Source organism: Melghirimyces profundicolus (assembly GCF_003054245.1).
In the GTDB taxonomy this organism is placed as follows: Bacteria; Bacillota; Bacilli; order Thermoactinomycetales; family DSM-45169; genus Melghirimyces; species Melghirimyces profundicolus.
Genome location: NZ_QBKR01000001.1, coordinates 229,875 through 286,186 on the forward strand (window position 1 = coordinate 229,875; position 56,312 = coordinate 286,186).

The following is a 56,312-nucleotide window of genomic DNA, read 5'->3' on the forward strand; positions in this document are numbered from 1 at the left end:
AAGGATCTTCCGCCGATCGGGTGGAAGAACTTCTGGAACGCTTTGATCTGGAAGAGATGAAGAAACAACGGGTGGAGAACCTGGCCGGGGGTTGGCGGCAACGCGTCGCCTTCGCCTCTTCCATGATCCACTCTCCGTCCCTGTTGATCCTGGATGAACCGACCAGTGGGGTGGATCCGGTCACCCGGCGTTCCTTCTGGGACCTTTTGTACGGATTGGCGGAAGAGGGAACCACGGTGCTGGTCACCACCCATTACATGAGTGAGGCGGAACAGTGTGACCGGGTAGCCATGCTGAACCGGGGGCGGCTCGTGGCGGAAGGGACCGTTCCCGATTTGCGGAACCGTTTTGCCGAAATTCTTCACACTCCACGCCCCACATTGGAAGGCATCTTCATCCATACGACCGGGGAGGGAAGCGCGGATGACAACCGAGCAAGAGGATGAGAAGAGCTGGGAGGAATGGATCCGGCTCGTCGCCGAAGAATACGGGCTCAACCTGGAAAAGAAAGACCGGGAGACGGAGAAGCAGAAACGGATCCTGGAAGCGGCGATGCACATCTTTTCCGAGCGGGGTTTCGAAGGGGCTTCCACCAGCGCCATCGCCGAGCGGGCCCAAGTGGCGGAGGCGACCATCTTCAAACACTACCGTTCCAAAAAAGGCCTCCTCCTCCACCTGGTGATTCCGGCCATCTCCCGGGTGGCCACCCCCTTTATCCTCCGCCCTGTACTGAAGATCCTGGACCAGGACAAACCCTCTGAGGAACTGTTTCGCGAATTGTACGCCGACCGGGTCCGGCTGGTGGAACGGAATTGGAAAAAGATCAAAATCATCGTGGTGGAGAGCCTGTTTCAGCCGGAGTTGCGGGAAGCGCTTCAGGATCATGTGGCCCGCTCCATTTACGAGGTGATGTCGGAGCGGATCGGTGATTGGCAACGGGAGGGGCGGCTCCGGGACGATCTCCCCACCCACGTGGTCGCCCGGAGCATCCTCTCCATCGGGATCGGCTATTTGTTGGCCAAAAACATCTTTCCCCGATATTTGGCCCAGGGGGAGGAAGAACAGGAACTGGCCTGGATGGCGGAGGTGCTCCTCCACGGGATTGCGGGGCCGAAGGAGAAAGAGGAAGGTTGATCCGGCCCCGTTTTCCTTTCCTATTCCAAATCGTAATCAATCACAACGCTTCTGGACAGATTCGGGATTTTCCAGTTACGGTGCTTCCCTAATTGACCGAATAATTTATTTGATCTTGGATGGAAAGGGCGTTTGGAATGGACTATCAGGCTTTTCGCAAGATATTTTGGGGATTTATCATGATTTTCATGGATTTTTATATTCAGTTGGCCAGTGGGAGGGTGGATGTCATTCCCGATGTGGCGGGCTGGGGGCTCATCATTTACGGTCTCGGGTTACTGGCCGGCAGTCACCCTCCCTTCAGAAGGGTCCGGGTATTGGCGATTGTGTTGTTGGCCTCTTCCTTCATTGATTTTTTACAGAATATTTTCTCCCCTGTTTCTCCTCCGATGTTTCTGTTTCCGCCTCTGTCGGATCAAAACAGGATGACCCTTATCATTCAAACGACGGTTTATTTGCTGAATGTGGTTTTTATCCACACTTTGTGCAGGGGAATCTCCGATTGGGCACAAAACCGGGACCTGGGTGATTCCGGTCGGTTGGGGAAGGGTACGATAACATCGGGAAGATGGTTTCTTTGGCTCTCAGGGATCCTATTTATTCTCCTCCCCTTCTCTCTGTTGGGAGGCAACTGGATCCCACCCACCTTCACTGTTTTGCTGCTCACCGCATCTATATTGTATTTGACCGTTGTGGCCCTTGTTTGGCGGGCCGGAACCTTGTCCCGGGAGGCGGAAAACAAAAGCTGCTGACACGGATCTTCGGTCAGCAGTCTTCGGTCTTTGTGTTTATACCGCGCTCGTTTTCCCGCTTAAAAACGCTTCGGCCATCTCCGCGAAGGCCTCGAGGGCCGGGGAGGGATAGGGGTCGCGTCGGCGGAGGAGGACGGTGGGAACCCGGGCGAAGGGATCCGGCAGGGGGTGGAGGTGAAGGTCTCCGTCACGGAGCCAGTGTTCCGTTGCGGAGCGGGTCAGGACGCCGGTACCCATCCCGGCCCGGGCGCAGCCGAGGATGGCTTCGAAGGTGCCGAATTCCATCAGCCGGAAAGGGAGGGTGCCGGTGTGCCGCAGCCAACTTTCCAGCCGGGCCCGGTAGGTGCATCCGGAACCGAAGACCAGAAAGGTTCGGAGACCGGACGGATTCAATTGAGAATGAAGATGGACCAGGACGAGTTCTTCCTCCAGGAGCGGGATGCATTCCAAATCGGGACGGTTCACCGGGCCGGCGACCAGGGCACAGTCCAAGGTTCCGTTTCGAACCTTCTCTGTCAATTCCATTGAGGAATCGGTGATGAGGGACATCTCCACCCCCGGATACCGCCGGTGGAACCGTGTAAGCAGGGGAGGGAGTCGGACCCCTGCGGTGGATTCCGTGGCCCCGATGGCCAGGGGGCCCGAGGGGGTGCGGGAGTGGCGAAGACGACGGGAAGCCTCCTCCGTCAGGTCGAGGATCCGAAGGGCATAATCTCCAGGGAACGGCCGGCAGAAGTCAATGTGACCCCCCGGCTGTGCCGGTGAAACAGGGTGGTGGCGAGTTCCTCTTCCAGCCGGCGGATGCGGGCGGTGACATTGGACTGGACATAGCCCAACTCTTTTGCCGCCCGGGAGATATTCCCCGTTTCCGCCACCTTGCGGAACACCTTCAGGTCCTGCAGTTCCAAAGGTACGACCTCTCCTTTCCTTCGGGTATCATGTTTATTGATATCAGAGTTCATATGTGATCATTTTACACGATGGATGACCCTGCTTACCATAAAAAGGAGGGGGGTCATCGGATGAAAAACTCGTGGGAAAACCCTCACCGATGGGGCATGTTGGGGCTCGCCACGGCCGTGCAAACCGGTGCCACTTTGGTCACTTACGGAGTGGGACCGCTGTCGGCCGTCTGGCAACAGGAATTCGGATGGACCCGGCTGCAAGCGGGTCTGTTGATGTCGGCGGTCCAATTGGGGCCGCTTCTCTCCATGATCTGGGTGGGGAGGATGTTGGATCGTGACGGGGAACGGGGATGGGTCGGCGGGGGGGCCGTTCTCTTGGGTTTGTCGGTTTTGACGACCATGTGGGGGACCGGTTTTTCGGCCTTTCTCCTCTGTCTGGCGCTGACCGGTCTCCTGTACGGAACAGCCCAGCCCGGGGGTAGCCGGGCGGTTGCCCGCTGGTTTGGGGACCGGGAGAGGGGGTTGGCCATGGGAATTCGCCAGACCGGGATCCCACTCGGCGGGGCGCTGGCCGGCCTCGCGCTCCCCTTTTTCTCCCGAGTGTACGGTTGGGAGGCGGGGGTGGGGTTTCAGGCTTCGGTCTCCATTCTCTGTGGACTCGCTTTTTTGATCTTTTACCGGGAGCCTTCGGTCTGCAACCCCCCGAAACAGTCGATCCCTCCCCTGGGCGAGAGTTTCCGGGCGGTGTTGGGGGCACCCTCACTGGTTCCGGTTTTGGTTTCCGGAATCGCTCTCGTCTCCCTGCAGATGGTCCTTGTCACCCATTGGGTGTCGTATGTTTCGGAACGGGCCGGATGTTCCCTGGAAGAGGGGGGGCGGCTGTTGTCCCTTCTGTTGGTCTCCGGTGCCGCCGGCCGGGTACTTCTTCCCTGGGTGAGCGACCGAACGGACAAGGGACGGCAACCCTTTTTGCTTCTCTGTTTGGCGGCCTGCGGTGCTGGAGTTTGGGTGATACCGTTCCTATCGTGGCAAGGGGGATGGATTTTTCTTTCCCTTTGGATCGGCTTTTTCGGACTCGGGTGGTACAGCTTGTTTTTGGTACAGGTGGCGGAAGCCGTGGAAGATCAAACGGTGGGGTTCGCGGTGGGCTTTGCCCTCACGGTGAACCAGATCGGGATTATCCTGGCCCCGGTGCTTTTCGGCTGGCTCGCGGATACGAGCAGTTACGGAGTCGCCTGGGGAGCGGTGGGGGCGGGGCTGACAGGAGCGGGATTCTTCCAAGGACGGGAATGTTTTCGATCCTTCAGTTCCAGTGGGGGGCGAAAAAAAGAGGGTCGGCTCCTGTAACGGAGTGGAAACCGGTCCGTTTTGGGCCGGTGAATTTTTTTCTTTTTTTATTTGAATCTGGGAGGAAAAAGGAAAGGAGTGACGAATAAAATGAATGAAAACGCTTTCCATCGCCCGCAGGAGACAATCGCCGTTTTTTTATGGTTGGTTGCGCAAACGGTTGCATGAACATCAAAAGGGGGTTAAACGTGATGAAGTGGAACAAATGGTTGCCCATGGCGATGGTTCTGGTTCTCGCCGTGGGCGTGCTGGCCGCCTGCGGTCCCCAGAGGGACGCCGATCAGACCCAAAAGGAAGCCGGCAAGGAAGAGAAGCCGAAGGAGCTGGTGATCTGGGCCAATAAGGATTCCGATGAGCTGGCCAGTACGAAAAAACTGGCGAAGCGGTATCAGGAAAAGAGCGGGATCAAGGTGAAAGTGGTGGGTCAGGATATGTTGAAGATGCAGGACAAACTGAATCTGGACGGACCCGCGGGAAAAGGGCCGGATTTGGTGACTTGGCCCCATGACCGGATCGGGGAAGCTGTCATTACCGGCCTGATCCAACCGATCGAGGTCAGCCAGGACGTGGTGGACCAATACAGCGAGTCCTCAATCAAAGCGCTGACCTACAAAGGAAAGCTGTACGGTTTGCCCAAGGTGACGGAAAGCATCGCGTTGTATTACAACAAGGATCTGATCAAAGAGCCCCCGAAAACCTGGGAAGAACTTGTGGAATACGCCAAGGAGAATACGGAACCTTCCCAAAAGAAATACGGACTGCTGTTTGAAGGGGAGAACTTCTACTACGATTATTTCCTGTTCCGCGCATATGGCGGCTACATCTTCAAAGAAGAAAACGGCAAGTTCAACACCCAGAAGGTCGGGTTGAACAACGAAGGTTCGAAAAAAGCCGGAATAGAGATCGAAGAATTGTACAAAAACAAACTGATACCGAAAGGGATCAAGGCTGACACCGTAAACGGCCTGTTCAAAGAGGGGAAAGTGGCCATGGTGATCAACGGTCCGTGGGCGCTCAGCGACTACAGAGGGGCAAAAGTCAATTTCGGTGTTGCACCGCTTCCCAAAATAAATGGCGAGAACGCCCAGGCTTTTATTGGTGTGAAGGGCTGGTATCTGTCCAACTTCAGCAAGCATAAGGAAGCGGCCACCGAACTGATTCAGTTTATGACCAGCAAAGAGTCCCTCAAATCCCGTTACCAGGATACGGGGGACATTCCGCCGCACAAAGACCTGATCGAAGATCCGGTGATCAAAGAGGATCCCGCTGTTAAAGCCTTTGCCGAACAAGCGGGCTACGGAAATCCGATGCCGAACATACCGGAGATGGGACAGGTATGGGAGCCGATCAACAACGCCCTCGCCTTCATCGCACAGGGCAAGCAAAAACCGGAAAAGGCGTTGGATGACGCAGTCAAGCTGATCGAAGAGAAAATCAAAGCACAAAAGCAGTAGTTAACCAAGGGGCGGCGCAGTGGGTTTTTGACCTGGGGCGCCTCTCCTCTTCCTATTTATGAATCGAAAGGGGGAGACGGATGGTGGACAGTCAAGTAGAAACAGCTTCGAAACCCGATCGCCCGTGGGGAAAACCACAGATTGCCGCTTGCCTTTCCGTCCTGTCCATGGGGCTGGGGCAATTATACAACCGGCAGTGGGCCAAAGGCGTCTTTTTCTTGCTGATCCAGTTTTCCTATCTGGGGGTCTTTTTTGACTTTCTCAATATCGGATTGTGGGGGATTGTCACCTTGGGGACCATCCCCAAACTGGATCACTCCATTTTGCTGCTGGCCCAGGGAATTATCTCTCTCTTAATCATCGCATTGGGTTTGGTGTTTTATTTTTTGAATATCCGGGATGCTTACAAGGTAGGGAAGATCCGCGAACGGGGAGAGGAGCCGCCCGGAATCAAAGAAACGTATCAAACGGTGACGGGCTATGGGTATCCGTATCTGCTGGTCGCTCCGGGCCTTTTTCTCTTGATCGCAGTGGTCGTGTTCCCCTTATTGTTTATGATTTTTTTGGCGTTTACCAACTATGACCTTTACCATTCACCGCCGGCCAAGTTGGTGGATTGGGTCGGTTTTGACAACTTTTTCAACCTTTTTCGATCGGAATTGTGGCAAAACTCCTTTATCAGCGTTTTTCAGTGGACCGTCGTCTTTACACTGGTTTCGACAACGGTGCAATTTGGGCTGGGCTTGTTTTTGGCGATTTTGATTCATCAGAAACGGGTTCGCTTCAAAAAGTTTTGGCGCACGGTCCTCATCCTTCCGTGGGCGGTGCCGGCCTTTGTTTCGATCCTGGTGTTTACCAGCCTGTTTGACAACACATTTGGTCCCATCAATGCGATGTTGACCAGCCTCGGACTGGGCGGCGTGCCCTGGATGACGGACCCTTTTTGGACCAAGATCGCCATTTTGCTGATCCAATTTTGGCTGGGTTTTCCGTTCAGCATGGCCCTCTGCACCGGTGTGCTTCAAGGGATTTCTTCCGATCTTTATGAAGCGGCGGAAGTGGATGGGGCGACCCCGTTCCAGAAGTTTCGTTCGATCACCTTGCCGCTGGTGCTTTATGCAACGGCCCCGGTCCTGATTACGCAGTACGCCTTCAATTTCAATAACTTCAATATCATCTACCTGTTTAACGAAGGCGGGCCGCCGATCCCGGGTTCGACGGCCGGAGGCACGGATATCCTCATTTCCTGGGTGTACAAGTTGACCTTTGACTCGTTCAAATACAATTATGCCGCGGCAGTGACGATCATTATCGCCCTGGTCGTCATGAGCATTTCGGTTTATCAATTCCGCAGGACAAGATCCTTCAAAGAAGAGGATTTGATACAATGACCGCAAAATGGCAATCCCATCTCGGATTGATCGTAACCTATGCGATCTTACTGTTTATGGTGGCCGTCACCCTTTATCCGATTCTGTGGGTGATTGGTTCGTCCCTGAACCCGGGGACCAGTCTGTATTCCAGTTCGCTGATTCCGCAAAACGCGACGCTGAAACACTACACGTGGCTGTTTACCAGCCCGGAAAGCCAATATGTCACATGGTACCTGAACACCCTGAAGATCGCGGGGATCAATTCGCTGCTTTCGGTTCTTCTGACTTCGCTGACGGCATACGCCTTTTCGCGCTACAAGTTTGTGGGGCGAAAATACGGGCTGATGTCGTTTTTGGTATTGCAGATGTTCCCTTCCATTATGGCCATGGTTGCCTTTTACATCTTGCTCAGCATGGTGAAACTGCTGGACACGCATTTGGGCTTGATCCTGATTTATGCCGGCGGGCAAATCCCGTTTAATACGTATCTGGTGAAAGGTTATTTTGACTCCATCCCGCGCGGGTTGGACGAAGCGGCGAAAATCGACGGGGCGGGGCACAATACGATTTTCTTTCGCATTATGCTTCCTTTGGCGAAACCGATTCTGGCGGTGGTCGCCCTGTTCAACTTTATTACACCGATGACCGATTTTCTGTTGCCGCAGATTGTGTTGACCAGCCCCGAGAAGCAGACCCTGGCCGTCGGGTTGTTCGGATTTATCAATGAACAGTTTAACAACAATTTCACCCAGTTCGCCGCCGGATCGGTGCTGGTTGCGATTCCGATCGCCGTGGTCTTCCTTTTGTTGCAGCGTTATTTTGTGACGGGTTTGGCTACCGGCGCGACGAAAGGGTAAGCAATAGCAACCGATATGCTGTAGGCTCCAGTTTTCTGAGGGGAGGCGAACCCATGCTGAAAGAAGCGATTTACCATCGGCCGGAAGGGGCTTGGGCTTATCCGCTTGACGTGAATTGTTTACGCATCCGGTTGCGTGCAAAAAGGGGCGATCGGATCCGATGCCGCCTGTTGCACGCCGACCGATACAGCGGCGAGGGGGACGAATCGATTGTCGACCTGGAAAAAACGGCCACAGACACGCTGTTCGATTACTACGAGGGCGTGATCCCGACAGCGACGCGGCGTGTGCGTTATGTGTTTTATCTGGAGGATCCAATGGGAGGATGTTGGTACGGAGAAAAAGGAATCTTCAACAACCGGCGGGAGGCCGGCGACTTCCAGTTCGCCTACATTTGCCATTCTCATCTGTTCGAGATTCCGGACTGGGCCTATGACGGCGTGGTGTATCAGATTTTCCCGGAACGATTTTACAACGGGGATCCGGGCAACGACCCCGCAGAAGTGGAGCCCTGGAACAAAGGTGCCCGTCCCAAGGCAAACAGTTTTTACGGCGGCGATCTGCAGGGGATCATCGATCAACTTTCCTATCTTAAGGAGCTTGGGGTGAACCTGATCTACCTGACGCCCATTTTCAAATCTCCGTCCAATCATAAATATGATACGACGGATTATTACCGGATTGACCCGCATTTTGGTGATCTGGACACATTGAAGAAACTGGTGGATAAGGCTCACCGTCTGGGGATGCGCGTCATGTTGGACGCCGTCATCAACCATGCGGGTTACGGTTTTTTCGCTTTCCAGGATGTACTGAAAAACGGGGCGGATTCGAAGTACGCCGACTGGTTTTATATTCAAGAGTTTCCGGTGGTGACCGAACCCGTGCCCAACTATGAAACCTTTGCCAATGACGTGTGGACCATGCCGAAATTGAACATGAGCCACCCTGAAGTGGCGGCGTATTTTCTGGATATGGCTGAGTATTGGATAAAAGAGGCGGGGATCGATGGGTGGCGGCTGGATGTGGCGAACGAAGTGGACCCTGATTTTTGGCGCGCTTTTCGCAAGCGGGTAAAGAAGGCCAACCCGGATGCGTTGATCGTCGGGGAGATTTGGCACGATTCGGGTCCTTGGCTGCAAGGGGATCAATTCGATTCGGTAATGAATTATTTGTTTCGGGATGCGGTTATGCAGTTTTTTGCCACCCGCGAAATCGGGGCGGACGTTTTTGACGCGCAGTTGGCCAAGTCTCGCATGCTTTACCGCGAACAGGCGCTGTATGCCATGTTTAACCTGCTCGATTCCCATGACACCGAACGATTCCTCACCGCGTGCGGCGGAAGAGAGGAACGGATGCGATTAGCGGTGCTGTTTCAAATGACGTATCTCGGCATGCCGATGATTTATTACGGGGACGAAGCAGGGATGGACGGGGAGACCGATCCGGACTGTCGGCGTCCCATGCTGTGGCGGGAATCGGACCGCAACGGCGAGCTGTTCACATTATACCAAGCGCTGCTCCGCATCCGTCGACAGCATCCCGCTTTGCGCAGGGGAGACTATCGCACTTGGTATGTCGACCCCGCTGCCGGAATCTACGGCTACCTCCGACGGACAGAAGAGGATTGCGTCGGCGTGATATTAAACAACGGTGGTGGAACACAGACCGTATCCCTGGATACGCACCTGTTTGGGGAAGCGCCCCGGCTGCATGATCCGTTGCACGGTAAAATCGTGGATGGGAGGGATGGTCGGGTAACAGTGACATTGGCGCCGTATGAGGGGCGGATGATCAGCACAAACAGCGGTTGACCTCCTTCATGGCCTGTATCGAAGAAAGAGGATGATCTTCGTTCTTCCCGTCCCTTGAGGTGAGCGTATCCAGGTGCTCAATCTCTTGCAGGAGGAAACTAAAGAGGCGCACTGATTTTGCCTTACTTTTGGACCGGGAGGCAGTCAAGGATTCTTCACCCTTGCCGGTTGAATCTTCTTTAATTGTGAATTCGATGAAAAATGGACGGGAGAGAGTAAAGAATGGAGAAAAAGCCGTACCTGATCGACGGGGTGGCGGGCAACGGGAAGATGTTGGCCACCTTCGGAAAAAACGGGTGCCTCTACCGCCTTTGGTGGCCCCGGGTGGACTATCCGCAGCATGTGGACCGGATGTTGGCCGGAGTCCACATCCCGGATAAAACGGAAGGGGTTGTGTGGACTGACGGGGAAGGTTGGGCACACCGGCAGGAATATGTGGAAGATTCCGCCCACCTGATGACGACGGCGGATCATGACGGGCTCGGCGTCCGGGTCAGCGTGGAAGATTTTGCGGTTGCCGGAGAGGACATCCTGGTCCGGGATTACCGCGTGACCAATACATCGGAGCAGAATGTTTCCCTTCACTTCTACATGTTCACTTCGATGGCGATGATGGAGAACCACCGATACAACAGCGTGGCCTTCGACCGGAAGGGGGAGGCTCTCGTCCATTTCCGGCACGAATACGCCTGTGCCGTCGGATCCGAAGGGCCGGTGGACGGGTTTCAGGCGGGGAACGCCCTGGAGGCGGCTGAGAGGGCGAAACTGAACGGAAACGAAATCGACATGACCTCCGACGGTGCCTTTTACTGGGACCTGGGGGAACTGAACCCGGGGGACAGTGTCCGCTTGCCGGTTTATCTGGCCTTCGGGAATGGATATGAACGGGCCATCGCCACGCTGGACCGCGCCCGGAAACAGGGAGCGGAGGCGATGCGGGAGTCGACCCTCGCCTGGTGGAAGGAGTATCTGGCCAGGGCGAAACCCGTCACCACGGGAGATGAGTCGATCGATCGTTTGTACCGTCGCTCCCTGATCATATTCAAGCTGATGAGCGATGAAGAGCACGGCAGCCTGATCGCCGCCCCTGAATTGGATGAGGACTTCAGCTATTGCGGCGGTTACGCTTACTGCTGGGGCCGGGACGCCGCCTATATCACCACTGCGATCGACCGGGCGGGTTACCATGACCGGGCCCGGCGGTTTTACCGTTGGACGGTGAAGGCCCAAAGCCCGGACGGCTCCTGGCAGCAGCGCCACTATCTGGACGGGCGCCTCGCCCCCCACTGGGGGCTTCAGATCGACGAGCCCGGCTCCATCCTGTGGGGGATGTGGCAGCATTACCTGGAGACGGGGGATCACTCCTTCCTGGAGGAGATGTGGCCCTCCCTCCGGAAGGGGGCGGAGTTCCTCGTCGGATTCATCGATCCGGAGACGGGCTTGCCGCGTCCAAGCCGGGACCTGTGGGAAGAGCGGGAAGGGGAGCACACCTACTCCGCCGCGGCGGTATTCGGCGGTCTGAACGGCGCGGCCGATGCCGCCCGGGAATTGGGCCATGATTCCGAGGCGGAACGATGGTCCCGGACGGCGGAAGGGATCCGGGAAGCCGCCGGCCGCGAGCTGTGGAACGCCGATCGGGGGTCCTTCCTCCGGGGCATCAAGCTGACGGTTTCCCGTGAGGCATTTGAGGCGGCCCGTGCCCGGGGAATCAAAACGGGGACCCGGATCGATGACAAAGGCTACACGAGTCATTATGTATGGGAGGATCCCGTCCTCGATGTGAGCCTGCTGGGGGTGAGTCTCCCCTTCGGGATGTTTGAGATCCGGGACGAACGGGTGAAGAAAACCGCCCAAGCGGTGGAAACCGCCCTGGGGCAAAGTCCGGCCGGGGGCATCCAACGGTATGAAGGAGACCCGTACATTGGGGGAAACCCCTGGATCCTGACGACATTGTGGCTGGCCCTGTACAAGATCAAAGCCGGGGATCTGGACGGAGCGGAACGTCACCTCCGCTGGGCGGTGGAGCATCGGACCGCGCTGGACCTTTTGCCGGAGCAGGTCGACAAACACACCGGACGACCCGCCTGGGTGGTTCCCCTCACCTGGTCCCACGCCATGTTGGTTCTTACTGTGCTGGAATGGGTCGAGGCCCGGGAAAAACAGCACGAAGCGGAATTGCCGGGGAGCGTGGAATAAACCGATAAAAGCTGCCGGAACGGAGGCCGGCAGCTTTTATCCATATGGAGTTTGTTATGGATTACGGATCCTCTTTCACTCGATCGGTTGCTATTACCGGATCACCCGGGCGAATAAATAACCCCCCCGGCTTCAATCCGAGAGGTTCTGTCACTTGGTTCCTTCTGTCTCTTCTTCTCCATTCCGATCCTTCATCAGGTTTTCCGCCGCTTGGTCCCGGCGGAGAAGGCCGTACACCGCCAAGTCGGTAAAGGTTCCGGAGAGCTGCTCCCCATCCCGGATCACTCCTTCCATCCGGAATCCGAGCCGTTCGGGGATCGCGCGGCTCTTATGGTTTTCAACCCCGCAGCGGATCTCCACCCGGTTCAGCTTCCACTCTGCAAAGGCATAACGGATCAGAAAACGGCAAACCCGGGTCATGATTCCCTTCCCCTGATACTCTTCGGCCAGCCAATATCCGATGGAGGTCTGTTCGTTCCGCCGGTCCATTCCGTGGAATCCGGCCATTCCCACCAAGGTCCCGCGATAAATGACACCGGCTTGAAATCCGTCCTCCGCGGCAAACTGTTTTAACCACGCATCGATCACCGGTTCATAATCGGACACGTTCCGCATTTCGTCCACCCAGGGAAGCCACCGGCGCAAATAGGCCCGGTTTGTTACCCTGGTGGATCAGCTCTGCGGCATCTTTTCTCTGAAGCAGTTTTAACCGGACTTCTTCGTCGACAGGATAATAAAACAAAAACTCCACCCCCCGTATCACCCAGGATACGACGCGGTGAGTTTTTTTCCTTCCGGCAACTCTTGCCAGACGGTGTGACTTTGCCCCCTTCTTCACGGGAAGGGATTCGTTCCGGATGGTCGGGTTTCCACCGGGCCTCGGGGAAGGGGTCAGCCTTGCAGAGCTTCCCGGAAGCTTTCGGCCACCCGGGGGAAATCCGGCTCTTCCAGGGTGCGGGGGTCCAGGAAAAGACGATCCGTGGAAACCCTTCCGATCACGGGGACCGTGACCTGACGAAGTTTCCGGTCCAACCGGGAGAGGGAGAGGTTTCGGGGGAAGACGGCGACGCAATGGGTGGGAAGTTCCACACCGGGGAGAGAGCCGCCGCCCACTTCCGAATGGGAGGGGACGATTTCCGTTTCGAGGGCCTCCCCCGAATGTCGGCGGATGGCTTCCTCCAGCCGGGATGCCGCTTCCCGCAGGTGATCGGGCTGTTTCAGGATCTGCCGCAGGGTGGGGATTTCCCGGGCGGCTTCTTCGGGGTCCAGGTAGTGGCGCAGCGTGGCTTCCAGGGCGGCCAGGGTGAACTTATCCACGCGGAGGGAACGGGTGAGCTGGTGTTTTTTCAACCGGTCGATCCACTCCTTCCGTCCCACCAGGATCCCGGCCTGGGGTCCGCCCAGCAGTTTGTCCCCGCTGAAGCTGAGAAGGTCGACACCGGCTTCCACACATTCACGGACGGTCGGTTCGTCCCCGATCCCGTGCCTTTTGAGATCGTAGAGAATCCCGCTCCCCAGGTCTTCAAAGAACAGGAGGTCGTGCCGGCGGGCGAGCCCGGCCATTTCTTCCCGGCTGGTTTCCTGGGTGAATCCGAGGATCCGGAAGTTGCTGGTGTGCACCTTCATCAGCACTGCGGTGTCCGCTGTCACCGCCTGTTCGTAGTCCCGGATCCGGGTTTTGTTGGTGGTGCCCACCTCGACGAGCCGGGCACCGCTTTCCCCCATGATCTCGGACACCCGGAAGGAGCCCCCGATTTCCACCAATTGTCCCCGGGAGACGATCACTTCCCGGTTCCGGGCCAAGGTGCGCAACACGTGGAAAACCGCGGCGGCGTTGTTGTTCACCACCATGGCTGCTTCCGCGCCGGTCAATTGGCAAAGGAGCGTTTCCACGTGGTCGTGGCGGGAACCCCGGACTCCCTCTTCCAGCCGGTATTCCAGGTTGCAGGCGGAGAGGGCGACCCGGGAGACGGCATCCGCCGCCGCCCGGCTCAGGACGGCCCGACCCAGGTTGGTGTGCAGGACGATTCCGGTGGCGTTCAACACGGGTTTCAGCCGGGGTTGGGTCAGATGGAGCAGGCTTTCCGCCGCACGGACAGCGAGACTGTCAGGCGACGGCTGGCCGCTGTTCCCGTTCTCCAGAATCTCCCGTCTGCACATGGCGAGCACGTCGGAGACGGCCCCGGTCACCCATTTCCGGGGAAGGCGTTCCAGCCAGGGGGCGAGTTCAGGCCGTTCCAGCAATTCATGGACCGCCGGCAACCGGCGAAGGGCCTCTCGTTGCTGTTTCGTCGGCATTCGGATTCAACCTTTCCATTCAGATCGCTACTACCATCATAGCCGAGGAGACAAGCGGGCGCAAAACGACGACCGGGATGTGTCTGGTAAATCGTTGAAAGTAGCTGGGGACTGATTTCCGGCGTAGTGCCCTTTGTACTCACAGCGTTCATGATTCTTGATCCGGATGTTCAAGATGCGTGATGACCACTATTTATGACAACAAATCATGACAATGGCCAATGCAAAGCCCCCGCCGACGCAACGGCGGGGGCTTCTCTTACGGCAGCACCCGGATTTTCCCGGGGTGATCTTCCGTTACGCGGCCGATGATGCGGGCGTCCTCGACGTCCTTTTCATGAAGGGCGGTGAGAGCCCGTTCCGCCTGTTCCTCGGGAAGGGCGGCGAGAAGGCCGCCGGAGGTGACGGCGTCGCACAGGACGGTGAGGAGGCTGTCGCCGACCCCCTCCTCCACCAAGAGACAATCCTCCAGGTGGCGGGCGTTGGCTTTGGTGCCGCCGGGCACGACCCCTGCTTCCGCCAGTTCCAACGTCCGGGGGAGGATCGGGACCGCTCGGGCGTCAATCTCAAAACCGACACAGCCGGCACGGGTCATCTCCGAAGCGTGGCCCAAGAGACCGAAACCGGTGACGTCGGTGCAGGCACGGACGTCGAAGCCGGTCAGGGTCTCCGCCGCTTGACGGTTCAAGGTGGCCATCACCCGGGTGACCCGGTCGATCTCCTCCGGGCTTACCTTATCCCGTTTGATGCCGGTGGTGTGGATTCCGACACCGACGGGTTTGGTCAGGATCAGCCGATCCCCGGGGCGGGCACCCCCCTTTCGCCATACCCGGTCGGGGTGGACGGTTCCGGTGACGGCCAGTCCGAATTTGGGCTCCGGATCATCGATGGAATGCCCTCCGATGATGGTGGCACCCGCTTCCTTCACCTTGTCGGCCGCCCCCCGCAGGATTTCTGCCAACAGGGAAGGGTCCAGCTTGGAGACGGAGAATCCGACCAGGTTAAGGGCGGTGATCGGGGCAGCCCCCATGGCGTAGATGTCGCTGAGGCTGTTAGCCGCAGCGATCTGGCCGAAGGCGTAGGGGTCGTCCACGATCGGGGTGAAGAAGTCCACCGTCTGAACCAGGGCTGTCTTTTCGTCGATCCGGATTACACCGGCGTCATCGGGTTCCGAAAGCCCCACCAGGATGTCCGCGTTTTTCTGTTCACGGGGTAAATGACGCAGAACCTGCGCCAGGTCCGAAGGACCGATTTTACACCCTCACCCCGCTTTGGCCGAAAGTTGGGTCAACCGGATTTCGTCCCGTTCTTTCATGGTTTCACCTCCCGGAAAGGGTTTGGGACAACACCTTTTCATTATAACCGAGGACAGAAGGAGAAGGAATTCGGGGCTTTTACAATGTTTCGGGGGTCTTGTATCCGGAAAGGGGACATAGGATGAATTAATGAGGTGAGAGGGGGTGAGCCGATCAACGACGGAGCTGCCACATCATCGAGCCGTCCGGCACTCCGTTGGTTTCATCTCTCTCCAACTCCGGATCCGTTTGTTCAATCAGAGTCGACGAGGTGGAGGAGATGCTGAGAAGGAGAAAGCTCCGCGGCCCTCGGCCGAAACGAACCTGGATCTTCATCCTCATCGCCATATTGATCTACGGGGCGGTCTATATCGTTGAAAAGCAAGCGGAGACCGTATTGATGAGTTTGGCCAAGGCCAAGGTCAAAAATATCTCTCAAGAAGCCGTGACGATCGCCATTGGTGAAACAAGAAGAACCTTGGGGTCTGATTTAAACAAAGTGATGACCATGGAAGAAACCAATGGGCGTCCCATCGTCCAAGTCGATGCGGAAGTCCAGGCAAAGGTGTATGAGATCGCGGGTAAAAACATAGAGAGACAGCTGAAACAGCTGGAACAGAAAGATAACGGCATTCCGTTGGGGGCTGTTTTTCAAAGCAGCTTATTTTCCGATGTGGGACCGAATGTCCCTCTGAAAATCTGGCCCAAGGGTTCGACTCATATTCAATTGGTATCCTCGCTGGAGGATGCAGGGATTAACTTTGTGAAAGTGACCCTGTACTTAAATGTTAAAAATGAGATGAGCATTTTGATTCCAACAAACAACGATGGTGAAATCCAACTTGATTACAATTATGAGGTCACATCGATCACTGTTCCCGGTGAAGTTCCGGACAACTATTATTACTACAACAACGAAGGCAAGGGAGAGGGTATGGGGCAGGGAGGGGGAGCACCCGTACCGGTGGTCCCTGTACCGGAGTCCAAAAAGCAACCGTAACCAGGGTTGACAGCAACGAAAGGACCGGTTCCCGCAGGAACCGGTCGTTTTCTTCTATCGCAGCATAAATGAAAAAGAGAATGAAATTTTGCATAAGACAGAGAAAACGGGCACCCGATCGTTTATAATGGGGAGTGAAAACGTTTGCATCAGGATCCATGAAATAAAGGAGTTAAGGTTCATGGCCACAATTAAAGATGTTGCCAAGATCGCGCGGGTGTCCCCTTCCACTGTCTCCCGGGTGATCGCCGGAAGCGACCGGATCAGCCAGAAGACCAAGGAACGGGTGCGAAAAGCGATGGAAGAGGTGAATTATGTGCCGAATGCCATCGCCCGGAGCCTGGCCCGCAGCCGGACGCGCACCGTCGGTTTCACCCTTTCCAGACGGGCGGATCAGGCTTTTTCCAACCCCTTTTTCTCGGAAGTGCTCCGGGGCATGTCTTCGGTGGCCCAGATGAGGGATTACAACATTCTTTTGTCCATCAGTCTGAACGAAGAGGAAGAGAAGGAAAAATGCCTCCGGCTCATCCGGGAACGGCGGGTGGACGGACTGATCGTCTCCACTTCACGGGTGAAGGACTCCCTGATCGACGCTTTGCTCCGGGAAGAGATCCCTTTCGTGGTGATCGGCCGGAGCGCGGACTCTCCGGTGATGTCCGTCAACAACGACAACGTCCAAGCGTCCTTCCAAGCGACAAAACATCTGCTGAAGGAGGGTTACCGGGAGATCGCTTTCATCAGCGGTCCCCGAGAACTCATGGTCAGCGTCGACCGACTTCAGGGATACAAGCAGGCTCTTTTCGAAGCGGGGATCCCTGTGGAGGAAGGACGGATCGCCGAAACCGATTTTTCCGAAGAGGGCGGCTTCCAAGCTCTCTGTGCGATGCGGGAATCGGGGGTGGCTTTCGATGCGGTTTTGGCTTCCGACGACCTGTTTGCCCTGGGGGCCCTCCGCTTCGCCACCCATTACCGGATGGACGTCCCGGAGGAACTGGGGATCCTGGGCTTCAACGACACCCCGATGATGAGCCATACCCACCCGCCTCTCACCAGTGTCCGCATCCTTTCTTACGAACTCGGAGCCGAGGCGATGGAACTGTTGCTCGGGGGATTGGAAAATCCGGAAAAGTGGAAGAACCAAAAAGAAATCGTGCTCCCTTCCCGGCTGGAGATCCGTGAATCCACCCGGAGGAAGGGAGCGGAGAATGAAAAAAGCCACAATTAGAAGCGTTGTGATTGATGGTTAGGCTCAGAAGAAGGGAAGCGTTTACCCGAAATAGCGACTTTTGGGCGGACAGTCCTTACATCCCTGCAGGACAGCATAGCGAGACCGGGGAGAGAAGCGACCCAGGCGAGACTTGTGCTCTGTGAGTGCAATCGGAGCGGCTTCGGGTAAATGCCGCCGCTCACTTTTACAAAGGGGGAGGGGATGTCCTTGTCTTATAAACGGGTATTGCTCCGTTTCAGGGAGATGGACGGTTTCGTGCAATCTCTGAAAGAGATCCCGGAGGCATGGTGGCGGATGCCGATTGCCGAAGGGAAGTGGTCTCCGGCAGAAATCATCGCCCATCTGATCGAATGGGACCGGTTCCTGCTCGATGGGCGGCTGGATCAGCTCAAACCCGGCCAAGCCGCACCTCCCGTCTCCGTGCAGGTGGACGGGCTGAACGCCCGTGCCGCCCGATGGGCCCGGGAGGAAGCCTCCCGGCAGGAAGTGCCGGATGCCTTCCATCATACCCGCACCCGGTTGCTTCGACGCCTGGAAACGGTCCCCGGTCCGGACCGGGTGGAACCCTTCACCATTCGGGGCCGCTCCCTGACCCTGACGGCGTATTTGGAGGGGTTGGCCGATCATGAGGATCATCACCGAAAACAGATCGAAGGGCACCTCCGCACCCGACGCGAAGGGTGAAGCGGACAAAAACCGGTTCTCCATTTCCGGAGGGACGGTTTTTTTATGGGGAAACTTGCTGGAAACACCGGGAGTCAGGTGATCGACAAAGGGAAGCGGGGTCCGGTTTCCGTTCCCGCCCCCTTTTCCTCCCCAAAGAGGCCAGACTGTCCGCTCCGCTCCATCCAACCCCGGCGGGCGAAAGGAAAAGCCGTTTGCCCGCTGAGCGGTCCGGCCCTCCGGTAGCTTCGCCGGTTGGGAGTCATAGCGTGACCCGGAGCGAAGCGACGTTGGCATGACTTGTGCTCTGTGAGTGCATAGCGAGACCGGGGAGCGCAAGTGATCCAGGCGGGACTTGTGCTCGGTAAGTGCAAAGGGGGCTCCGCCGGAAGTCGGGTCCCCTGCTGTTTTATAAAGGGTTGTCAGCCGTCTCATCAGTTCTTTCCCCGTTTCTTTCACCAGGATATCTCCTGTGGTATCATGGTGTTCAGATCTTAACGGACGGGGATGAACAGGATGGTTTATCTGGATAACAGCGCGACCACCAAGCCGGACCCCGAGGTGGTCCGGGTGATGACGGAAGTGATGGAAGAGATCTACGGCAACCCATCTTCCCTCCACGGTCTGGGTGGGAAAGCGGAACGGCTTTTAAAACAGGCGAGGGAAAGGTTGGCCCGGCTGTTCGGAGTCTCCCCCCGGAGCCTCATCTTCACGTCGGGCGGAACGGAATCCAACAACATGGCCATCAAAGGGGTGGCTTTCCAGCATCAGGGACGGGGGCGCCACCTGATCACCACCCGGGTGGAACATTCCGCCGTCTACAATGTATGCCGCCAGCTGGAGAACATGGGCTGGGAAGTGACCTACCTTCCCGTGGATGAGAAAGGACGGGTTCGCCCGGAAGATGTGGAAGCGGCCATGCGGGAAGAGACGGTCCTGGTCTCTGTCATGCACGTGAACAACGAGATGGGGACCGTTCAGCCGATCCCGGAGATCGGCCGCATTCTGAAACGATATCCGAAAGCGTTCTTTCACGTGGACGCCGTTCAATCCCTCGGAAAACGGGAAGTCCGTCCCCGGGAGTGGGGAGTGGACCTGATGAGTTTTTCCGGCCATAAGTTCCACGGACCCAAGGGAGTGGGCTGTCTGTACATCCGGGAAGGTGTCACCTTGTCCCCTCTGCTGGTCGGGGGCGGACAGGAGGAGGGCTTCCGCTCCGGCACGCAAAATGTGCCCGGCATCGCAGGGTTTGTCAAAGCGGCGGTGTTGGCCGAGCGGAAGCGGAAGGAAGCGGCCCCGCGTCTCTGCCGGTGGAAGCGGGAGATGATGGAAGAGCTGACAGCCGAGCTGACCGGGATGCGAGTCAACGGGGATGTCACGGAAGAGGGGGGAGCCCCTCACATCCTTTCCCTCTCTTTTCCGGGCCTGAAGTCGGAAGTGATCGTACACGCCCTGGAAGAAGAAGGGGTCTATGTTTCCAGCAAATCCGCCTGTTCTTCCAAGGGGGAAGAACCGAGCCGAGTGTTGAAAGCGATGGGACTGGACGATGAAACGGCGATCGGCTCGATCCGGATCAGCATGGGGCTTTCCACCGACCATGGGGAGATCCGTCACGCGATCGAGGCTTTGAAAAAGGTGATCCCCCGTCTGCAAAACGTGATCAAAGGGGTGTCCCGATGAATGACCTGCTGCTGATCCGCTACGGCGAACTGGCTCTCAAAGGAAAAAACCGGTCCGATTTTGAAAACCGGCTGACCGAAAACATCAGGGAAAAATTAAAGCCTTTCCCGGGGGTGAAGGTGAAAAAAACCTTCGGCCGGGTGTTGGTCGAACTGAACGGACAACGGATGGAACCCGTCGCCCAGGCGCTGACCGAGGTGTTCGGGGTGGTGGGTGTCGCCCCCTGCAAACGGGTGGAGTCCGACATCGACCGGATCCGGGAGGCGGCGTTGGAACTGGTGCGGGAACAAAACCCCCGGCCCCGCACCTTTAAAGTGATTGCCAAGCGGGCGAGAAAGGATTTCCCCCTCCGGTCTCAGGAAATCAACCACTTGGTGGGGAGCCACATCCTGAAACGGACCGAAGGCCTTCAAGTGGACGTTCACGATCCGGAGTTGGCCCTGCGGGTGGAAGTGCGGAAAGAGGGCACGTATCTGTACGGATCCGATCTGCCGGGACCCGGAGGGCTTCCCGTGGGCAGCAGCGGCCGGGTGATGCTGATGCTGTCCGGGGGAATCGACAGCCCGGTGGCGGGCTACCTCACCCTGAAGCGGGGAGCCGCCCTGGAAGCGGTTCACTTCCACAGCTATCCCTTCACCAGTGAGCGGGCCCGGCAGAAGGTGGAGGACCTGGGACGGATCCTGACCCGTTACGCCGGGAAGATCCGGCTTCATGTGGTGCCGTTCACGGAAATCCAGACCGGGATCCGGGAACATTGCCCCTCTTCCTATATGATCACGATCATGCGCCGATTCATGGTCCGGATCTCCGAGGAGCTGGCCCAAAGGAACAAGGCCCTGGCCCTGGTGACGGGGGAGAGCCTGGGACAGGTGGCCAGCCAGACCCTGGAAAGCATGAAAGCGATCAACGACGTGACCCGCATGCCCATCCTCCGCCCCTTGGTCGGTATGGACAAACAGGAGATCATGGAAATCTCGCGAAAGATCGGCACCTATGAAACCTCGATCCTTCCCTATGAGGATTGCTGCACCGTCTTTCAACCGAAATCGCCCGTCACAAGGCCCGGGGTGGAGCGTTCCCGTGAACTGGAAGCCCGTCTGGATGTGGACCGATTGGTCTCCGCCGCCGTGGAGGGAACGGAATGGGTCGAACTGAAGCCGGACAAGGAAGAAACGGAGTTTTCCTTTTTCGACTGACGAAACCCCGCCGATCAAAAGGCGGGGTTTTCCTCGGACAGGCTCCCGCTGCGGAACGGATCAACCAAGGTGGAATCAAGGAGGGTTTTTTGGGGATGAAGCAGTGGAAGGATGAAGTACTGGAGCTGACCAAAGAACTGGTTCACCATCCCAGTGTCAACGGCACCATCGGGGAGAGGGACATCGCTTACCGGATCTATGACTATTTCAAGGAGCTTAAGTATTTCAAGGAAAACCCCCACCATCTTCGTCTGGTGAAGACCCTCCGGGACGAGCGGGAACGTTACAACGTGCTTGCCCTGGTTAAAGGGGGGGATGCGGCTTACCGGGAAACGGTGATCCTGATGGGACACATGGACACCGTCGGAGTGGAGGACTTCGGGAAATGGAAGCGGTTGGCGTTTTCATCGGACGAATTGATGGAACGGTGGAAAGGGGCCAAGATTCCGGAGAAGGTCAAACGGGATCTGGAAAGCGGGGAATGGGCTTGCGGCCGGGGGTCCGTCGATATGAAGTCCGGGGTGGCTGCCAACATGGTGTTGACCCGTTATTTCACGGAGCACCCCGAAGAGCTGAAGGGAAACCTCCTCTTTCTGTCCGAATGCGACGAGGAAGACAATTCCCACGGGATCCTCTCCGCTTTGTCGGATTTTCTCCATCTGGCCCGGGAAGAGGACCTTTCCTACATCGCCGCCATCAACGCCGATTACACATCCCCCCGCTACGAGGGGGATCCCAATCGCTATGTTTACCTGGGGACCGTGGGAAAACTGCTGCCGGCCTTTTTCATCGCCGGAAAAGAGACCCACGTCGGTCAGGCTTTTGAAGGATTTGATCCCAACCTGGTGGCGTCGGAACTGACCCGGCGGCTGGATTACAATCCGGATTTCTGCGATGAAATGTACGGGGAGACGACGCTGCCTCCCGTTTCCCTCAAGCAGACGGATTTGAAGTTGCAATACGACGTTCAGACCCCGCTCTCCGCCTTTGTCTACTATAACTTCTTCGTTCACAGCTGGTCGCCCAAAGATGTGCTGGAGAAGTTGAAAAAAGTGGCTTGGGATGCGATGGACTCGGCCCGGAAACAATACCAGAAGCGGTACGGGGAATATTGTGCACGAACGGGGGATCCGCACCAACCCCCGAACTGGGTTCCCCGGGTTTATACCTACGAGGAACTGTACAATGAATGTGCGGAAAAGTACGGAAGCGAATTCGAAGAGAGTATGCGGCTGTTCGCCATGAATCTTCTGAACGAAGAGGAGTTGGACTTGAGGGACTACTGTCGCCGGATGACGGAGGAACTCTGGAGCTGGGACGAGGAAAAAACTCCCGCGGTCGTTCTTTTTTACGCTTCCATCTACATCCCCCGGATTGTCCTCAATGAGGAGGAGGAACGGGATCAGCGATTGATCCAAGCCGTGGAACGGGCGGTGGAGTCCATCCAGCCCGACTGCCCACATCCGATTCGGGTTCGCAATTTCTTTCCCTACATTTCAGACATGAGCTTCGTGGCGATCAGCGATGACCAGGAAGGACTCGATTCTCTGGAAAAAAACATGCCCGCATGGGGCACCAAGCATCAGATGGATGTGGATGCCATACGGGCACTGGACGTTCCGGTGGTCAATATCGGTCCTTACGGTATGGATGCCCACAAACAGTGGGAACGGGTGGAGGTCCCCTATTCGATGGAGGTTGTCCCCAACCTGAATTACCAAGTGATCAAAAACCTGCTGGGTGCCTGAATGCTCACCCCGCCAGCTCTTCGATCGCAGCGGCGAGACGGAAGTCTTTATCGGTGATTCCGTCTTCGTCGTGGGTCTTGAGCAAAACGTCCACCCGGCCGTAAGTGAGCAAGAGATCCGGGTGGTGGTGATGTCGTTCGGCGGTTTCCGCCACCCGGTTCACAAACTCGATTCCGTCCATGTAGGAAGAAAAGCGGTAAGATTTCATCAGGATGCCGCTTTCTTCTCTCCAGCCGTCAAGCCCGATCAGGCGTTCTTGGATTTCTTCCGGGGACAGTTTCATCCCGAGGCCTCCTTTCCTGAAACTTCATTTCTTTATTCCCGGTGGATTCCGGAATGAATCGCTGAAAACCAAGGTAACGTATGATTATGGATTGGGACAATATATTTAGGGTATAAGACGATATGCGGATTATGGGGGAAGGGTTGGTTTTGCAACGATGGATGCACAATTCTGGATCGGCTTTGTCAACATCATCATACTGGACCTGGTATTGAGCGGGGACAACGCGGTGGTCATCGGAATGGCCGCCCGCAGACTGCCGGAAAAACAACGGAAACAGGCGATTGTTTGGGGGACCGCCGCCGCGGTCGCACTCCGTGTCACCCTCACTCTGATCGCAGTCTGGCTTTTGAAAGTTCCTCTTCTGAAGACCGTCGGAGGCCTTCTGCTTCTCTGGATCGCGCTGCAATTGCTGGCGGATGAAGAGGGAGAGGCGGAACTCAGTGTGGGTCATGGGTTTAAATCGGCCATTAAGACCATCATCGTCGCCGATGTGGTGATGAGTTTGGACAATGTGCTGGCAGTGGCCGGAGCCGCTCACGGTAATTTTTGGCTGGTTCTGTTCGGGTTGGCCCTCAGCATCCCCATCCTGATGTGGGGCAGCAAAGTGGTGGCTTCGATCATGAACCGTCTCCCCTGGCTGGTCTATGTGGGTTCCGGAATATTGGCTTACACCGCCGGTCAGTTGATCGTGGAGGATCCCATCATTCACAACAGCATCATTCGGCAGGCGGAATTCCTGTCCTGGCTGACACCCGCCGCCCTGATCATTCTCGTCCTGTTCATAGGACGTGTGTGGAAAGAGCGCCGGTCCAACCCCTGAATCCATTCATGCCCATGCCGGCGGGCTTGGCGCCCGAAGGAAGTGCCCTGGCCGGAAGCGTTGTGATTTCATGTTCGTTTCGAAAAAAGGGGAAGCGTTTACCCAAAATAGCGCTTTGCTGTCCTGCCCAGCGGAGCGGACCTTGCAACCCTCTCTGCAGACAGCATAGCGAGACCGGGGAGCGCAAGCGACCCGGGCGCGACTTGTGCTCTGAGTGCAGCCGGAGCGGCTTGGGTAAATGCTGCCGCTCACTTTTTCACAACGCTTCCAGGGGTGCCGTATGTCAGCCCCCTCCCTGAGGAATACTAACATCGTTTTTCAGGGAAAGGAGGGGTGGGTGTGGCAACGGGTACCTTTCTCGCAGCTTGGCGGTGGGTCGATAAATTTTACTGTCGGGCCATCCGGTTGCAGAACGTGGATCGGTCGGATGAGAACCTGTTTCGCATCGTGGTGAAACCGTATCGTGGGGAACCTTTGGTGACCCGGGACGGGATCGTTCTGAAAAAAGGGGATTGGTACGCCAAACTGCATCTGCACAATTTCCGGATCGCACAGCTGCTGGCCGCCAACGCCAAAAATAACCAAGGCGGAAACGGTATCTGGAATGAGCTGATCGTGCTCCGGCGGATTGTCCGTTCTTTTCCGGCCTTGGCACGATATCTGGAAAACCATGCCCGGGGATCGGAAATCCGCATTCTCTTGGGTACCACCTTTTTGCATCGGGGTTCGGAAAGGCTGGGGTTTGATGTCAGAGATCTCCCAAGCGCCTGGCAGATGCGGCTGAAGTCGTTCTTGCTTCAATTCATCCTGTTTTGTTGTCAGCCCGAGGGCTGGAAACGCCTTCTGAATCAGCAGAATCAAATGATCCCCAAACGGGTATTCATTTCAAAGGAGCAATTTCACCATCGATATCAACAGGCGGGGTCGAAATGATGGATAAAGTACTCGTGATCACCGAAACGATCGGAGGAAGCGGACACTTTCAGGCGGCCCGGGCCATCCGCAAAGGGTTGAGCCGGGTGGAGCCGGGACTGGATGTTCAAATCTCCTGCGGCCTGTCTCATTTCAGCCGCAATTTGGAAGGTCTGGTCCGAAAAGTTTACCTCAACACGCTTCAGTACGCCCCCGGATTATGGGGAGCGGCTTACAGCAAAGAAAAGGAATTCAGCGAGACCTTCCGCTCATCTGTCTCCCGGATGTTATACCGCAAGATGGAAGGTCTGCTGAACCAGACCCGCCCCCGTGTGGTCGTCGCCACTCACGCCTTTTGTCTGGGGGCCATGGCGGAAGCCAAAGAGCGTTCCGGGGGTGCCTTTCGTCTCGGAGCGGCGATCACGGACTTTGATGTCAACGGTTTCTGGGTTCATCCCGCCGTCGATTTTTACTTGGTCGCCCATGAAAACGTTGCAGAAAAACTGATCCACGAACATGAAGTGTCGGACGAACGGATTTACCGAACGGGAATCCCGATTGATCCGGCCTTCTCCGACCCTCTCCCCCAGGGAAGACCGTGCCGTCGGGAAATGGGGCTGGACCCGGACCTCTTCACGGTATTGGTGATGGGTGGAGGGGTTGGGCTGGGGCCGTTGGAGCAAGCCATCGCTCAATTCCGGAAAGATATGCCGGAAGTTCAGTTGGTGGTGGTGACCGGAAAGAACCGGGATCTTTTGAATCGTTTGGAGGCCCGGTTCCAACAAGACAGGAAGGTGCACCTTTTCGGGTATGTCAACGGAATGCGGGACTGGATGCGGGTTTCCGACCTGATCGTCACCAAACCCGGGGGGCTGACCAGTTCGGAAGCTCTTGCCACGGGACTTCCCATCCTGATCTGTCAGCCGATCCCCGGCCAGGAAGAACGGAACAGCCGCTTCCTGACCCGTCAGCGGGTGGCTCTTCGCCAGGATCATCCCAAAGCCATTCCCCGGCATATCCATCCATTGATGCAAGCCACCGAACGGTGGGAGGCCATGCGGGAACGGGCCCTTTGCCTGGGGCGTCCCCGTTCCTCCCTGGATGCCGCCGAAATTATCATGGACCATATCCAATGAAAGACCGATCGCATCATGCGATCGGTCTTTCATTGGCTCCCTTTTATACCTTAACCGACGGGCCGCCGCCGATGCTGTGGAAGGTGATCTCGGGGCGGGAACGGAGCCGCATGTTAAAGGCTGTCTGCCCCAACCCGTCACTGATGTAGAAGGCGCGGTCCTCATGGTAGTGAAGACCGCTGATGATGTTCTTGGTGGGGAGTTTGCCCATTTTCTTCAGGTGATAAGGTTTGGGCCAGTGAATCTGTCCCCCGTGGAAATGGCCGGACAGCAGGTAATCAAAGTGGTGGTCCATTTCCAACACGATTTCCGGGTCGTGAGTCAGAACCAGGTTGATTCCGTCCTCCAACCCTTCAAAGGCTTGATCGGCATCACTGCGGCCCGTGTAATGATCATCGATTCCGATGATGTTCAAGGTATGATCTCCCATCGGAATACGAACATGCTCGTTTTTCAGAACCACACATCCCCGCTTTTCCATTTCTTTTTGCAGATGCGGCAGCTGGTCCGCGATTACATAGTCGTGGTTGCCGAAAACGGCATACATTCCGTAACGGGGCTTCAGTTCTTTTAACATATCCATATAGTGGAGAAATCGCCCGATCATCGGTTGGGTATCCAGATAATCCCCGGTCAGGGCGATCAGGTCGATCGGTTCCCCCTTCACTTGTTCAAGAAGGGCTTCCGGGGTGATGGACAGCTTTTCCATGTGAAGATCGGACAAATGTAAAATACGAAGTCCTTGAGAATCCAGTGGATGAGAGACCTTGATGTCAATGCGCTTCACCAGGGGGCGGAAGGTGTTCCACCGGGCAATGGCCCAGATGGCCAACAAGGCCCCGGCCAATGCGAGTAAAATCCAAGAATATATCATGTTCTCACCACCTATCCAATCAAACAAGTACAACCATATACGTACAACATGGTAAATCATTTGGTCTGGAAAGTCGAGGTTCGATGACATGAAAAAACCTTGGAAGGATACCAAGGTTTTCCGGTGGCTGGGGAGGCAGGATTCGAACCTGCGCGTTACGGAGTCAAAGTCCGTTGCCTTACCACTTGGCTACTCCCCATTGAACGATGGAGTTGTGACAGTACAGTAAGGGTTGGGGAGGCAGGATTCGAACCTGCTACACCGGCCCGGTGGTTTACCATCGGCGTCTCCCCAATGTTTTTTACGTCCCTTAATATGTCACAAGCAGCCGGCCTTTATGCGGGAAAAGCAACTCGATTGTGTCTCCGATGACGCCTGCAGGGATGTATGCACTGTCCGCTCCGTCCCCTTCGGGTTCAAACGAGTATTCATAAAGAAAGACAAAGTGGCCGCTAGACGGTTCGGCCCTCCGGAAAATCCGCTGAGTGGTCGGTGCAAAGCGTCACCCGGAGCGATCGCAACGTTGGCACAACTTATGCACTGTGAGTGCATAGCGAGACCGGGAGGATAGCGACCCCGGCGGACTTGTACTCTGTGAGTGCATAGCGAGACCGGGAGCAAAGTGACCCCGGCGAGACTTGTACTCTGTGAGTGCATAGCGAGACCGGGAGCAAAGTGACCCCGGCGAGACTTGTACTCTGTGAGTGCATAGCGAGACCGGGAGCAAAGCGACCCCGGCGAGACTTGTACTCTGTGAGTGCATAGCGAGACCGGGAGCAAAGCGACCCCGGCGAGACTTGTACTCTGTGAGTGCAAAGGGCGCTACGCCGGAAATCAGTCCCCAGCTACGTTCAACGATTTACCAGACACATCCTGATCCGATGCTGTTCCGCAGTATGTCGTATTGGGGCACCTATGGGGGAAAGTTACTACACATGGACCGGTTGTGAGAGGGAGACTCCTTTTCTGCAACTTTGGTTTTACGGTATGCCGAAGTGCCGGATAAGGTATGGTCGCCTGTCGGGTCGGTCGGTCCATATGAGGTAAGGGCTCACCCCCTCCATTGTTTGCTTTCTCTTCACATGACATGGAAATTTAGAACGATTAGAATGAAATACGGTGCAAGAGTGGATCGGTTTTGGATCCCGGCGGCAGAACCGAGGATAAATTCGGGGTCGTCCGAATAACCATTGAAAAGTGGTTTCAGGGAGCCGTTCCGGCTCTCTATTACGGTGGAAACCGGGACGGAAAGGAGTTGGGTGATGTCTAAAATCGCCAAGCATTGGGTAGAGCAAACGTGGTTTACGGGATTTTTCTTCTTTTTGATCCTGATGAATGCCGTTGTGGTGGGATTGGAGACGTATCCAGGGATTTACCGGAATTATGCGCCCCACTTTTTCGTCGCGGACCGGCTTTTGCTGTGGTTGTTTACGCTGGAATTATTGATCCGATTCTTGGGATCGCGTTCTCTCAAGGATTACATGAAGGATCCTTGGAACCTGTTTGATCTGGTGATCATTCTCAGCGGCCATCTCTTCTCGGGCATGCAGTTTGTTACCGTATTACGTGTCCTCCGTGTGTTGCGGGTGTTGCGGGCGGTCTCCGTGATTCCTTCCCTTCGCCGGCTGGTAGAGGCGTTGTTGATCACCATTCCCCAGATGGGAAACATCCTTTTGCTCCTGAGCATTGTGTTTTATGTCTTTGCCGTGATCGGAACGTTATTGTTTCGTGATATCGCTCCCCAGTATTTCGGTTCGCTTCACGTGACCGTTCTCACCCTGTTTCAAGTCGTCACTCTGGAATCCTGGGCCAGCGGAGTTATGTATCCGGTGTTGGAGCAAGCTCCCTGGGCCTGGGTCTATTTCGTATCCTTCATCCTGGTGGGGACCTTCATTGTGCTGAACCTGTTTGTGGGTGTGATCGTGAGCAAGGTGGAAGAAGTGGATGCCATGTCCAAGGAGGAAGAAGACTGGAGAGAGGAATTGAAGTGGTTGCGGGAGCAGATGGAAGAAATCAATCGAAAGCTCGATCGCCGATGAACGCCGTCATGGCTGACCGCCGGGGGCGGGATTTGTTACAGAAATCCGACTGCCGGATTTGTTTCGCGCCGCATTCCCTTTGTGGTCAGGGGAAGCGGCGTTATTGCATTGAATGGCTGACGATGGGGTGAAGTACAGCCGGGTTCGACTTTCATGCGGATGGATACTTTTCAAATAAAACGAAAAGTTTGAAAGAAAAGGAAGGGACATGTCGTCCTATGTCGAATATTGAGATTGAAAAATAAATTCTGCCAATGAGGTGGTGGTCGATGGAGACGGCGACTTTTGTGACTCGGCTGTTGGAGGAAGCGATTGACGCCGGGGCCAGTGACCTGCATATCGAACCGGGAGCGGAGCGCTTGCGGATCCGTCAGCGGGTGGACGGCTTTCTGATCCCGGTCGATGCTCCTCCGAGGGAGGAGACGGCCCCGCTCATCTCTCGGATCAAGGTGATGGGGCATCTCGATATCGGAGAGAAACGGTTGCCCCAGGACGGGGCGTTAAGTTTGACCCACCGGGGAGAAAAGGTGGACGTCCGAATATCCAGTCTTCCCACTTTGTACGGGGAAAAGCTGGTGCTGCGGCTTCTTCGCAACCGTCCCGGGAAGATGACCCTGTCCGAACTGGGAATGGGGGAGACGGAGATGAAGCGGCTTCGGGAAATCATCGGACGTCCGGGTGGGCTGGTTCTGGTTACCGGGCCCACGGGAGCGGGGAAGACGACCAGCCTGTACGCCATTCTCCAGGAACTGAACCGGGAGGAGTGGAACCTGGTCACACTGGAGGACCCCGTCGAATTCCAGCTCCCGGGGGTGAATCAGATCCAGGTGAACAACAAGTCGGGCCTGACTTTTGCCCGTGGATTGCGTGCCGTATTGCGTCAGGATCCCAACATCATCATGGTCGGGGAAATCCGCGACAAAGAAACAGCGGACATTGCGGTCCGTGCGGCATTGACGGGTCATCTTGTCTTGTCCACCCTTCACACCGTGGATGCCTGCAGTTCGATCACCCGGTTGTTGGACATGGGAATGGAGCCTTACCGGATTGCATCGGCATTGACCGGTGTCGTGGCTCAGCGGCTGGTGCGCCTCATCTGCCGGGGATGCGGGGGAAAGGGTTGTGATGCCTGTCGTCAGTCGGGATACAAAAACCGGACCGGCGTATTTGAAGTGCTGGCGGTGATGGAAGACTTTCATCCGCTGATCGTGGACAGAGAGCCTTTGTCCCGTCTTCGGCGAACGTTCCGTAAAGCGGGAATGCGTTCCCTTTCCGACGGGGTGTTGGAAAAAGTGATGCGCGGAGAAACCACGTTGTCCGAATTTCACCGGGTGGTGGATGTCCATGACTGACGGGTGGAAAAAAAGGTGGAGCGCGGAACGGTTGGCGGGATTCAGTCAGTACTTGTCCCATCTCCTGGAGGCCGGGCTTCCCCTGATGCCCAGTATCCGGCTTTTGTCAGAGCAACAGGTGATCCGGGAGGAGGAAGGGAGAAGGATTCAGACCCGTCTGGATCAAGGGCACAGTTTTTCCGTCTCCCTTCAAAAGGAAGGGCTTCCCCCGCTTTTTGTCTCCCTGATCCGGGCGGCGGAAGAGTACGGGGATTACGTCTTTGGGCTGCAGCAATGCGAAACGTATTATCGGGAAAAGGGACGGCTGGCCAGGGAACTGACACGGGCCCTCACCTATCCCGTGGTGGTTCTGATATTGGTCCTGCTGGCTTTTCTGTTTTTGATGATCACGGTGGTGCCCCGGTTTGCCGAACTTTACGAAACGATGGGGCTGACTTTGCCTCTCTATACCCGGGTGTTCATTTCCCTTCACGCCTCGATGCGGACGGTTTCCTTCGGTGTGGGAGCGGTATTCGCTCTCGGACTTCTCTTCTTCATCATCATACGCCGCCTCCCCGCCGAGACACGGGAGCGTTGGACTTCCCCGTTGTATGGCCTGCCGGTGATCCGTGGTTATTTCGCTCTGCGGTTCACTCACTACCTGTCCATTCAGCTGGGCTCCCTCCTGCGTTCGGGACTTCCTTTGTTGAAAGCGGTGGAAGTCGTGGAAACCCTTACGCCGTGGAGGCCCCTTCGAGAGGGGATCCGTCGTTTGAAAAGAGGACTGCTGCGGGGGGAGTCTCTTCACCATGCCTTGGAACGGGAAGGGGACCTGTTTCTTCCCTCCCTTCACCGGCTGGTGGCCCTGGGGGAAGAGTCCGGAAGTCTGGACTGTTCCCTCCTGGGTCTGGCCAAGAGTTCGGAGATGATGATCAAGGAGCGTCTCGATCGGCTCACCCGGGGTATCGAACCGGTGCTCATCTTCCTGATCGGGGTGGTGATGGCAGCCACCGTACTGGCTCTCTTCCTGCCGATGTTGCAATTGGTGAAGGCGATATAAAGAAGGAGGAAGTAATGAAACGGTTCAGTTTACAGCGTGATGAACGCGGGTTTACGTTAATCGAGATGTTGGTGGTTCTGTTCGTGATCGGGGTGATCATCGCCATCGCACTCCCCAACCTGAAAGCGGCGGGGGAGTCGGCGCAGATGAAGGCTTGTGAGGCGAACCGGAAGCTGATCGGCTCCCAGGCCGACAACTACTACCTGGAGCTGGGAAGTTATCCCGACAGCGTCGCCAAGATGAAACAGCGGGGATATCTTCGAACAGTTCCCACCTGTCCGGCCAAAGGGAAATACGTGATCCGGAAAAACGCGCCGGTGGAGAAAAGGGTCCATTGCACGGTCCATGGTGACTAAAGGGATCGGGAGAGATGAGGGCGGTTGGAGTATGGTGGAGTTGACCGTCACCCTGGCCTTGGTCGGACTGCTCACCGCTCTGGTTCTCCCTGCTTTTGTGCAAATGGGGGACCGGTTGGAACGGGAGCGGTTTCTGGAACTTCTCGCTGAAGATGTGCGGCTGGCCCAGAGGGAAGCACGGGCCCGGGAAACCGAAACTTTCCTTCAGGTGGAAGGGGAGGGGACCTCTTATTCCGTTTACCGGGGAAACTCCCGCCTGCGAAGGGAGAAGGTTCCCGGGAAAATGCGTCTGGAAAGCAATTATCCCTCCGGACGGCTCGTTTTCCGGAAGTCGGGACAGATTCGGGGCGGCACGGTCCGCCTGATGGACGGGGGGAAACCGGCGGGCAAAGTGGTGGTTCAGGTGGCCTCCGGGAGACCCCGGGTGGAGGTGGTGCCGTGATCCGTGGAGAAAAGGGATTCACCCTGGCGGAGACCGTGACGGCCCTGATGGTTTTCGGGGTGTTGCTTTCCGTGGTTCTCCCCCTTCTCGGGGAACTGAAGGTCCAACACCGGATGAATGCCCGGAAGATGGAGGCTGTGTTGCTGCTGCAGTCGGAAATGGAGCGGCTTCAGACCGTCCCGGGTCCTTCCGAAGGAAGCCGAAAGGAAAAATCGGAAGGAACGGTCTATCGGCTTCGGTGGGAAAAAAAGAAGGTGGCACCGCACCTTGCGGGCACCTATGTGGAGGTTGTATGGAACGACGCCGGAAAGAAAGAACGGAAACGAAGCCTCAAGACCCTGAACTATACACATTAGTCAGGGGAGAGGAAGGGTTTACGTACGTGGAGCTGGCGGTCGTGCTTTCTTTGCTGGCCCTGATGATTCCGGTCTTCCTGGCCGTCGGCCTGGAGCTGGAAAAGGGCGTGAAAAAAATCACCGCGGAAGAGGAGCTCCGGTCCGAGGCGGGGGCTTTCACGGCCGATGTCCGGGAGGACATTCAGAGAGGCCGGAATTTTCGTCTGTCCCCGGAGGGGTGGCTGCTTTTTGATCTTCCCTCGGGGGAGACTGTCCGGTACAAACAGCACCGGCGCCGGGTGATCCGTAGCGTGCGGCCTCCGGGACATACCGCCTTCAGGGGGACGACGGTGCTGGTGCACCACGTGTATTTCATCTCGTTCGAACCCCGCCGTGATGGAGTCGGCATCGAACTCGGCATGCAAAACTGGCACGGGGATTACGACCGGAAGTTCTTTGTCGGGGGGAGGTTGACGGAGTGAAATCCCGAGCGAAAGCCGTCGCTTTGGACGAAAGCGGATTGGCCCTCCCGTTGGCGCTTGCTGTCACCGTGTTGGCTTTCCTGTTGGCGACAGCGGCTCTCTCTGCGTATTCCCGCTTCTTGGAGACGGCGGAATTGGATTGGAAAGAGACCCGGGCGGAATATGCCGCGGAGAGCGGCGTCGCCCGGATGCGGCAGAAGGTTTGTCGTGACCTCACTTGGCGCCGCCCCCTGGCCACCCCGATGAACGGCATTCAAACCCGCACCACCGTGGAGACGACGGGAAAGGGGACCCTTGAAATCCGGTCCGTCGCCCGGGGCGAAGGGGTGAAGCAGACGATCACGGCGGAAGTGGATTCAGCCACTTGTTCGATCCTCCGGTGGGAACCGTGAACAGCATCATTCATCCACCCCTGATCAAAAAAATGGAGGGGTGGTTTTGTTTTTCCGATGGCCGCGTAAAAGACCGTTAAAAAATGAAACCTACGTTATAGATCTATTTAAAATAAGGTACAATACAGTCACAATGAAAAAATATCACGACGATGGGTCGGTTATTAATTTTATAAGACAGAATCGCAACCGGATTGTATAATCTTAATATACTTTGGAAAGAACTTTTTAAAAAAGGGGATAAGATGTATGGAACTCAATCAACAACAATTGGAGGAGCTTATTGAGAAAAAGATTCGCAGGGTCATCCGGGAGGAAAATGCCTTGTTGCTTTCTGCCTTAAACACCGGGATCAGCCAGAGTTTACAACTTTATCTGCAAAATGATACAAGCGCTTTTAAAGTTGCAGATGAGGCGGACGAGACGGATATGAACAGGGGCGGCTTGGTGGAAGAAACCGATGAGGACACAGTCGGGAAGACAGAGGAGGAACCTCCTCTTATTGACTACAGTCGGACAAAAGGAATTCATAAAAAAACGATTCAAACGGCCGAGATTGTCGCTGAATGTCTTCGGGAACAGGGGGAACTCCGTTTGGCCGAGCTTCGTGAAGAGGTGAAGAAACGAGGCGGGAACTTGGGGGCGAACCCCACGATCTTGATGAAAACAATCGAGAGGATCAGTCCCGTGATCAAAAAAACGGGACGTGGCCGCTACACCTACGATCCTTCATAAAACGGAACGTCACAACAGTACAAAATCCCCTGATATTTTTTATCGGGGGATTTTTTGTATTGAGAAGTGAGTATTGATGCCTGATTGCTTGAAAGTGAGATATGATTGTCACCAGCGTGCGCATGGCGTCTGTAAACTTGCGGCAGCTTTTGTTTGAAAATCGGGCACCCAAACCGGGGCGTCCGGCTTTTGATGTTTCCAGCGGTTTTTCGTGTTTAACCATCTTCAATGGGGGATTGAATTTATCCTTACGGAACGGAATGGGAGCTGTTCCGAACACTGGATTGGAACCGGGTATGCAGAGTAATGAAGAAGCCGTTCATCGTAAACACAGATGACGTAAAACGGATCTCCGCCCCGATTGCTTATTTGTCGATCCGTCGCCCCTCCGGTCGTTTGCCGAAACCGCCGAATCCGCGTTGCAATCCAGCCGCTGAATCATCCCGGTGCCGTGGTATAATGGCGGAAACGTTTATTCATGGGAGAGATGCGGATTTGCAACCTCAGCACCTGATCCTGATCGGATTTATGGGAACCGGCAAGAGTACGGTCGGTCGGATTTTGGCCGACCGGCTGGGTCGGCCCTGGACAGATACGGATACCGAAGTGGAACGAAAGACGGGAAAAACCATTCCGGAGCTCTTTCGGGAGAGAGGGGAGATCTTCTTTCGGGAGTGGGAGAAACGGATCCTGGAAGAGCGGCTCCAAAAAGAGTCCGGGGTCATCACCACAGGAGGTGGGATCGTGCTGGATCCCACCAATGTGAAGCGGATGAAGGAGGCCGGCTGGGTGGTCACCCTGGACGCCTCGGAGGAGGAACTGATCAGACGGCTCGATCATGATCCCTCCCGTCCCCTTCTTGCCGGGGATTTGCGGGAGCGGGTGAGGAAGCTGAAACGGGAAAGAGCCGGAGCTTACGATTTTGCCGATCTGTATCTGGACACCACCGATCTTGCCCCTTTGGAAGTGACGGAGCGGATTCTGGAGAAATGGAAAGAGGTCACGGGGAGCGCCGGGGTTTAAAGCGCTTTTCCTTGGTTAAGCTAGAACCAGGAGGTGACACCCGTGTCGACACAGGATTACCTGAAGTTTCTGGTCCAGGAGATGGTCAAATACATGGACACTCCCAAGGACCAGCGCAAGGAGCAGCGAATCATGCGGCGTGATCAGCGCCTTCCCTGGATCTACCGATGGTTCGGCATCATCCCTTTCGGGATGAAGATGTATGTTGAAAAGAAAAAACCCCGCACGATACGGGGAGATTCGACATGAAGCAGGAAAGCCAATCCTACAAACTGGTCAACCTGAAGGACCGGGACGATATCATCCAACGGATTACCCAGGCCGAACAGGAACTGAACGGGATGCTGAACGGACGTGTGGCATTGATCGCTTATATTAAAGAAGACGAATAAAACAGGGAAAAGAAGGTGGAACAAATGAACGCTCGAGTGGCTGTGGAAGACGGATTGCAACCTGTGAGCCAGTATCTTCAAATCCAGGGGTGTCAGGTGGTCAAGCTGGACGAGGGCAGCGCCCAAAACTGTGACTGCTGCGTTATTTCCGGCGGGGACAAGGACATGATGGGAATGCAGGACACCATCGGGGAAATGCAGGTCATCAATGCGGAAGGAATGACACCGGAAGAGGTGTACCAGGCAGTCCAACGCGGAATGAATCAGCAAAATAACCAACAAAACCTGCAGTGAACGGAAGGTCGGAAATATAAAGATGTCGTTAAATCTGACTCTCCCGGAGCCGAAGGAAGATTTGGCTCCTTTTTTGCGTATCCGAAATGAGATATAATAAATAAAGTGTGAGTTTCTATGGATTAAAAGGGGCGATACAATTGTTCCATCGCACTCAGACAAGACCGGTGAAAGTCGGTAACATCCAGATTGGCGGAAATGATCAAGTTGTGATTCAGAGCATGACCACGACGAAGACCCATGACATAAAAGCCACTGTGGCGGAAATCAATCGCTTGGAAGAGGCGGGGTGCCAAATCGTCCGGGTGGCTTGTCCGGACATGCGGGCGGCGGAATCAATCCCCGAAATCAAGAAGCAGGTCAACGTTCCCCTGGTGGCCGACATTCACTTTGACTACCGCCTGGCCTTGAAAGCGATCGAAGGCGGAATCGACAAGATTCGGATCAACCCCGGTAACATCGGGAAAAGAGAGAAAGTGGAAGAGGTGGTGAAGGCGGCGAAAGAACGCGGGATTCCGATACGGATCGGGGTGAACGCCGGTTCCCTGGAACGTCGGATTCTGGAGAAGTACGGTTATCCCACCGCCGATGGAATGGTGGAGAGCGCCTTGTACCACATCGGCATTTTGGAGGATCTCGATTTCCATGACATTGTGGTTTCCCTGAAAGCCTCCGATGTGCCGCTGGCCATCGAAGCCTACACCAAAGCGGCGGAGAAAATCAAATATCCCCTTCACCTGGGGATCACCGAGTCCGGAACCTTGTTTTCCGGAACGGTCAAAAGTTCAGCGGGAATGGGAGCGATCCTTTCCAAAGGCATCGGCTCCACGATTCGCATCAGCCTGAGCGCCGATCCGGTGGAAGAGGTGAAAGTGGCACGCGAACTGCTGAAGAGCTTTGGCCTTGCGGCCAATGCGGCCACCCTGGTTTCCTGTCCCACATGCGGCCGCATTGAAATCGATTTGATCAAGATCGCCAACGAGGTGGAAGAATACATCTCCAAGATCAAAGCGCCGATCAAAGTATCGGTGCTGGGCTGCGCGGTGAACGGACCCGGGGAAGCCAAAGAAGCGGACATCGGGATCGCCGGAGGCCGGGGAGAAGGCCTGCTGTTCCGTCACGGAAAAACGATCCGCAAAGTTCCCGAAGATCAAATGGTGGAAGAACTGAAAAAAGAAATCGACAAACTGGCCGAAGAGTATCGCCAAAAACAGGAACGGGAAGAACAGAACGCCTGACGACATTCAAAATAGAAATTTCAGCCGACCGAACAGGTCGGCATTTTTTGTCCCCTGATTATAAAAACGGATCTTTCCAGACAAAATGAGGATACCGGTATGGACGGACCGGAAAAAAGATGGAATAGAACCCATCCGGCTGTGTGATACTAATAACGATTCAACGAGAAGGAGGGAATACTGTGAGCGCTTTATCGCGACTCGCTTTGATCTTAGTTATCGTTGGAGCTTTGAACTGGCTCTTGATCGGCCTGTTCCAGTGGGACCTTGTATCCGCCTTGTTCGGCGGGGATGCGATCCGCGAATCTTCCGGTTTCAGCCGCTTCATTTATGCCTTGGTCGGACTGGCCGGAATTTATGCCATTCGGTTTTTGTTCGATGACCGTGTTCCCGCCCGCGAGACCCAGTGATAAAAGCAAACAAAGATCGCAAAAACAGTGCCGGGAATCTTTCGCAAGAGAGGTTGCCCGGTGTTTTTCTTTTTGTTCGGAGACGATCATACGTATGGTCATGGTAAAATGAGACAACGGGCACGGTGGAAGAATAAAAATAAGGAGAAACGGAGAAAGGGTGGGGATACCATGAAACCGGCCATTGGAGTGACTCTGTCGAAAAGGCGGAAGGAAAATCTTTTTACACTGAAGAGGGACAACAGCGACGCGGTACTGGAAGCCGGAGGGGTGCCCTTCCTGTTGCCCCACACCCGGGATCCGGAGGTGATCCGCCGCATGGCGGAACAGATGGATGGGCTGCTTTTGACCGGGGGAGACGATATCGACCCTTCTCTTTTCGGGGAAGAACCACAGATCGGACTGGGGGAAGTGGAGCCGGAACGGGACCGGATGGAGATCGCCCTGTCGAGAAAGATGGTGGAAGCGGGAAAGCCCGTCCTGGCTCTGTGCAGAGGGTGTCAGATCCTCAGCATCGCCCTCGGGGGGGATATGTACCAGGATCTGTTCAGCCAACGGGAAGGGCTGATTCAGCATGTGCAGCGGGGACCCCGGGACTACCCTTCCCACAGCATCACCATTCAAAAGGGTTCTCTTTTGGAGAAAATAGCCGGATCGAACCGGCTCCGGGTGAACAGTTTTCACCATCAGGCCGTACGGAACATCCCGGAGGGGTACACCGTTTCCGCCACTGCCCCGGACGGGGTGGTGGAAGCCTTCGAAGCGGACGGGGAGAGGTTCGTATTGGGCTTACAATGGCACCCGGAAAATCTGTACCGAAAGGACGACTTTGCCCGCCGAATCTTCCGTGCCTTCGTGGAGGCGTGCGAGCAGACTGCCTTGAAACGAAAAACCGCACGGTGATCCGTGCGGTGAATCCTATTTCCCCCGTACATAGCGGGCGCTGAAGAGAAAGAGACGCATCAGGAGAAAGAGGGAGGGCACCAGGAGCAGAAAGCCCGCGATGAAAGACAGGATCAATGCCCATCCCATGTCGGAATGGGTGAGTCCGGACTGGATCGTGATATAGGGATAAAGAAGGTAAGGCAAGTGGGAGCTGCCGTAACCGAAGAAGGCAAAAGCGAACTGCAACATGACCAGGATGAACGCCCAGCCCAATCCTTTCCGCCACCAGATCAGGTAAACGGCACCAAGGAAACAAGCCAGGGACAAAAGAAACGCCCAGGCGATATCCAACATGTTTTGAAAGTGGGTCATGTTGTGGCGGGACAAGGCCATGAATACCCAAACGCTCGCCAGAATGGTGGGACCGCTCCAGAAAAGGGCGTATTGGCGCAGCACTTCGAATGCGGGCCCGTCTTCCGCTTTGTGAGCGTAATAAGTGAGGAAAGCGGCGCTGATGAAAAGGACGCTGACCAAGGCGAGAAAAACGACGGCCCAAGAGTAGGAACTCGTCAGAAGGTTCCAGGGAAGAAAAACGACATCCCCCTCCACTTCGCGGATGAACCCCCCTTCCGAAATCGTCAGCACCGTGGACAGCGAGGCGGGAATGAACAGTCCGGTCATCCCGTAGAGAAACATGTACGTGCGGCTTTTCCGGGCACCATAATTGGCAAAGGCGTAGAAGGATCCCCGGATCGAAAGCAGCAGCAAGGCCACTCCTCCCGGCAACAGGAGAGCGGTGCCGTAATAGTAGGCGGTATCGGGAAAAAAGCCGACGATGCCCACGAAGAAGAAGACGAGGAAGACATTGGTCACTTCCCACACCGGGGAGAGATACCGGTTGATCACTTGGTTGATGGTGTGTTCCTTTCCGGTAAGCATGCTGTAATAGGAGAAAAACCCGGCTCCGAAATCGATGGAGGCGACAATCAGATAACCGTACAGAAAGGTCCAGAGGATCGTGATCGCGATCAGTTCCATTTCCATGGTCAGGCCCCCTCCTTCACAGGATGATCCTCCGCTCTTCCATCTCCTTTTCCGGACCCTTGTGGCGGAAAAGGCGGATGAGAACCGAAACGGCAATCACGGCCAACGCCACGTACAAGAGGGAGAACACCATCAGCAGAAGCCCCACGTGATCGGCGGTGGTGGCGGCATCCTCCACCCGCATCACCCCCCGGATAATCCAGGGCTGCCGACCGACTTCCGCGTACATCCACCCCAATTCGATGGCGAGAAAGGAAAGGGGTGCGCCCCATACAATCCCTCTGAGAAGCCAGCGGTTCCAGGGGTTCTTCTTTCTCCACCATGCATAGAGGAACAAAGCGGAGATCAGGATCAGGTAGGTTCCGATCAAGACCATGCCGTCAAACAGATAATGAAGGTAGAGCGGCGGGCGCTCTTCTTCGGGAAATTCGTTCAGGCCGATGATCTCACCATCCGGAGACCCTTTCCCCAGGATGCTCAGCGCCCACGGAATCTTCACGGCTCCCCGGACTTCGTTGTTTTCGTCCAGATAGCCTCCCAGGATCAAAGGCGCTTCCCGCCGGGTTTCAAAATGCCATTCGGCAGCCGCCAGTTTTTCCGGGACGTGTTTGGCCAGGAACTTGCCCGAAAGATCCCCGGCGACGGCGGTGGCGACGGCCAGGACCAGCCCCGCGACCATCGTCATTTTCAGTGCTTTTTTGTGGTATTCCAGGTTTCGTCCTTTTAACAGAAAGTATGCGGCAATTCCACCCAGAAGAAAGGCACAAGTAACATAAGAGGATGAGAGGACATGGGCCACTTTGGACGGGGTGGCCGGGTTGAACATGGCCTCGAGCGGACGGATATCCGTCAGTTCCCCGTTTTCCAGCCGAAATCCGGCGGGGGTGTTCATAAATGCATTGACCGTGGTGATAAACACTGCGGACAAAGAGGATCCGATGATGATCGGGATGGAGGTCAGCCAGTGGATGACCGGTTTTTTAAACCGGTCCCAGGTATACAGATAGATGCCGAGGAAAATGGCCTCAAAGAAAAAGGCGAAAGTTTCCAAAAAAAGCGGCAGGCTGATCACGTTTCCCGCCAATTGCATAAAGCGGGGCCACAAGAGGCTCAACATCAATCCGATGGAGGTCCCGGTGACGACGCCCACAGCCACGGTGATCACAAATCCGCGGGTCCAGCGTCGGGCCATCAGGATATAATGGGGATCCTTTTTATAAATTCCCCAAGCTTCCGCTAACGAAATGAAGACAGGCACACCGACTCCGATGGTGGCCCAGATAATATGGAAGGCCAACGTCTCTGCTGTCAGGATTCGGCTCAGAATGGTGGGATCCATCTTGTTTTCCCCCTCCCAAGTATCGTCTCTCAGAGCTATCATACCCCGGATTTGATTGTGAAAAAATACACAAACTGAGATGTTCACGAAAAGAACACATCGTCGTAAAAAATTGAACAACATTTTTTCACATAAATGTAAATGAAGGTATTCGCGTTTTTGTCTGCCGGTGGACAGGAGAGAGAATATTGTTCATTAGTTAACAAAGTGATTCTCTGGAAGAAAAATCGGAAAGAAGACGTATGGCGATCCCGGTTCCGATCCGCTAATCTGTATTTATGACGAGCCTTTGGATTTATTTATTATGGATCAATGGTATTTCCTTTGTGTTGATGGGACTGGATAAATCCCGGGCGAGAAGGGGGGAGTGGCGAATCGCGGAAAGGACGCTTTTGTTCTGCGGATTCTTGGGGGGTGCAGCCGGGCTTTTCGGCGGTATGAGGCGTTTCCGTCACAAGACGATGCATCCCGCTTTCCGTTACGGCGTTCCGGCCCTGTTTCTTTTCAATCTCCTGACGGTGGCGGCGGTTTACCGTTATCTGGCGGGTTAAATGTCCTGAAGTTGCCAGCGTTTCCTCTCCGTTCCCTGAGAAGAATAGGAACCGAGAGGAGGTGAGTGGTTGAAAGCCATTGTCTGTTTTTTGACGTTCCTTCTGTTTGTACTGGGATGCACACCCGGATCGCCTCCCCGCTCCCGGGAAGATGCCGGACCCGCTTCCCGTCCGGAGGAAGCGAAAGAGGTTCAATCGGAGGATTCCCGGTTGATTCTTCGTCACGACGGGAGGGAGTGGGAGTTGGACCTCTCACAGGTGGGGTTTGACGGAATTGATCCCACCACCTTGGACCGGGGAGCTTTTTACGACTGGTTTGCCGGGGTGGAAAAGGAAATCAACCGTAAGCCGCGTTCCGCCCGGTTCGAGGATCGGAAACTCGTCCCCCATAAAGACGGTCTTAAAGTGGATCGGGCGGTTGTGGATCGTTGGCTTGACGGGATTCACAACTATGTCAACCGACCCCTCGAGGTGCCGGTGCAGGTTTGGAAACCCCGAATTACGACCGGCATACTGAAAAGGATCAAGGAGAAGAGGCTGGGGTCGTACACGACGGTGTACAATCCCAACAACTGGAACCGTACGCATAATATCAAACTCTCCGTCAAAGCGATTGATCACCAGGTGGTTCCGGTGGGAGAAATTTTTTCTTTTAACCGGACAGTGGGGATTCGCACCACTGCCCGGGGGTATCGCCCGGCAAAAGTGATCGTTCAGGGGGAGTACACCGAAGGAATCGGGGGCGGAATCTGCCAAACCTCCTCCACCCTGTTCAACAGTGTGGAACGTGCGGGTTTGCGCATTATCCAGCGTGTCAGCCACAGCAAACGGGTGACTTACGTTCCGGTCGGACGGGATGCCACGGTTTCATGGGGCGGACCGGACTTTCAATTTCAAAACCAGTTGAACCGCCCCATCCTGCTGTCGGCCACGGCCAAAAACGGTGCATTGACGGTGGAGGTCTTCGGTTCTCCCAACACGGTCCATCAGCCGAAAAAGACCAAGGAAGCTCCCAAAACATTGCCCGAATCGGAAAGCGTTCCGTCTCCGGAAAAGAAGCATCCCATCGACGAGGACGCAAAGCTCTACCGAAACGAACCGCTGCCGTCCGACCGCATCCAAGGAGCCGGGAGTCATCGGAACCCGACAGGAGAGCAGGTTGAAACCCGCTCTCCTTTGCTGTGAACCATAGAGGGTTTGTGAAAAAGTGAGCGGCGGCATTTACCCGAAGCCGCTCCGGTTGCACTCACAGAGCACAAGTCTCGCCTGGGTCGCTTGCGCTCCCCGGTCTCGCTATGCACTCACAGAGCACAAGTCTCGCCTGGGTCGCTTCACTCCCCGGTCTCGCTATGCTGTCCCTGCAGGGATGGTTGCACTGTCCGCTCCGAATCATCCGGCTGCGGGCAGGGGCAAACGCCTGCGGATGCAACACAGAGAAGCTTTTGCCCCCAACGCCCTTGCAGGCTGATTCTCCGCTGGGCAGGACAGCAAAGCCGCTATTTCGGGTAAACGCTTCCCTTTTTCTGAGCCTGGACAATAAATCACAACGCTTATAGAGGGTTTTAATAATGATCTAGTCGATCCCATATCATGAACAAAGGCGGAAAATTCCGGATATTTTCAGTCCATTCAACCCTTGTCAACCTTGTGACCGCAGGGATTTGAACGGATCGCACACTTCTTTCCTCATTTTCTAATGAAAATTTTTCATAGACATTTTCCGGTACTTTGCTATAATATAACCGTCTTTTTACCCAGTGGGAAAAAGGAGGTATTGGATGAAAAAAACCCTGATCATCATACTGGGGGTTGCCACCGTCCTGCTGTTATCCGGCACCGTTGTCGGTTATGCCATGATGAACAAAGAGGTCACCGTTACATTCAGCGATAAAGATAAAACCGTCGAAACGAACGTCTTCAACGGAACGCTGGAACAGGCAATGACGGAGGAAGGTTATGATATTCAGGAGTTGAAAAAACAGTATAAACCCAGTATCCCCTGGGATCAACCCATCCGTGAAGATGCCAGGATCAACCTTGCCTGCAACTGCACGGTTTCCCTGAAAGTCGGGGGAAAAGAACCGGAAAAAATGAAGACCCTCCAACCCACAGTCGGGAAGTTCCTCAAGGAACAAAAGGTGGAAGTGGATAAAAACGATGAGATGAATGCCACCTTGGATCAGAAGATTGAAAATGGTATGACCATTGTGGTCGACAAGATCGAAAAGCGGGTTCAGAAGAAAGTTCAATTGACCGACTTTCCCGTTGAGAAAAAAGAAGACCCGGACATTCCCAAAGGGGAAAAGAAAGTCGAACGGGAAGGGAAAAAAGGAAAAGTCATCTACCAGGTGACGGCTCTGTACAAAAACGGGAAAACCATGGTCACGGATCAAAAGAAAATCGACGAAATCAAACCGGTGGCCCAGATCGTGAAAGTGGGCTCGGGAGAAGCGGTGGAAGCTTCCGCGAAGGAAGACACCCAACTCTCTTCCGGTTCCCGGATCGCCGGCTTGAAATACAAAAAAACCATGCAGGCGGAAGCGACGGGATACACCCATACCGGGAACAAAACCGCGACCGGCACGACCCCTCACCGGGGAACGGTCGCCGTCGATCCTGACGTGATCCCCCTCGGCACGGAAATGTACATACCCGGCTACGGCCGCGGTGTGGCGGAAGATACGGGTGGCGCGGTGAACGGAAATATCATCGACCTTTTCTTCGAATCCGAGGAAGAGGCGATCCAATGGGGTCGCCGGAATGTGACGGTTTACATTCTCGAATAGAGTTTTGGAGAATCACCCCTGCGGTACTTTACACTGCAGGGGTCTTCTATTTAAGATGAAATTGGATGGTTTAGAGGAAAATGCATCAGTCTTTTCCAAATATTTTTGTAATGCGGCGGGGAATTCATATATACTACAAAAAAGGACTCTCATACAGGATGTGTCGATAATGCCTGCCACAGCCGGTCGAAACGATCCCTGTCCCTGCGGGAGTGGAAAAAAATATAAAAAATGCTGTGAACGGGTGGTGGCCATCCAATCCGCCGAACAAGCGCGGGAGGAGCGGGAGCGAAAAATCAAATCCCGTCTGGTCACCGAGCTGAACGATTGGTTTGAACGGGTTTGTACCAGGGAAATCGATGAGGAATGGTCGATCCGATTCAAGGAGTTTCTTCATCTTCCGGTGGACAAGCCAATCCCGTCCAGTTTTGCATATACGTATCGTTTTTGGTTGTTGTTTGATGCTCCTTGTTACTGTGGGCAACGTCCGGTTGATTTCTGGCGGAAGCGGGTGCGAAAACGATCGTCCGATGTGGAAAGGTTGATGGATGAACTGTCCGGAGTCCATTTGGGTTGCTATGAAGTAACCGATATACAGGGAGATGAGATTCGCCTTCGCTCATTGACGGAAGACCGTGAGTTTCCTGTCAAGCTGAGTGAGCCCATTCAAAAAGGAATGTTGATGATTGCGCGCCTCTCCCGTTTGGTGAATGGTTATGAGCTGTTTGGCCCTTATACATCTTTTGGGGTTGAGATGAGGGGGGAGATCCTGATGTATTTAAAAAATCAGGTGCAAAAAGAGGGAAATCTGAAGCGTGAATACTGGCAACAAAACGGGTTGCAGGTGCTTGGATGGTTGATGGAACGGGCTCGGGAGAGGGAACAGGCGGAAAAGTTGACGGAAGAGACGGGCCCTGAAATGCTCAGCGAATCAGAGCCGGCCTCCCCCGGAGAAGAAGAAACGCCGGTGATCGCTGCCGGGACGGGTTTGTTCCGGATTCCGAGGGTACCGGAAGAAGAGGCTGTCCTCCCCGAGGTGGTCGGGCAGCAGTTGAATTTGTTTCTGGAAAAACACGTGGCGCGGTTTCAAACCAAGACCCGGGAGTTGTACAGGGAATCATTGGCTCTTTTGAAGGAATACATCGCCGGTTATTTCGGAAAAGGCTTTACTTGGTCTCTTCTGAACGAACGAGTGCTTTCCCATTATTTCGGGGTTTGGTATGTGGACAGCGGGAAGGGGGGGCCGGTGAAGTCGCGGATTTTTCTCAATACGTCAAAGGAGCTGTTCCGGTGGATCCGGGAAGAAGCCATCTGCGATATCTATCCGGACTTTGTTCCGGTGTACAAAGAATGCATCCGTATGCTCCCCCTGTCCTTCGAAGCGGCACGGTGGTTTCGTGAAAATGAATCGTCGATGGAAAGCGAGTCCCCCACTGTGGAAGGGACCTTCAAATTGGCGGTTTCCGCAGCCGGGGTCAGCCTGGAGGCCGGCGGTCAGTGGGTCCCCCTTCAGGTGAATGTGCGGGGCCTGCCCCCCGCCTGGACGGACAGTCGGTTCTGGGTGAACGGAACTTTTTCCGTCACGCTGAGGGGAGCCCGGCTAATTGGAGTCGAAGCGGTTTATCCCAGTTTGGAAATCATGGAGGAACAACCGGTATGAATGAAATGAATCCCCGGGTGACTTGCACCCGGGGGTTCGATCTGTTCATAAGTTGGACAGGACCTGGAAGACAAATACGGCGAGGATCAGCACCGGCGTGATCCAACGGGCGACAAACCCCCAGAAGCCTTCTCCGGCAAGCCTGTTTCCGTCTTCGCCCCGTAAGGCTTCAAGGACCTGGTGCATTCCCCATTTCCATGCGGAAAAGATAATAATGACCAGCCCTCCTAAAGGAAGAAGGACATTGGATGCCACGAAATCCATCGATTCGAAGATCGGCAGTCCGGCGATTCCTTTGACATGGGACCATGTGCTGAAGGAAAGGGTGGAGGCGATTCCCAGAAGGAAAATCAGACCGCCGATCAGGATCGTTCCCTTTTGCCGGCTGAGATTGTGTTCATCTTCAAAGTAGCGGAGCGGCACTTCCAAGAGGGAAATGGAGGAGGTCAGGGCCGCCATGCTCAAAAGGAAAAAGAAAAGGACAGCAAACAGGCCCCCTGCCGGCATTTGGGCAAATACCGCCGTAAGTGTAATGAAAACCAGGGGCGGTCCGGCACTGGGTTCATAACCCAAGGAGAACACAGCGGGAAAGATGGCCAGTCCGGCCGCCAAAGAGACCAGTGTGGAAAAGACCACAACGTTGCCGACGGCACTGGGGATACTTTCTTTTTTCGAAAGGTAACTGCCGTAAGTGATCATGGTGCCTGCCCCAACGGACAAGGAGAAAAACGCCATACCCAAAGCTTCAAAAATGGTGGTGAATGAAACATCGGACCAATCGGGATACAGGATGAATCGAACCCCTTCCATGGCCCCGGGAAGGGTGATCGAACGAATCACCAGAATCGACAGCAGGATTCCCAACATCGGCATCAAAAATTTGTTGGTCCGTTCAATCCCGTTTTGCAGCCCGAAAAGACAGATTCCCATGGTCAGGATCATGAACAGCGCTTGCCAGAGAACGGGGATGACGGGATCCGAGATGAAAGCGGTGAATCGGGTCTCCGCTTCTCCGATGGACAGACCTCCGAGGTTTCCGAGAATGGATTGCCAGGTGTAGAAGAGTGTCCAGCCGCCGACGGTGCTGTAGAAAGCCAGAATGATCCCTGTGGCCAGGATTCCGATATACCCTCCCAAGAACCAGAAGGTGCCGGGACCCTGGAGCCGGAGAGCTCCCACCGGATTCCGCTGTGTGCTTCTTCCCAGAACAATTTCGGAAAGAAGGACGGGCAGGCCGAGAAAAAGCACACAGAGCAAGTAAATCAAGACGAAAGAACCACCGCCGTTTTCGCCTGTGACAAATGGAAAGCGCCAAATGCTGCCCAGGCCGACGGCAGAGCCGATGGAGGCGAGAATGAATCCGAATTTACTGGTCCATTGTTCCCGCGAATCGTTTGTCAAATCTTTCAACCTCCTGCTCGGGAAAGACATTTTATCGATTTTAAACTTCAGTGTAACACAGTATGAGAGCAGGACAAACAACAAATCCTATGGCTAATCCTGGCACGGAGGGGTGCGGTATTGGCTGCCGAACTTATTTTTCCCGAACAGACTTTAATTTTGATGTGCTCCGCTCCCGGTTGCGGCAAATCCACCTTTACCAAACGCCACTTTCTTCCGACCCAGGTGATTTCCTCCGACGAATGCCGGGCCATGGTGTGCGATGACATGGAAGATATGTCCGTTCACGAAGAGACGTTTTCACTGGTCCGCCATATCGCCCGCCTTCGAATGGGGTTGGGGAAACTGACGGTGATCGATACCACTTCACTCACCCGCAACGTCCGCTCTCAATACCAAAGGTTGGCGGAAGAGTACGGATTCAGCACCGGGATCATTCTTCTGGACATTCCCCTTGAAACCTGTCTGGAACAAAACCGACGCCGAAACCGTCAAGTGGATCCCGATGTCATCCGGGCGTTTCATCAATCCCTTCAAAAGACCAAAAAGACAGTCCGGGAGGAAGGGTTCGATCACTTATATTTCCTGGACGAACATACATTGCCGAAGGCGAGGGTCACCATCCGGGGAACATAAAATCACGGCTTTCGAGTGATAATAAACATGCACTCAACCATTTCCAAAGGGGGCGTTTGGATTGTTTCGCTTCTTTAACACCAAAAAGAACGAAGAGTCCAACCGTGCGGCTGATATGAATGCCCGCGGAAAACTGGACGGTACTTCCGACGATCGCAAGATCCGGGAGTTGATGAACGAAGTGGCTTCCGAAGTGGGCGTGGAGGAAGCCCGTCGTGAGAAATCTCCCGAAAAAGCCAAGGAGCTTGGCCGCGATGTGAAAAAAGAGGTCAAAAAGCGCACCTGAAGATGTTGAGTGTGGCGGGTGCCCCCGGGTTGGGGGCGCCCGTCTTTTAGCCGTAAAAAAGGGACCGCCAACGGTCCCGGTGAAATTTCAGTTTTTGTTCGGGGATGGGGCCTCAGAGTCAAGGTAGGAGAAGATCTCCGCGAGTTTGTGATCCGCTGCTTCTTTAATGTGTCCGGGGATGGATTGATGTTCCCGTTGGTCCGGGCCGGAATTTTTCCGGTCGATCACAGGCTTGCACAATCGAAGGTAATCGTTGTTTTCCTGGGTGGGAATTCGAAGACAGTATTCCTGGCCGGATATGTGGTCCCGGATCCGAAGCTCATACACCGGAGGGGTTTTGTTTCCGCAGACAAACCCCCTGGAACGGAAAAAGCGGTCGATTCTCTCCCGGTCGTAGACCAATCCCTTGATTCTTTTCATTCAATGAACCCCTCCATATGGATAGCCTTGCCTTCAGCAACAGGGAGGAAATGGGCTGGGGGCGATAACCTCCCCTTTTTTGTGGCTAACGCCACCCTCTTGCTTCCTTGGAAGTATGGTGAAAAAGTGAGCCGAGCATTCAACCGAAGCCCGAAGGAAGTGCACCACAAGCAGTTCCTTCGGGCATCCTTGAGGTGCTTGGCCTTCGGGTTCCTGACTTTAATCCTCAAAAAGAAACCCTTTATAAGATGCTTGTAAACCCTTTACCCTATCTTGACATCGCCTAATCATGTTAATATAATCGACTATTCGTAAAATAAAGGGTATTTTTATCCTATGACCAATCGGGTGATTGTATGAACGGAAATCAAATCAGATACGGGAGAGAAATGAGATGGAGAAGGAAGACAGCATCATTGATTTTTCCCGGCGAAGAACCCGCTGGCAAAAAGAACAATTCCGGGCGTTCCACCGCCTGATCCGGCAGTTGTTTCGATATGTCGAATCTGAAACCAACCTCCGGGAGAAAGTTCGTGCCCGGCACCTCTTCTCCTCCCTGACGGGGGTTCTTCCCCCCGGACGGAAGGAACGGAAGGACGAATGGTTTCAGATATGGTATGCTTTGGATTACCTGAACATCCAAGGGGCTCGGCACCTGGATCGGTACATGGAAAAATACCGCTCCCGTCTGAGTGACAAGGATTTACAGCTCATGGCCGCCCTCCTGGCTTCCTATTTTTCGGTGTATCGACTGGAGGAATCCGATCGGCGGATGAGGGTGGTCCGGGAAGCCTTCCGCAAGGGAGAGAAGGGGGATAAGGTGTTGGGAGCGGGTTCTTCGCCGTCAGCCAGTGGCTTGTACTTTCTGCGGCCGGTCAAAGTGGGGGTTCAATACACTCCGCTGGGACCGGCAGTGCCCGTCACTCCCGTGCAGAAGGAGTGGATGGAAGAATGGCTGGAATCCGTTTACCGGCAGGAGAAAGAACAGAGGGGCCAGCCATCGCCTCTTCCCTGGAGGATGTTCATGCAGCAGTGGGGGATCGGTTTGATCCGTTGGTCAGACACGAAGAATTCATAACGGAAAGGGAGAAGATTTTTGGAACGGTTGGATCTGCATGTGCATACCACGGCTTCCGACGGAATGTTCACACCCGAAGCCGTGGTCACCATGGCCAGGAAAAAGGGACTTCGCGGTTTGGCGATCACGGACCACGATACGACGGCCGGGGTGAAAGAAGCGAAAAAAAGGGGGGAAGAGCTGGGGGTTGAAGTGATACCCGGCGTGGAAATCAGTACGGTGGCCAGGGGACAGGACATTCACGTGTTGGGATATTACGTCAATCCTTCCGATGTCATATTCCGGGAGAAATTGAAGGAGCAACGGGAAGCCCGGGAGCGGCGCAATGAAATGCTTCTCAAAAAACTGGGTGAACTGGGAATATCCATCACCATGGAGGAAGTCCGGGCCAAAAAAAAGGGCCGGAAGACCAATATCGGACGACCGCACATTGCCGAGGTGCTGGTGGAAAAAGGCGTGGTGGGATCCATGAACGAAGCCTTTGACCGCTATCTTGGAAAGGATGGAGCCGCTTACGTCACCACGCCCCGGATCCACCCGGAAGAGGCGGTGCGGTTGATCCGGGATTCCGGGGGCGTGCCGGTTCTGGCCCATCCGGGTCTTTACGATGATGATGAGTTGGTTCTTCGTCTGGCACAAAACGGGCTCTCCGGGATCGAAGTGGACCATCCGGATCATGACGATTCCATGAGGTCCCGTTACCGGGAGATGGCCCGGCGTTTTGGGTTGCTGACCACCGGAGGGTCGGATTTCCACGGGGAACGCCACGGTTCCATGTATCATGCTCCCTTGGGAACCTGCACCGTCGACCGGGAAACGGTCCGAGCCCTGGCCCGCTCCGTCGGGAAATGAAAAAGCCGATCCTTAACCGGGGATCGGCTTTTTCATTTCTATATGTTCAATCCCTGCATCCATGAAAGGCTCTCCCTGCACTTCATAACCCAGCTTCCGGTAGAAAGGGAGGGCATGGGTTTGGGCGTGCAGTTTGAGCTCTTTCGCTCCCTGCTTATTCGCGTACTCTTCGATGGATTTCATGATCGCCTGACCCAAGCCGGTTCCGCGGAGACGTTTCAGAACGGCCACCCGCTCCACTTTTCCGGTATCGTCTGATACCCATCGCAACCGGGCGGTTCCCACCGGTTGCCCGTCCTGAACAGCGAGGAAATGCACGGCGGTTTGGTCCCATTCATCGATTTCCAGGGAGGCAGGAACGTTCTGCTCTTCCACAAAAACTTCGTGACGGATGGCGAAGACCAGATCCAGTTGGCCTTGATCCGAGACGGGTTGAATCCGAAGGCTCAACATTACCCCTCCTGATTCCCTGTCCAGGTTCAACCCCGGAGAAGGAAAGTTTGATAAATGGTCCAGGACCCATTTTCCAATTGATACATCAAATGAAAGCGGTCGATCCGGGTTTTGGACTCCATTTTCAGCATCCGCAGGCTCCCGTAGACATCGTGCAATTCGTCGTCGGACATTTGTTGCCCGATCGTGATATGAGGGATGTAATTATACGCGCTTTCATGGTAAAGGACATCGGAATTGATTTTCTCATGGAGCTTTTTTACCGCTTCGGATTCCTCCACCGCGATGTAAATGACGTTGTTGGTGGGATGAAAGGTACTGATTTTGGGGAGATGGACCGTAAAGGGGGATGTGTTAAGGGCCACCTGATCCAGGTGTTCCACTGCTTTGGGAAGCATCTCTTCATCCATCTCAAAAGCTTCTTTCAACGTGATGTGGGGCGGAATCAAAGCATAATGGGGGTCATACCGTTTACGATAGGAATTTGCGAAATCCTGAATTTTTTTTTCCGGAAAGGTTGCCACACCGTATTTCATCTTGTTCCCTCCTTGGGGACGGTCTGTACTGATACATGCAAACATCGGACCGGTGAGACCGTAATGAAGTGGAAGCAATATTCCGTCAGGCAGGATGGACCCTTCGGACGTCGAAGGCTTCTTCCATCATTATACCCGCTATCGGTGAACCGATAAAGCGGGGGCACAGGCTCCCGTCAGAGATGTGGGTGCTTAAAAATTGTGATAAGATGAAATTATGCCTTGTCAAAGGCGGGAGGGAGGAACCCGGAATGAGACGTGTTCACAGCAGAGAGGTGAAAAGCGCCGCTTTAAAGCGATTGCAGGATCGCGGCGTCACCGTGGAGGGCATCGCTGAGATCGTTTATCGAATGCAGGCCCCCTACAGCGAGACACTGACGATGGAAAGCTGTGTGGAGAGTGTTATCGCCGTACTGGAAAAGAGAGAAATTCAGCATGCCATCCTTGTGGGGGTGGAGCTGGATCTGCTTGCGGAGAAAAATGCGCTGTCCGAACCGCTTCAATCCTTGGTGCGACAGGATGAAGGCCTGTTCGGATGCGATGAAACACTTGCACTCGGATCGGTATTCGGCTATGGGAGCATCGCCGTTACAACCTTCGGTTATCTGGATAAAAACAAGATCGGACTGATCAAAAAACTGGACACAAAGGACGACGGCCCCGTCCACACCTTTTTGGACGATCTCGTAGCCAGTATTGCGGCATCGGCTTCCAGCCGTCTGGCCCACCGGATCCGGGATGAAGAAGAATCGGAGTCCCCATCTCCAAAGGTGCAGGATCCGTTTGCCGGGTAAACCGTTGCGGGTTCAAAAGCGGGTTCCGTTCCTCAGGGACGGATCCCGCTTTTTTTGCAAGAAAAAAGGGCTGTTTCAGCCCGAAGTAGAGGAGGGAACATCTGTCCATGGCAGGTCAGATGGTTGGGAACAATCGAAATCCGATTGTTGATACATTTTATGTGGGGAGGGAAAAGGAAGTATAGGCCGCACTTCAAAATGTACGGATGTCCCCTTGGGGCATGAACCCCCCTGTTTACTGGCACAATAACCATCATACAGGATTTCTTCACCCGTCAAAAGGAAGGCCGGGAGACGTTTTAAAAGGAGGTCGACCGATGTCTTGCTGGATTTATTGGGCCAAGTTGTACGACACGCGTTTTCAGGCACGGTGTCTTGCCTCGAGGATGCAGGAAGACTGGTGGGTTTACGGGTATGAAAGCCCTGCCGAGGTGGAAGTGTTTCAGTCCAAAAAAGGTCGTTATGGTGTCCGTTACATTTGGAAGCTTACTTAAGCGGGCAGTCGGGATCAATAAAAAATGCGGAAAAAAATTAGGATAACCTCTTGCATCCGACGAGGAAATCATGTATATTATTAAATGTCGCTGCCGCGGGGTGGAGCAGTCGGTAGCTCGTCGGGCTCATAACCCGAAGGTCGCAGGTTCAAATCCTGCCCCCGCAACCAAATATGGAGCTGTGGTGAAGTTGGAGTTCACGCCGGCCTGTCACGCCGGAGGTCGCGGGTTCGAGTCCCGTCAGCTCCGCCATCATCTCAGGGCCTATAGCTCAGTTGGTAGAGCAGTCGGCTCATAACCGATCGGTCACAGGTTCGAGTCCTGTTGGGCCCACCAGTAAAAGCCCCCTTGCTTTGGGCAGTTAGCTCAGGGGGAGAGCGCTACCTTGACACGGTAGAGGTCACTGGTTCGATCCCAGTACTGCCCACCATACCCGCTTTCAAAGCGGGTTTTTGATTTTTAAAAAAGATTTTTCTCTCCCTCGAGGAAGAGAAAGAAATCGGGAAAGCCTGCTCTTTTTCCTCGGTGGGCCGTGTCAATGAGCTCCATCGAAGGTTAACCATTCGTTTAATCCTCTTTTAAAACCCTTTGTTAGGATAAAAACAGGCAAGCGGAGTGCAAAAGAAAAGGGGATGCGAGCATGAAGCGTTTGGCGGCCCGGTTGCAGAGCGTGGATGACCGTTGGGTATGTCGTGTCAACCGGGAGTGGAAATGTGGTGTGTTGGACTGGATCATGCCCCGAATCACCCACCTCGGGGGAGCGGGGTTCACCTTGACTTTTCTGGTGGCCTGGTTCACCCTTGTTCCTTCCCCCTTGAGATACTGGGCACTGGAGGGGCTGGTGTCGCTGACGTTCAGCCATTTGGCGGTCCGTCTGGGCAAGCATTGCTGGCACCGCCTTCGCCCCTATCTCCAACTTTCGGAGCTTTCCACGGTTCCGACCCCCCTCCGTGACTATTCCTTTCCCTCGGGTCACACCACCGCTGCTTTTTCCGTTGCGATCGTGTGGGTGCTCCATGCCCCTTGGTTGATCTGGCTCTTGCTTCCCCTTGCGGCGGGGGTCGGACTTTCACGGATTTATCTGGGACTTCACTATCCCACGGATGTGGCGGTGGGTGCCTGGTTGGGCACGGTGTTTGCTATTATTTCACATTGTCTTTTTCTCTGGATGTAATTTCTTGTCACCGCATATTGCTTTGGAAGTCTTGCTTCCGTTTTTTTTTTTTTTTGCCTACACGCGGTGTCCCCCGATTTTGCCGGCTCGATCGGCAAACACGCTGGCTCCGGTCAGGGATCGTGCCAGGAAGATGCTCCGGGTGCCGAATTTGTCCCGGATTTCGTCCACCGCCTCGGCCAGCCGCCGCTCCTTGTCCGCCTCCTGAAACAAACTGAGCTGGGTTCCGCTGTCGGGCGACAGGTTGCTGAGCGTCACTCCCACCAGTCGCACCGGTTGCCCCGTCCAATGGCGGTGAAACAGTTCCATCGCCGTTTGAAAAAGGGGACGGCCGAGGTTGGAGGGGTCCGGCATGGTCAGCGTCCGGTGAATCGAGCGAAAGTCGGCTCCTTTCAGGGTGAGGGAAACCGTTCTTCCCACATATCCCGCTTTTCGGGCCCGGCCGGCCACTTCTTCCGCCAGTTCCCGGAGAACCAGCCGGAGTTCCGCTTCTTCAGTGTAATCGCGGGGGAGGGTGAACTGATGGCCGATCGATTTATTCCCGTCAAGAGAAAAAGGGTCCACCGGGCTGTCGTCGATCCCGTGGGCGGATTGGTGAAGCACCCGGCCGATGATGCCGAAGCGGTGGTGCAGGAGCTCCGGATCCGTTCGGGCCAGATCGCCGATGGTGCGGATGCCCATCCGATGAAAGTGGCGCTCCATTCTGTTTCCGACTCCGAAAAGGCGGATCACCGGCAAGGGCCACACCCGACCCGGTACATCTTCCCGGTTCAACACCGTTAATCCCCGGGGTTTTTTCAAGTCGGCCGCCATCTTGGCCAGCAGCTTGTTGGGACCCACGCCGATGGAGGAGTGGACCCCCGTTTCTTCGTGGATTTGGCGTTGGATCCGCCGGGCCGCGATCTCCGCGTCCCCGAAGAGCTTTTCGCACCCCGTCAGTTCCACAAAAGCCTCATCGATGGAAAAAGGTTCCACCAAGGGGGAGAACTGCTTCAGGATGTCGACAATACGGACCGAGACCTGGACATAAGTGGACATGCGGGGTGGGACCAGCTGCGCGTCGGGGCAGAGTTCCTTGGCCTGCGACACAGGCATCCCCGTTTTCACCCCGAAGGCCTTTGCCTCGTAGGAAGCAGCCAGCACAATCCCGTGTCGCCGCTCGGGATCTCCGCAAACGATCAGCGGTCGATGCCGCAGGGACGGGTCGAGCGCCTGTTCCACGCTCGCGTAGAATGCATTCATGTCTGCCAGCAAAACGATCCGTTCGTCTTTGCCCATCGCTTACACCCCGTTTTTGGAACGTGTGTTTCGCGAACATAAGTTCCTGAAACTAGAATATCCCGCCGGGCGAAAAATGAAAAGCGGAAAATGGAGGAACAAAAAAAACGCCCCGAAAGGCGGGCGGTTGGGTGATGTCGAAGCGGGCAGGATCAAAGGAAGGTAGGCTCAACATAAGGGACTTCCCGGAAAAAACCAATCAAGGTTTCCGGGGGTAGTAGTACATTACCCGACCGTTGAACAGATGGAGTTCCGCCTGAAAGGCCCGGGCCAAATACCGGCAAAACTCGTTGGCTTTGGCCGTGTCCCCGTGAGTGGCTCCGGTGGGGACCACGACCTGAATGTGGGGGGCGGTGCGCATTTTCTCATCCGTTGCCGTACCGACACCGATCACCAGGTGTTTGTAGAGTTGGGGTTCCGTCCCCTTCAGCAGCAGCCAACGCGTGCCATCCGTTGTTTTTTCCTCAACGGTATAGGGAAAGGCGGCGCTGGCATATTCCCATCCCAGCTGTTTGCCGGTATCGGAGGTCATTCGGATATAACGTTCCAGTTCGCCTTTGACATCCTCAAGACTCAATTCCTGCCGCGGGGAGCTTTCCACCAGCTTGATGTAAGCGCTTTTACCCAAGTTTCGTTCCCTCCCGATCTCCATGAAGGTCCCTTGAAATACACTCTCATGTTAGCATGTTTGGGAACCGATGCACAGAACGGACGGAAAGCGGCAACGACGGATGGAATTTTTGACAGAAGCATAAATTTCGATTTTCCCGTGGGTTGACATAGGAATCTTCCCCGTTTCCGTTGAAGTTAATATGAACAGAAAAACGGCGGGTTATTGGACTTGATCTAATATTTAGAAAAATCTGTTGTGAACGCTGAATGAATGTGTTAAACTGAAATTTAATCCAATATGGGGGATGGATCGGATGCGGAAAGCAGATCTGTTGGATGAGGTCCGTGCGGAAATCGGAGTGGTATCGGATCGGCTGAACGGTTCCGTCGAACGGTTGTACCGGTCCGTGGCCAAGGTCCTGTATCAAAAAGTACCGGCTTACCGATACGCCGGGGTCTATCTTACTTCAGGTTACCAATTCAGGGAATTCTGCGGTGCCGGATTCTGTCCCCATGTACCGGTCGTCCCCTTTGGT

60 protein-coding genes, 5 tRNA genes and 1 pseudogene (2 of these 66 cut by a window edge) are annotated in these 56,312 nt (G+C 55.1%); 50 read left to right on the forward strand and 16 right to left on the reverse strand.

The window, feature by feature from the left end; genetic code table 11:
• The 3 genes from C8P63_RS01085 to C8P63_RS01095 all read left to right on the forward strand — a co-directional run.
• Positions 1-446 carry the 3' portion of an ABC transporter ATP-binding protein gene (locus C8P63_RS01085; RefSeq protein WP_108021474.1) on the forward strand. It extends 316 nt beyond the left edge of the window, so only the last 446 of its 762 coding nucleotides appear in the window; its start codon lies beyond the left edge, outside the window; its stop codon occupies positions 444-446.
• Positions 424-1,134, forward strand: a complete 711-nt coding sequence (locus tag C8P63_RS01090) for a TetR/AcrR family transcriptional regulator (RefSeq protein ID WP_108021475.1) — start codon at positions 424-426, stop codon at positions 1,132-1,134. The genes C8P63_RS01085 and C8P63_RS01090 overlap by 23 nt, the downstream gene beginning before the upstream one ends.
• A gap of 179 nt (positions 1,135-1,313) precedes the next feature.
• A complete protein-coding gene (locus C8P63_RS01095; RefSeq protein ID WP_146172080.1) occupies positions 1,314-1,886 on the forward strand; it encodes a hypothetical protein in 573 nt (190 codons plus the stop codon).
• Positions 1,887-1,922: 36 nt separating this feature from the next.
• Here the strand turns inward: C8P63_RS01095 and C8P63_RS01100 are convergent, their stop codons facing one another.
• A complete protein-coding gene (locus C8P63_RS01100) occupies positions 1,923-2,627 on the reverse strand; it encodes a LysR substrate-binding domain-containing protein (RefSeq protein ID WP_108021477.1) in 705 nt (234 codons plus the stop codon).
• Positions 2,573-2,794 (reverse strand): LysR family transcriptional regulator, encoded by a 222-nt coding sequence (locus C8P63_RS01105; RefSeq protein ID WP_170109421.1) that lies wholly within the window; start codon positions 2,792-2,794, stop codon positions 2,573-2,575. Before C8P63_RS01105 ends, C8P63_RS01100 begins: the two co-directional genes overlap by 55 nt.
• A 114-nt stretch (positions 2,795-2,908) precedes the next feature.
• On the opposite strand from C8P63_RS01105, the gene C8P63_RS01110 reads away from it, so the two are divergent.
• The 6 genes from C8P63_RS01110 (at position 2,909) to C8P63_RS01135 (ending at position 11,832) form a co-directional block, all read left to right on the forward strand.
• Entirely contained in the window at positions 2,909-4,138 is a 1,230-nt protein-coding gene (locus C8P63_RS01110) for an MFS transporter (protein ID WP_170109422.1), read from the forward strand.
• A gap of 191 nt (positions 4,139-4,329) precedes the next feature.
• Positions 4,330-5,592 (forward strand): extracellular solute-binding protein, encoded by a 1,263-nt coding sequence (locus C8P63_RS01115; protein ID WP_170109423.1) that lies wholly within the window; start codon positions 4,330-4,332, stop codon positions 5,590-5,592.
• Positions 5,593-5,672: 80 nt separating this feature from the next.
• Entirely contained in the window at positions 5,673-6,983 is a 1,311-nt protein-coding gene (locus tag C8P63_RS01120) for a carbohydrate ABC transporter permease (protein WP_108021481.1), read from the forward strand.
• A complete protein-coding gene (locus tag C8P63_RS01125) occupies positions 6,980-7,822 on the forward strand; it encodes a sugar ABC transporter permease (RefSeq protein ID WP_108021482.1) in 843 nt (280 codons plus the stop codon). Before C8P63_RS01120 ends, C8P63_RS01125 begins: the two co-directional genes overlap by 4 nt.
• A 53-nt stretch (positions 7,823-7,875) precedes the next feature.
• The gene (locus C8P63_RS01130; protein WP_108021483.1) at positions 7,876-9,636 is read left to right on the forward strand and encodes a glycoside hydrolase family 13 protein; all 1,761 of its coding nucleotides are present in this window, start codon (positions 7,876-7,878) and stop codon (positions 9,634-9,636) included.
• A 222-nt stretch (positions 9,637-9,858) separates the two neighbouring features.
• The gene (locus C8P63_RS01135) at positions 9,859-11,832 is read left to right on the forward strand and encodes a glycoside hydrolase family 15 protein (protein ID WP_108021484.1); all 1,974 of its coding nucleotides are present in this window, start codon (positions 9,859-9,861) and stop codon (positions 11,830-11,832) included.
• A gap of 150 nt (positions 11,833-11,982) precedes the next feature.
• Here C8P63_RS01135 and C8P63_RS01140 read toward each other — a convergent pair.
• From C8P63_RS01140 to selD, 3 genes and pseudogenes are all read right to left on the reverse strand, one after another.
• A pseudogene (locus tag C8P63_RS01140) lies at positions 11,983-12,574 on the reverse strand (GNAT family N-acetyltransferase).
• Positions 12,575-12,723: 149 nt separating this feature from the next.
• Complete coding sequence (gene selA, locus C8P63_RS01145) at positions 12,724-14,130, reverse strand: L-seryl-tRNA(Sec) selenium transferase (RefSeq protein ID WP_108021485.1); 1,407 nt, start codon at positions 14,128-14,130, stop codon at positions 12,724-12,726.
• Between the two features lie 259 nt (positions 14,131-14,389).
• Positions 14,390-15,445 carry a selenide, water dikinase SelD gene (gene selD, locus C8P63_RS01150; protein WP_108021486.1) on the reverse strand — a complete coding sequence of 352 codons (1,056 nt, stop codon included), beginning with the start codon at positions 15,443-15,445 and terminating at the stop codon, positions 14,390-14,392.
• 260 nt (positions 15,446-15,705) lie between these two features.
• Between selD and C8P63_RS01155 the strand changes: the two genes are divergently transcribed.
• The 6 genes from C8P63_RS01155 (at position 15,706) to C8P63_RS01185 (ending at position 22,940) form a co-directional block, all read left to right on the forward strand.
• Positions 15,706-16,425: a sporulation protein YunB gene (locus C8P63_RS01155; RefSeq protein WP_108021487.1), complete on the forward strand. Its 720-nt coding sequence runs from the start codon at positions 15,706-15,708 to the stop codon at positions 16,423-16,425.
• Between the two features lie 181 nt (positions 16,426-16,606).
• On the forward strand, positions 16,607-17,650 hold the full coding sequence (locus C8P63_RS01160) for a LacI family DNA-binding transcriptional regulator (RefSeq protein WP_170109424.1): 1,044 nt from the start codon (positions 16,607-16,609) through the stop codon (positions 17,648-17,650).
• A gap of 210 nt (positions 17,651-17,860) precedes the next feature.
• Positions 17,861-18,337, forward strand: coding sequence for a DinB family protein (locus tag C8P63_RS01165; RefSeq protein ID WP_170109425.1), 477 nt, complete (start codon positions 17,861-17,863; stop codon positions 18,335-18,337).
• Between the two features lie 495 nt (positions 18,338-18,832).
• A complete protein-coding gene (locus tag C8P63_RS01175) occupies positions 18,833-19,996 on the forward strand; it encodes a cysteine desulfurase family protein (RefSeq protein ID WP_245920612.1) in 1,164 nt (387 codons plus the stop codon).
• Entirely contained in the window at positions 19,993-21,192 is a 1,200-nt protein-coding gene (gene thiI, locus C8P63_RS01180) for a tRNA uracil 4-sulfurtransferase ThiI (RefSeq protein ID WP_108021492.1), read from the forward strand. The genes C8P63_RS01175 and thiI overlap by 4 nt, the downstream gene beginning before the upstream one ends.
• On the forward strand, positions 21,138-22,940 hold the full coding sequence (locus C8P63_RS01185; protein ID WP_342748038.1) for a M20/M25/M40 family metallo-hydrolase: 1,803 nt from the start codon (positions 21,138-21,140) through the stop codon (positions 22,938-22,940). The genes thiI and C8P63_RS01185 overlap by 55 nt, the downstream gene beginning before the upstream one ends.
• A 4-nt stretch (positions 22,941-22,944) precedes the next feature.
• Here the strand turns inward: C8P63_RS01185 and C8P63_RS01190 are convergent, their stop codons facing one another.
• Complete coding sequence (locus C8P63_RS01190; RefSeq protein ID WP_108021494.1) at positions 22,945-23,223, reverse strand: 4a-hydroxytetrahydrobiopterin dehydratase; 279 nt, start codon at positions 23,221-23,223, stop codon at positions 22,945-22,947.
• Positions 23,224-23,380: 157 nt separating this feature from the next.
• On the opposite strand from C8P63_RS01190, the gene C8P63_RS01195 reads away from it, so the two are divergent.
• The 3 genes from C8P63_RS01195 to C8P63_RS01205 all read left to right on the forward strand — a co-directional run bounded on the left by C8P63_RS01195 (position 23,381) and on the right by C8P63_RS01205 (position 26,094).
• A complete protein-coding gene (locus C8P63_RS01195; RefSeq protein WP_108021495.1) occupies positions 23,381-24,046 on the forward strand; it encodes a TerC family protein in 666 nt (221 codons plus the stop codon).
• 339 nt (positions 24,047-24,385) lie between these two features.
• Positions 24,386-24,979: a YkoP family protein gene (locus C8P63_RS01200; RefSeq protein WP_108021496.1), complete on the forward strand. Its 594-nt coding sequence runs from the start codon at positions 24,386-24,388 to the stop codon at positions 24,977-24,979.
• Positions 24,976-26,094 (forward strand): MGDG synthase family glycosyltransferase, encoded by a 1,119-nt coding sequence (locus C8P63_RS01205; RefSeq protein WP_108021497.1) that lies wholly within the window; start codon positions 24,976-24,978, stop codon positions 26,092-26,094. The genes C8P63_RS01200 and C8P63_RS01205 overlap by 4 nt, the downstream gene beginning before the upstream one ends.
• A gap of 43 nt (positions 26,095-26,137) precedes the next feature.
• Here C8P63_RS01205 and C8P63_RS01210 read toward each other — a convergent pair whose 3' ends face one another.
• On the reverse strand, positions 26,138-26,968 hold the full coding sequence (locus tag C8P63_RS01210) for a metallophosphoesterase (protein ID WP_108021498.1): 831 nt from the start codon (positions 26,966-26,968) through the stop codon (positions 26,138-26,140).
• Between the two features lie 124 nt (positions 26,969-27,092).
• A tRNA-Gln gene (locus tag C8P63_RS01215) sits at positions 27,093-27,167 on the reverse strand.
• A gap of 1,063 nt (positions 27,168-28,230) precedes the next feature.
• On the opposite strand from C8P63_RS01215, the gene C8P63_RS01220 reads away from it, so the two are divergent.
• The 16 genes from C8P63_RS01220 (at position 28,231) to C8P63_RS01290 (ending at position 38,400) form a co-directional block, all read left to right on the forward strand.
• Positions 28,231-29,007, forward strand: coding sequence for an ion transporter (locus C8P63_RS01220; RefSeq protein WP_108021499.1), 777 nt, complete (start codon positions 28,231-28,233; stop codon positions 29,005-29,007).
• Between the two features lie 269 nt (positions 29,008-29,276).
• The gene (locus C8P63_RS01225; protein ID WP_170109426.1) at positions 29,277-30,359 is read left to right on the forward strand and encodes a GspE/PulE family protein; all 1,083 of its coding nucleotides are present in this window, start codon (positions 29,277-29,279) and stop codon (positions 30,357-30,359) included.
• On the forward strand, positions 30,352-31,398 hold the full coding sequence (locus tag C8P63_RS01230; RefSeq protein WP_170109427.1) for a type II secretion system F family protein: 1,047 nt from the start codon (positions 30,352-30,354) through the stop codon (positions 31,396-31,398). Before C8P63_RS01225 ends, C8P63_RS01230 begins: the two co-directional genes overlap by 8 nt.
• 14 nt (positions 31,399-31,412) lie before the next feature.
• Positions 31,413-31,754 (forward strand): competence type IV pilus major pilin ComGC, encoded by a 342-nt coding sequence (locus tag C8P63_RS01235; RefSeq protein WP_108021502.1) that lies wholly within the window; start codon positions 31,413-31,415, stop codon positions 31,752-31,754.
• A gap of 31 nt (positions 31,755-31,785) precedes the next feature.
• Complete coding sequence (locus C8P63_RS01240; RefSeq protein ID WP_108021503.1) at positions 31,786-32,196, forward strand: type II secretion system protein; 411 nt, start codon at positions 31,786-31,788, stop codon at positions 32,194-32,196.
• Positions 32,193-32,552 (forward strand): prepilin-type N-terminal cleavage/methylation domain-containing protein, encoded by a 360-nt coding sequence (locus tag C8P63_RS01245; protein ID WP_108021504.1) that lies wholly within the window; start codon positions 32,193-32,195, stop codon positions 32,550-32,552. The genes C8P63_RS01240 and C8P63_RS01245 overlap by 4 nt, the downstream gene beginning before the upstream one ends.
• A gap of 26 nt (positions 32,553-32,578) precedes the next feature.
• A complete protein-coding gene (locus tag C8P63_RS01250) occupies positions 32,579-33,013 on the forward strand; it encodes a hypothetical protein (protein ID WP_108021505.1) in 435 nt (144 codons plus the stop codon).
• Positions 33,010-33,405 (forward strand): hypothetical protein, encoded by a 396-nt coding sequence (locus tag C8P63_RS01255; RefSeq protein ID WP_108021506.1) that lies wholly within the window; start codon positions 33,010-33,012, stop codon positions 33,403-33,405. Before C8P63_RS01250 ends, C8P63_RS01255 begins: the two co-directional genes overlap by 4 nt.
• Positions 33,406-33,654: 249 nt before the next feature.
• Complete coding sequence (locus C8P63_RS01260; RefSeq protein WP_108021507.1) at positions 33,655-34,140, forward strand: Rok-like winged helix domain-containing protein; 486 nt, start codon at positions 33,655-33,657, stop codon at positions 34,138-34,140.
• Positions 34,141-34,635: 495 nt separating this feature from the next.
• Positions 34,636-35,163, forward strand: coding sequence for a shikimate kinase (locus C8P63_RS01265; RefSeq protein ID WP_245920613.1), 528 nt, complete (start codon positions 34,636-34,638; stop codon positions 35,161-35,163).
• 42 nt (positions 35,164-35,205) lie between these two features.
• Positions 35,206-35,412, forward strand: coding sequence for a YqzE family protein (locus tag C8P63_RS01270; RefSeq protein ID WP_245920614.1), 207 nt, complete (start codon positions 35,206-35,208; stop codon positions 35,410-35,412).
• Positions 35,409-35,555: a hypothetical protein gene (locus C8P63_RS18860; RefSeq protein ID WP_170109428.1), complete on the forward strand. Its 147-nt coding sequence runs from the start codon at positions 35,409-35,411 to the stop codon at positions 35,553-35,555. The genes C8P63_RS01270 and C8P63_RS18860 overlap by 4 nt, the downstream gene beginning before the upstream one ends.
• 24 nt (positions 35,556-35,579) lie before the next feature.
• Entirely contained in the window at positions 35,580-35,849 is a 270-nt protein-coding gene (locus tag C8P63_RS01275; protein WP_108021510.1) for a YkuS family protein, read from the forward strand.
• 134 nt (positions 35,850-35,983) lie between these two features.
• Positions 35,984-37,087, forward strand: coding sequence for a flavodoxin-dependent (E)-4-hydroxy-3-methylbut-2-enyl-diphosphate synthase (gene ispG, locus C8P63_RS01280; protein ID WP_108021577.1), 1,104 nt, complete (start codon positions 35,984-35,986; stop codon positions 37,085-37,087).
• Between the two features lie 182 nt (positions 37,088-37,269).
• Positions 37,270-37,497 carry a DUF378 domain-containing protein gene (locus C8P63_RS01285; protein WP_108021511.1) on the forward strand — a complete coding sequence of 76 codons (228 nt, stop codon included), beginning with the start codon at positions 37,270-37,272 and terminating at the stop codon, positions 37,495-37,497.
• Positions 37,498-37,668: 171 nt separating this feature from the next.
• Entirely contained in the window at positions 37,669-38,400 is a 732-nt protein-coding gene (locus tag C8P63_RS01290; protein WP_108021578.1) for a gamma-glutamyl-gamma-aminobutyrate hydrolase family protein, read from the forward strand.
• Positions 38,401-38,415: 15 nt separating this feature from the next.
• Here C8P63_RS01290 and C8P63_RS01295 read toward each other — a convergent pair whose 3' ends face one another.
• Entirely contained in the window at positions 38,416-39,426 is a 1,011-nt protein-coding gene (locus C8P63_RS01295; RefSeq protein ID WP_108021512.1) for a cytochrome d ubiquinol oxidase subunit II, read from the reverse strand.
• Between the two features lie 16 nt (positions 39,427-39,442).
• Positions 39,443-40,765 (reverse strand): cytochrome ubiquinol oxidase subunit I, encoded by a 1,323-nt coding sequence (locus C8P63_RS01300; protein WP_108021513.1) that lies wholly within the window; start codon positions 40,763-40,765, stop codon positions 39,443-39,445.
• Between the two features lie 278 nt (positions 40,766-41,043).
• On the opposite strand from C8P63_RS01300, the gene C8P63_RS19685 reads away from it, so the two are divergent.
• From C8P63_RS19685 to C8P63_RS01320, 4 genes are all read left to right on the forward strand, one after another.
• On the forward strand, positions 41,044-41,316 hold the full coding sequence (locus C8P63_RS19685; RefSeq protein WP_108021514.1) for a DUF1294 domain-containing protein: 273 nt from the start codon (positions 41,044-41,046) through the stop codon (positions 41,314-41,316).
• Positions 41,317-41,385: 69 nt separating this feature from the next.
• Positions 41,386-42,501: a VanW family protein gene (locus tag C8P63_RS01310; RefSeq protein ID WP_108021515.1), complete on the forward strand. Its 1,116-nt coding sequence runs from the start codon at positions 41,386-41,388 to the stop codon at positions 42,499-42,501.
• A 593-nt stretch (positions 42,502-43,094) separates the two neighbouring features.
• On the forward strand, positions 43,095-44,102 hold the full coding sequence (locus C8P63_RS01315) for a resuscitation-promoting factor (protein ID WP_108021516.1): 1,008 nt from the start codon (positions 43,095-43,097) through the stop codon (positions 44,100-44,102).
• 169 nt (positions 44,103-44,271) lie between these two features.
• Positions 44,272-45,762, forward strand: a complete 1,491-nt coding sequence (locus C8P63_RS01320) for an SEC-C metal-binding domain-containing protein (protein ID WP_245920615.1) — start codon at positions 44,272-44,274, stop codon at positions 45,760-45,762.
• Positions 45,763-45,807: 45 nt separating this feature from the next.
• Here the strand turns inward: C8P63_RS01320 and C8P63_RS01325 are convergent, their stop codons facing one another.
• Positions 45,808-47,163, reverse strand: a complete 1,356-nt coding sequence (locus tag C8P63_RS01325; RefSeq protein WP_245920616.1) for a sodium-dependent transporter — start codon at positions 47,161-47,163, stop codon at positions 45,808-45,810.
• 120 nt (positions 47,164-47,283) lie between these two features.
• Between C8P63_RS01325 and C8P63_RS01330 the strand changes: the two genes are divergently transcribed.
• Together C8P63_RS01330 and C8P63_RS01335 are read left to right on the forward strand one after the other, a co-directional pair.
• On the forward strand, positions 47,284-47,799 hold the full coding sequence (locus tag C8P63_RS01330) for an AAA family ATPase (protein WP_108021518.1): 516 nt from the start codon (positions 47,284-47,286) through the stop codon (positions 47,797-47,799).
• Between the two features lie 61 nt (positions 47,800-47,860).
• Positions 47,861-48,085: a hypothetical protein gene (locus C8P63_RS01335; RefSeq protein ID WP_108021519.1), complete on the forward strand. Its 225-nt coding sequence runs from the start codon at positions 47,861-47,863 to the stop codon at positions 48,083-48,085.
• Between the two features lie 87 nt (positions 48,086-48,172).
• Here C8P63_RS01335 and C8P63_RS01340 read toward each other — a convergent pair whose 3' ends face one another.
• A complete protein-coding gene (locus tag C8P63_RS01340; RefSeq protein ID WP_108021520.1) occupies positions 48,173-48,505 on the reverse strand; it encodes a hypothetical protein in 333 nt (110 codons plus the stop codon).
• Between the two features lie 394 nt (positions 48,506-48,899).
• Here C8P63_RS01340 and C8P63_RS01345 point away from each other — a divergent pair, with 394 nt between their 5' ends.
• Positions 48,900-49,583 carry a hypothetical protein gene (locus C8P63_RS01345; RefSeq protein ID WP_108021521.1) on the forward strand — a complete coding sequence of 228 codons (684 nt, stop codon included), beginning with the start codon at positions 48,900-48,902 and terminating at the stop codon, positions 49,581-49,583.
• Between the two features lie 18 nt (positions 49,584-49,601).
• A complete protein-coding gene (locus tag C8P63_RS01350; protein ID WP_108021522.1) occupies positions 49,602-50,435 on the forward strand; it encodes a PHP domain-containing protein in 834 nt (277 codons plus the stop codon).
• A gap of 12 nt (positions 50,436-50,447) precedes the next feature.
• On the opposite strand, the gene C8P63_RS01355 is transcribed toward C8P63_RS01350, so the two are convergent.
• Together C8P63_RS01355 and C8P63_RS01360 are read right to left on the reverse strand one after the other, a co-directional pair.
• On the reverse strand, positions 50,448-50,885 hold the full coding sequence (locus tag C8P63_RS01355; RefSeq protein ID WP_245920617.1) for a GNAT family N-acetyltransferase: 438 nt from the start codon (positions 50,883-50,885) through the stop codon (positions 50,448-50,450).
• 29 nt (positions 50,886-50,914) lie between these two features.
• Positions 50,915-51,424, reverse strand: a complete 510-nt coding sequence (locus C8P63_RS01360) for a YjcG family protein (RefSeq protein ID WP_108021524.1) — start codon at positions 51,422-51,424, stop codon at positions 50,915-50,917.
• A gap of 251 nt (positions 51,425-51,675) precedes the next feature.
• On the opposite strand from C8P63_RS01360, the gene C8P63_RS01365 reads away from it, so the two are divergent.
• The 7 genes from C8P63_RS01365 (at position 51,676) to C8P63_RS01390 (ending at position 53,886) form a co-directional block, all read left to right on the forward strand.
• Entirely contained in the window at positions 51,676-52,218 is a 543-nt protein-coding gene (locus tag C8P63_RS01365; protein WP_108021525.1) for a phosphatidylglycerophosphatase A family protein, read from the forward strand.
• 317 nt (positions 52,219-52,535) lie between these two features.
• Positions 52,536-52,712: a hypothetical protein gene (locus C8P63_RS18865; RefSeq protein ID WP_170109429.1), complete on the forward strand. Its 177-nt coding sequence runs from the start codon at positions 52,536-52,538 to the stop codon at positions 52,710-52,712.
• Positions 52,713-52,806: 94 nt separating this feature from the next.
• Positions 52,807-52,882, forward strand: a tRNA-Met gene (locus tag C8P63_RS01370).
• 5 nt (positions 52,883-52,887) lie between these two features.
• Positions 52,888-52,964, forward strand: a tRNA-Asp gene (locus C8P63_RS01375).
• 8 nt (positions 52,965-52,972) lie between these two features.
• A tRNA-Ile gene (locus C8P63_RS01380) sits at positions 52,973-53,048 on the forward strand.
• Positions 53,049-53,067: 19 nt separating this feature from the next.
• Positions 53,068-53,142 (forward strand) — tRNA-Val (locus C8P63_RS01385).
• 210 nt (positions 53,143-53,352) lie between these two features.
• On the forward strand, positions 53,353-53,886 hold the full coding sequence (locus C8P63_RS01390) for a phosphatase PAP2 family protein (protein WP_108021526.1): 534 nt from the start codon (positions 53,353-53,355) through the stop codon (positions 53,884-53,886).
• A gap of 57 nt (positions 53,887-53,943) precedes the next feature.
• Here the strand turns inward: C8P63_RS01390 and dinB are convergent, their stop codons facing one another.
• Entirely contained in the window at positions 53,944-55,164 is a 1,221-nt protein-coding gene (dinB, locus tag C8P63_RS01395) for a DNA polymerase IV (protein ID WP_108021527.1), read from the reverse strand.
• Positions 55,165-55,363: 199 nt separating this feature from the next.
• The gene (locus C8P63_RS01400; RefSeq protein WP_108021528.1) at positions 55,364-55,792 is read right to left on the reverse strand and encodes a DUF1885 family protein; all 429 of its coding nucleotides are present in this window, start codon (positions 55,790-55,792) and stop codon (positions 55,364-55,366) included.
• Between the two features lie 298 nt (positions 55,793-56,090).
• Here C8P63_RS01400 and C8P63_RS01405 point away from each other — a divergent pair, with 298 nt between their 5' ends.
• Positions 56,091-56,312 carry the 5' portion of a hypothetical protein gene (locus C8P63_RS01405; RefSeq protein ID WP_108021529.1) on the forward strand. It continues 216 nt past the right edge of the window, so only the first 222 of its 438 coding nucleotides appear in the window; it begins with the start codon at positions 56,091-56,093; its stop codon lies off the right edge, out of view.

What these genes read in the sequence shown, in the direction of transcription:
- C8P63_RS01155 (WP_108021487.1), top strand. Translation starts at nt 15,706, where the DNA reads ATGCTGAGAAGGAGAAAGCTCCGCGGCCCTCGGCCGAAACGAACCTGG.
- C8P63_RS01225 (WP_170109426.1), top strand. Translation starts at nt 29,277, where the DNA reads ATGGAGACGGCGACTTTTGTGACTCGGCTGTTGGAGGAAGCGATTGAC.
- C8P63_RS01235 (WP_108021502.1), top strand. Translation starts at nt 31,413, where the DNA reads ATGAAACGGTTCAGTTTACAGCGTGATGAACGCGGGTTTACGTTAATC.
- C8P63_RS01320 (WP_245920615.1), top strand. Translation starts at nt 44,272, where the DNA reads ATGCCTGCCACAGCCGGTCGAAACGATCCCTGTCCCTGCGGGAGTGGA.
- C8P63_RS01315 (WP_108021516.1), top strand. Translation starts at nt 43,095, where the DNA reads ATGAAAAAAACCCTGATCATCATACTGGGGGTTGCCACCGTCCTGCTG.
- C8P63_RS01240 (WP_108021503.1), top strand. Translation starts at nt 31,786, where the DNA reads ATGGTGGAGTTGACCGTCACCCTGGCCTTGGTCGGACTGCTCACCGCT.
- dinB (WP_108021527.1), bottom strand. Translation starts at nt 55,164, where the DNA reads ATGGGCAAAGACGAACGGATCGTTTTGCTGGCAGACATGAATGCATTC.
- C8P63_RS01135 (WP_108021484.1), top strand. Translation starts at nt 9,859, where the DNA reads ATGGAGAAAAAGCCGTACCTGATCGACGGGGTGGCGGGCAACGGGAAG.
- C8P63_RS01345 (WP_108021521.1), top strand. Translation starts at nt 48,900, where the DNA reads ATGGAGAAGGAAGACAGCATCATTGATTTTTCCCGGCGAAGAACCCGC.
- C8P63_RS01110 (WP_170109422.1), top strand. Translation starts at nt 2,909, where the DNA reads ATGAAAAACTCGTGGGAAAACCCTCACCGATGGGGCATGTTGGGGCTC.
- C8P63_RS01090 (WP_108021475.1), top strand. Translation starts at nt 424, where the DNA reads ATGACAACCGAGCAAGAGGATGAGAAGAGCTGGGAGGAATGGATCCGG.
- C8P63_RS01175 (WP_245920612.1), top strand. Translation starts at nt 18,833, where the DNA reads ATGGTTTATCTGGATAACAGCGCGACCACCAAGCCGGACCCCGAGGTG.
- thiI (WP_108021492.1), top strand. Translation starts at nt 19,993, where the DNA reads ATGAATGACCTGCTGCTGATCCGCTACGGCGAACTGGCTCTCAAAGGA.
- C8P63_RS01195 (WP_108021495.1), top strand. Translation starts at nt 23,381, where the DNA reads ATGGATGCACAATTCTGGATCGGCTTTGTCAACATCATCATACTGGAC.
- C8P63_RS01185 (WP_342748038.1), top strand. Translation starts at nt 21,138, where the DNA reads ATGGGTCGAACTGAAGCCGGACAAGGAAGAAACGGAGTTTTCCTTTTT.
- C8P63_RS01210 (WP_108021498.1), bottom strand. Translation starts at nt 26,968, where the DNA reads ATGATATATTCTTGGATTTTACTCGCATTGGCCGGGGCCTTGTTGGCC.
- C8P63_RS01220 (WP_108021499.1), top strand. Translation starts at nt 28,231, where the DNA reads ATGTCTAAAATCGCCAAGCATTGGGTAGAGCAAACGTGGTTTACGGGA.
- C8P63_RS01115 (WP_170109423.1), top strand. Translation starts at nt 4,330, where the DNA reads ATGAAGTGGAACAAATGGTTGCCCATGGCGATGGTTCTGGTTCTCGCC.
- C8P63_RS01365 (WP_108021525.1), top strand. Translation starts at nt 51,676, where the DNA reads ATGAGACGTGTTCACAGCAGAGAGGTGAAAAGCGCCGCTTTAAAGCGA.
- C8P63_RS18860 (WP_170109428.1), top strand. Translation starts at nt 35,409, where the DNA reads ATGAAGCAGGAAAGCCAATCCTACAAACTGGTCAACCTGAAGGACCGG.
- C8P63_RS01295 (WP_108021512.1), bottom strand. Translation starts at nt 39,426, where the DNA reads ATGGAAATGGAACTGATCGCGATCACGATCCTCTGGACCTTTCTGTAC.
- C8P63_RS01230 (WP_170109427.1), top strand. Translation starts at nt 30,352, where the DNA reads ATGACTGACGGGTGGAAAAAAAGGTGGAGCGCGGAACGGTTGGCGGGA.
- C8P63_RS01290 (WP_108021578.1), top strand. Translation starts at nt 37,669, where the DNA reads ATGAAACCGGCCATTGGAGTGACTCTGTCGAAAAGGCGGAAGGAAAAT.
- C8P63_RS01390 (WP_108021526.1), top strand. Translation starts at nt 53,353, where the DNA reads ATGAAGCGTTTGGCGGCCCGGTTGCAGAGCGTGGATGACCGTTGGGTA.
- C8P63_RS01160 (WP_170109424.1), top strand. Translation starts at nt 16,607, where the DNA reads ATGGCCACAATTAAAGATGTTGCCAAGATCGCGCGGGTGTCCCCTTCC.
- C8P63_RS01190 (WP_108021494.1), bottom strand. Translation starts at nt 23,223, where the DNA reads ATGAAACTGTCCCCGGAAGAAATCCAAGAACGCCTGATCGGGCTTGAC.
- C8P63_RS01300 (WP_108021513.1), bottom strand. Translation starts at nt 40,765, where the DNA reads ATGGATCCCACCATTCTGAGCCGAATCCTGACAGCAGAGACGTTGGCC.
- C8P63_RS01125 (WP_108021482.1), top strand. Translation starts at nt 6,980, where the DNA reads ATGACCGCAAAATGGCAATCCCATCTCGGATTGATCGTAACCTATGCG.
- C8P63_RS01120 (WP_108021481.1), top strand. Translation starts at nt 5,673, where the DNA reads ATGGTGGACAGTCAAGTAGAAACAGCTTCGAAACCCGATCGCCCGTGG.
- C8P63_RS19685 (WP_108021514.1), top strand. Translation starts at nt 41,044, where the DNA reads ATGACGAGCCTTTGGATTTATTTATTATGGATCAATGGTATTTCCTTT.
- C8P63_RS01360 (WP_108021524.1), bottom strand. Translation starts at nt 51,424, where the DNA reads ATGAAATACGGTGTGGCAACCTTTCCGGAAAAAAAAATTCAGGATTTC.
- C8P63_RS01275 (WP_108021510.1), top strand. Translation starts at nt 35,580, where the DNA reads ATGAACGCTCGAGTGGCTGTGGAAGACGGATTGCAACCTGTGAGCCAG.
- C8P63_RS18865 (WP_170109429.1), top strand. Translation starts at nt 52,536, where the DNA reads ATGTCTTGCTGGATTTATTGGGCCAAGTTGTACGACACGCGTTTTCAG.
- C8P63_RS01340 (WP_108021520.1), bottom strand. Translation starts at nt 48,505, where the DNA reads ATGAAAAGAATCAAGGGATTGGTCTACGACCGGGAGAGAATCGACCGC.
- C8P63_RS01205 (WP_108021497.1), top strand. Translation starts at nt 24,976, where the DNA reads ATGATGGATAAAGTACTCGTGATCACCGAAACGATCGGAGGAAGCGGA.
- C8P63_RS01130 (WP_108021483.1), top strand. Translation starts at nt 7,876, where the DNA reads ATGCTGAAAGAAGCGATTTACCATCGGCCGGAAGGGGCTTGGGCTTAT.
- C8P63_RS01260 (WP_108021507.1), top strand. Translation starts at nt 33,655, where the DNA reads ATGGAACTCAATCAACAACAATTGGAGGAGCTTATTGAGAAAAAGATT.
- selA (WP_108021485.1), bottom strand. Translation starts at nt 14,130, where the DNA reads ATGCCGACGAAACAGCAACGAGAGGCCCTTCGCCGGTTGCCGGCGGTC.
- C8P63_RS01095 (WP_146172080.1), top strand. Translation starts at nt 1,314, where the DNA reads ATGATTTTCATGGATTTTTATATTCAGTTGGCCAGTGGGAGGGTGGAT.